At 63.3% G+C, this 57365-nt stretch carries 52 protein-coding genes and 1 tRNA gene (2 of these 53 cut by a window edge); 30 read left to right on the forward strand and 23 right to left on the reverse strand.

The genetic code is table 11. The features are described from left to right. Both IEX16_RS12355 and IEX16_RS12360 read right to left on the reverse strand, forming a co-directional pair. A protein-coding gene (locus IEX16_RS12355) for a xanthine dehydrogenase family protein molybdopterin-binding subunit (protein WP_188708791.1) crosses the window boundary here: on the reverse strand, positions 1-1307 show its 5' portion. The gene continues 955 nt to the left of window position 1, outside the view; 1307 of the gene's 2262 nt are visible here — the first part of the coding sequence; the start codon lies at positions 1305-1307; its stop codon lies off the left edge, out of view. Continuing rightward, positions 1304-1780: a (2Fe-2S)-binding protein gene (locus tag IEX16_RS12360; protein WP_188708848.1), complete on the reverse strand. Its 477-nt coding sequence runs from the start codon at positions 1778-1780 to the stop codon at positions 1304-1306. The genes IEX16_RS12355 and IEX16_RS12360 overlap by 4 nt, the downstream gene beginning before the upstream one ends. A gap of 137 nt (positions 1781-1917) precedes the next feature. Here IEX16_RS12360 and IEX16_RS12365 point away from each other — a divergent pair, with 137 nt between their 5' ends. The 5 genes from IEX16_RS12365 to IEX16_RS12385 all read left to right on the forward strand — a co-directional run bounded on the left by IEX16_RS12365 (position 1918) and on the right by IEX16_RS12385 (position 8932). Beyond that, a complete protein-coding gene (locus tag IEX16_RS12365; protein WP_188708792.1) occupies positions 1918-3846 on the forward strand; it encodes an ATP-binding cassette domain-containing protein in 1929 nt (642 codons plus the stop codon). A 118-nt stretch (positions 3847-3964) separates the two neighbouring features. Then, positions 3965-5656: a phospholipase D family protein gene (locus IEX16_RS12370; RefSeq protein ID WP_188708793.1), complete on the forward strand. Its 1692-nt coding sequence runs from the start codon at positions 3965-3967 to the stop codon at positions 5654-5656. A 202-nt stretch (positions 5657-5858) separates the two neighbouring features. After that, positions 5859-6473 (forward strand): hypothetical protein, encoded by a 615-nt coding sequence (locus tag IEX16_RS12375; protein ID WP_188708794.1) that lies wholly within the window; start codon positions 5859-5861, stop codon positions 6471-6473. Positions 6474-6646: 173 nt separating this feature from the next. Then, on the forward strand, positions 6647-7459 hold the full coding sequence (locus IEX16_RS12380) for a creatininase family protein (RefSeq protein WP_188708795.1): 813 nt from the start codon (positions 6647-6649) through the stop codon (positions 7457-7459). A gap of 129 nt (positions 7460-7588) precedes the next feature. Beyond that, positions 7589-8932, forward strand: a complete 1344-nt coding sequence (locus IEX16_RS12385; protein ID WP_188708796.1) for a PQQ-dependent sugar dehydrogenase — start codon at positions 7589-7591, stop codon at positions 8930-8932. A gap of 98 nt (positions 8933-9030) precedes the next feature. On the opposite strand, the gene IEX16_RS12390 is transcribed toward IEX16_RS12385, so the two are convergent. After that, complete coding sequence (locus tag IEX16_RS12390; protein ID WP_229676319.1) at positions 9031-9867, reverse strand: c-type cytochrome; 837 nt, start codon at positions 9865-9867, stop codon at positions 9031-9033. Between the two features lie 90 nt (positions 9868-9957). Here IEX16_RS12390 and IEX16_RS12395 point away from each other — a divergent pair, with 90 nt between their 5' ends. From IEX16_RS12395 to IEX16_RS12405, 3 genes are read left to right on the forward strand one after another with little or no spacing between them, the layout of a single operon-like run. Then, positions 9958-10347, forward strand: coding sequence for a c-type cytochrome (locus IEX16_RS12395; protein ID WP_229676320.1), 390 nt, complete (start codon positions 9958-9960; stop codon positions 10345-10347). Continuing rightward, positions 10344-11291, forward strand: coding sequence for a cytochrome c oxidase subunit II (gene coxB, locus IEX16_RS12400; RefSeq protein ID WP_188708797.1), 948 nt, complete (start codon positions 10344-10346; stop codon positions 11289-11291). The genes IEX16_RS12395 and coxB overlap by 4 nt, the downstream gene beginning before the upstream one ends. Beyond that, positions 11288-13804, forward strand: coding sequence for a cbb3-type cytochrome c oxidase subunit I (locus tag IEX16_RS12405; RefSeq protein WP_188708798.1), 2517 nt, complete (start codon positions 11288-11290; stop codon positions 13802-13804). The genes coxB and IEX16_RS12405 overlap by 4 nt, the downstream gene beginning before the upstream one ends. Positions 13805-13883: 79 nt before the next feature. Here the strand turns inward: IEX16_RS12405 and IEX16_RS12410 are convergent, their stop codons facing one another. Genes IEX16_RS12410 through IEX16_RS12455 form a run of 10 tightly spaced genes read right to left on the reverse strand, consistent with a single transcriptional unit; the run spans position 13884 to position 21838 of the window. Continuing rightward, the gene (locus IEX16_RS12410) at positions 13884-14552 is read right to left on the reverse strand and encodes a histidine phosphatase family protein (RefSeq protein ID WP_188708799.1); all 669 of its coding nucleotides are present in this window, start codon (positions 14550-14552) and stop codon (positions 13884-13886) included. 36 nt (positions 14553-14588) lie between these two features. Next, positions 14589-15728, reverse strand: a complete 1140-nt coding sequence (locus tag IEX16_RS12415; protein WP_188708800.1) for a threonine dehydratase — start codon at positions 15726-15728, stop codon at positions 14589-14591. Further along, positions 15725-16411, reverse strand: a complete 687-nt coding sequence (locus IEX16_RS12420; protein ID WP_188708801.1) for a LysE family translocator — start codon at positions 16409-16411, stop codon at positions 15725-15727. The genes IEX16_RS12415 and IEX16_RS12420 overlap by 4 nt, the downstream gene beginning before the upstream one ends. After that, the gene (locus IEX16_RS12425) at positions 16412-17122 is read right to left on the reverse strand and encodes a VOC family protein (RefSeq protein WP_188708851.1); all 711 of its coding nucleotides are present in this window, start codon (positions 17120-17122) and stop codon (positions 16412-16414) included. Beyond that, on the reverse strand, positions 17122-18096 hold the full coding sequence (locus IEX16_RS12430) for a PhzF family phenazine biosynthesis protein (protein WP_188708802.1): 975 nt from the start codon (positions 18094-18096) through the stop codon (positions 17122-17124). The genes IEX16_RS12425 and IEX16_RS12430 overlap by 1 nt, the downstream gene beginning before the upstream one ends. A gap of 23 nt (positions 18097-18119) precedes the next feature. Next, positions 18120-18740, reverse strand: coding sequence for a glutathione S-transferase family protein (locus IEX16_RS12435; protein ID WP_188708803.1), 621 nt, complete (start codon positions 18738-18740; stop codon positions 18120-18122). After that, positions 18741-19970 (reverse strand): aminotransferase-like domain-containing protein, encoded by a 1230-nt coding sequence (locus IEX16_RS12440; RefSeq protein ID WP_229676321.1) that lies wholly within the window; start codon positions 19968-19970, stop codon positions 18741-18743. Between the two features lie 22 nt (positions 19971-19992). Continuing rightward, positions 19993-20322 carry a DHCW motif cupin fold protein gene (locus tag IEX16_RS12445; RefSeq protein ID WP_188708804.1) on the reverse strand — a complete coding sequence of 110 codons (330 nt, stop codon included), beginning with the start codon at positions 20320-20322 and terminating at the stop codon, positions 19993-19995. Continuing rightward, entirely contained in the window at positions 20319-21230 is a 912-nt protein-coding gene (locus IEX16_RS12450) for a DMT family transporter (RefSeq protein ID WP_188708805.1), read from the reverse strand. The genes IEX16_RS12445 and IEX16_RS12450 overlap by 4 nt, the downstream gene beginning before the upstream one ends. After that, positions 21227-21838 carry a LysE family translocator gene (locus tag IEX16_RS12455; RefSeq protein ID WP_188708806.1) on the reverse strand — a complete coding sequence of 204 codons (612 nt, stop codon included), beginning with the start codon at positions 21836-21838 and terminating at the stop codon, positions 21227-21229. The genes IEX16_RS12450 and IEX16_RS12455 overlap by 4 nt, the downstream gene beginning before the upstream one ends. A gap of 110 nt (positions 21839-21948) precedes the next feature. Here IEX16_RS12455 and IEX16_RS12460 point away from each other — a divergent pair, with 110 nt between their 5' ends. The 4 genes from IEX16_RS12460 (at position 21949) to gudD (ending at position 27039) form a co-directional block, all read left to right on the forward strand. Next, entirely contained in the window at positions 21949-23424 is a 1476-nt protein-coding gene (locus tag IEX16_RS12460; protein WP_188708807.1) for an aminotransferase-like domain-containing protein, read from the forward strand. 121 nt (positions 23425-23545) lie between these two features. Next, complete coding sequence (locus tag IEX16_RS12465) at positions 23546-24577, forward strand: LacI family DNA-binding transcriptional regulator (protein WP_188708808.1); 1032 nt, start codon at positions 23546-23548, stop codon at positions 24575-24577. Between the two features lie 154 nt (positions 24578-24731). Beyond that, on the forward strand, positions 24732-25694 hold the full coding sequence (locus IEX16_RS12470; protein ID WP_188708809.1) for a Bug family tripartite tricarboxylate transporter substrate binding protein: 963 nt from the start codon (positions 24732-24734) through the stop codon (positions 25692-25694). Between the two features lie 10 nt (positions 25695-25704). After that, positions 25705-27039 carry a glucarate dehydratase gene (gene gudD, locus IEX16_RS12475; RefSeq protein WP_188708810.1) on the forward strand — a complete coding sequence of 445 codons (1335 nt, stop codon included), beginning with the start codon at positions 25705-25707 and terminating at the stop codon, positions 27037-27039. Positions 27040-27072: 33 nt separating this feature from the next. On the opposite strand, the gene IEX16_RS12480 is transcribed toward gudD, so the two are convergent. Further along, positions 27073-28686, reverse strand: a complete 1614-nt coding sequence (locus tag IEX16_RS12480) for a B12-binding domain-containing radical SAM protein (protein ID WP_188708811.1) — start codon at positions 28684-28686, stop codon at positions 27073-27075. Positions 28687-28703: 17 nt separating this feature from the next. Here IEX16_RS12480 and IEX16_RS12485 point away from each other — a divergent pair, with 17 nt between their 5' ends. The 7 genes from IEX16_RS12485 to priA all read left to right on the forward strand — a co-directional run bounded on the left by IEX16_RS12485 (position 28704) and on the right by priA (position 37583). After that, positions 28704-29477 (forward strand): alanyl-tRNA editing protein, encoded by a 774-nt coding sequence (locus tag IEX16_RS12485; protein WP_188708812.1) that lies wholly within the window; start codon positions 28704-28706, stop codon positions 29475-29477. Positions 29478-29565: 88 nt separating this feature from the next. Continuing rightward, entirely contained in the window at positions 29566-31719 is a 2154-nt protein-coding gene (locus tag IEX16_RS12490) for a protein-disulfide reductase DsbD family protein (RefSeq protein ID WP_188708813.1), read from the forward strand. Between the two features lie 24 nt (positions 31720-31743). Further along, positions 31744-32388, forward strand: coding sequence for a thioredoxin family protein (locus IEX16_RS12495; protein ID WP_188708814.1), 645 nt, complete (start codon positions 31744-31746; stop codon positions 32386-32388). 68 nt (positions 32389-32456) lie between these two features. Then, positions 32457-33203: a hypothetical protein gene (locus IEX16_RS12500; protein WP_188708815.1), complete on the forward strand. Its 747-nt coding sequence runs from the start codon at positions 32457-32459 to the stop codon at positions 33201-33203. Between the two features lie 192 nt (positions 33204-33395). Further along, on the forward strand, positions 33396-33836 hold the full coding sequence (locus IEX16_RS12505) for a DsrE family protein (RefSeq protein ID WP_188708816.1): 441 nt from the start codon (positions 33396-33398) through the stop codon (positions 33834-33836). 56 nt (positions 33837-33892) lie between these two features. Beyond that, on the forward strand, positions 33893-34993 hold the full coding sequence (gene hemE, locus IEX16_RS12510) for a uroporphyrinogen decarboxylase (RefSeq protein ID WP_188708817.1): 1101 nt from the start codon (positions 33893-33895) through the stop codon (positions 34991-34993). A 355-nt stretch (positions 34994-35348) separates the two neighbouring features. Further along, positions 35349-37583, forward strand: coding sequence for a replication restart helicase PriA (gene priA / locus IEX16_RS12515; RefSeq protein ID WP_188708818.1), 2235 nt, complete (start codon positions 35349-35351; stop codon positions 37581-37583). A 121-nt stretch (positions 37584-37704) separates the two neighbouring features. Here priA and IEX16_RS12520 read toward each other — a convergent pair whose 3' ends face one another. Next, a complete protein-coding gene (locus IEX16_RS12520; protein WP_188708819.1) occupies positions 37705-38658 on the reverse strand; it encodes an AEC family transporter in 954 nt (317 codons plus the stop codon). Positions 38659-38785: 127 nt separating this feature from the next. Here IEX16_RS12520 and IEX16_RS12525 point away from each other — a divergent pair, with 127 nt between their 5' ends. From IEX16_RS12525 to IEX16_RS20025, 3 genes are all read left to right on the forward strand, one after another. Then, positions 38786-40921, forward strand: a complete 2136-nt coding sequence (locus IEX16_RS12525; protein WP_188708820.1) for an ATP-dependent helicase — start codon at positions 38786-38788, stop codon at positions 40919-40921. A gap of 13 nt (positions 40922-40934) precedes the next feature. Then, positions 40935-41453 (forward strand): hypothetical protein, encoded by a 519-nt coding sequence (locus tag IEX16_RS12530; protein ID WP_188708821.1) that lies wholly within the window; start codon positions 40935-40937, stop codon positions 41451-41453. Between the two features lie 422 nt (positions 41454-41875). After that, entirely contained in the window at positions 41876-42418 is a 543-nt protein-coding gene (locus tag IEX16_RS20025; RefSeq protein ID WP_229676326.1) for a phospholipase A, read from the forward strand. 27 nt (positions 42419-42445) lie between these two features. Here the strand turns inward: IEX16_RS20025 and cuyB are convergent, their stop codons facing one another. The 4 genes from cuyB to IEX16_RS12555 form a co-directional block, all read right to left on the reverse strand. Continuing rightward, entirely contained in the window at positions 42446-43162 is a 717-nt protein-coding gene (gene cuyB / locus IEX16_RS12540) for a cysteate racemase (protein ID WP_188708822.1), read from the reverse strand. A gap of 9 nt (positions 43163-43171) precedes the next feature. Next, complete coding sequence (locus IEX16_RS12545; RefSeq protein ID WP_373288334.1) at positions 43172-44449, reverse strand: dicarboxylate/amino acid:cation symporter; 1278 nt, start codon at positions 44447-44449, stop codon at positions 43172-43174. A gap of 21 nt (positions 44450-44470) precedes the next feature. Then, positions 44471-45793: an ABC transporter substrate-binding protein gene (locus IEX16_RS12550; protein WP_229676322.1), complete on the reverse strand. Its 1323-nt coding sequence runs from the start codon at positions 45791-45793 to the stop codon at positions 44471-44473. 1234 nt (positions 45794-47027) lie between these two features. After that, the gene (locus IEX16_RS12555; RefSeq protein WP_188708823.1) at positions 47028-48071 is read right to left on the reverse strand and encodes a LacI family DNA-binding transcriptional regulator; all 1044 of its coding nucleotides are present in this window, start codon (positions 48069-48071) and stop codon (positions 47028-47030) included. A 127-nt stretch (positions 48072-48198) separates the two neighbouring features. Between IEX16_RS12555 and IEX16_RS12560 the strand changes: the two genes are divergently transcribed. The 8 genes from IEX16_RS12560 to IEX16_RS12595 all read left to right on the forward strand — a co-directional run bounded on the left by IEX16_RS12560 (position 48199) and on the right by IEX16_RS12595 (position 55436). Next, complete coding sequence (locus tag IEX16_RS12560) at positions 48199-48882, forward strand: amino acid ABC transporter permease (RefSeq protein WP_188708824.1); 684 nt, start codon at positions 48199-48201, stop codon at positions 48880-48882. Continuing rightward, positions 48879-49562 (forward strand): amino acid ABC transporter permease, encoded by a 684-nt coding sequence (locus tag IEX16_RS12565; protein ID WP_188708825.1) that lies wholly within the window; start codon positions 48879-48881, stop codon positions 49560-49562. Before IEX16_RS12560 ends, IEX16_RS12565 begins: the two co-directional genes overlap by 4 nt. Beyond that, positions 49559-50281: an amino acid ABC transporter ATP-binding protein gene (locus tag IEX16_RS12570; RefSeq protein WP_188708826.1), complete on the forward strand. Its 723-nt coding sequence runs from the start codon at positions 49559-49561 to the stop codon at positions 50279-50281. Before IEX16_RS12565 ends, IEX16_RS12570 begins: the two co-directional genes overlap by 4 nt. Before the next feature lie 26 nt (positions 50282-50307). After that, positions 50308-51102: a transporter substrate-binding domain-containing protein gene (locus IEX16_RS12575; RefSeq protein ID WP_188708827.1), complete on the forward strand. Its 795-nt coding sequence runs from the start codon at positions 50308-50310 to the stop codon at positions 51100-51102. 16 nt (positions 51103-51118) lie between these two features. Next, positions 51119-51661: a VOC family protein gene (locus IEX16_RS12580; protein ID WP_188708828.1), complete on the forward strand. Its 543-nt coding sequence runs from the start codon at positions 51119-51121 to the stop codon at positions 51659-51661. After that, positions 51661-52926: a ribulose-bisphosphate carboxylase large subunit family protein gene (locus IEX16_RS12585; protein ID WP_188708829.1), complete on the forward strand. Its 1266-nt coding sequence runs from the start codon at positions 51661-51663 to the stop codon at positions 52924-52926. Before IEX16_RS12580 ends, IEX16_RS12585 begins: the two co-directional genes overlap by 1 nt. After that, positions 52923-54227, forward strand: coding sequence for a four-carbon acid sugar kinase family protein (locus IEX16_RS12590; RefSeq protein ID WP_188708830.1), 1305 nt, complete (start codon positions 52923-52925; stop codon positions 54225-54227). The genes IEX16_RS12585 and IEX16_RS12590 overlap by 4 nt, the downstream gene beginning before the upstream one ends. A 336-nt stretch (positions 54228-54563) precedes the next feature. Next, the gene (locus IEX16_RS12595) at positions 54564-55436 is read left to right on the forward strand and encodes a tyrosine-type recombinase/integrase (protein WP_229676323.1); all 873 of its coding nucleotides are present in this window, start codon (positions 54564-54566) and stop codon (positions 55434-55436) included. On the opposite strand, the gene IEX16_RS12600 is transcribed toward IEX16_RS12595, so the two are convergent. The 4 genes from IEX16_RS12600 to IEX16_RS12615 form a co-directional block, all read right to left on the reverse strand. Beyond that, positions 55429-56358: a hypothetical protein gene (locus tag IEX16_RS12600; RefSeq protein WP_188708831.1), complete on the reverse strand. Its 930-nt coding sequence runs from the start codon at positions 56356-56358 to the stop codon at positions 55429-55431. The two genes, IEX16_RS12595 and IEX16_RS12600, sit on opposite strands and share 8 nt — an antisense overlap. A 79-nt stretch (positions 56359-56437) precedes the next feature. Next, positions 56438-56513: transfer RNA gene (locus IEX16_RS12605), tRNA-Phe, on the reverse strand. Positions 56514-56531: 18 nt separating this feature from the next. Further along, positions 56532-57209, reverse strand: a complete 678-nt coding sequence (locus IEX16_RS12610; protein WP_188708832.1) for a response regulator — start codon at positions 57207-57209, stop codon at positions 56532-56534. Positions 57210-57281: 72 nt separating this feature from the next. Beyond that, a protein-coding gene (locus IEX16_RS12615) for a sensor histidine kinase (RefSeq protein ID WP_188708856.1) crosses the window boundary here: on the reverse strand, positions 57282-57365 show its final stretch. It continues 2157 nt past the right edge of the window; 84 of the gene's 2241 nt are visible here — the last part of the coding sequence; the start codon falls outside the window, past its right edge; the stop codon is at positions 57282-57284.

Below are 57365 nucleotides of genomic sequence, written 5' to 3' on the forward strand. Positions count from 1 at the left end.
TCCAGGCGGCGGCCAAAACCGCCGCCCAACAGAGTGACAGTCACACTCACATCCTCCACCGCCACCCCGGCCACCCGTGCCGCGATGGCGGCGCCCATCTGCGGCACCTGGGTCGGCACCCACAAAAACACCTTGCCCTCCCTGACTTGGGCGGTGCAGTTCATGGGCTCAAGGGTGGCATGTGCCAGATAAGGGGCGCGATACACGGCTTCGATACGTCGGGCAGCAACTGCTTCGGCCTTTTCGGTGTCACCTTGCTCATGAAAAACAAAACCCGCATCTGTCTGGAGCGCCGCCTCCAGCTCGACTTCGATCTGGCGCGAGTCCAGCGCCCCGGCCGGCCGTTGCTGCCAGTCAACAGCCACGGACTGCGCCGCCTGCTGCGCCTGCCACCAGCTTTTGCCGACCACGGCAAAGCCGGCGGTGGAGCCGGCATAAGCCGGCAAACGCACGAAACGCTCAACACCCGGCTTGGCCAGCGCGGCGGAAATATCCATTGCGCCCGGCGCGCCGCCCAGCATCGGACACAGACGAATGGCGGCATACAGCATGCCGGGCAAACGTACATCCAGCCCGAACCTGGCTGTTCCGTCGACTTTGGCCGGTATATCCCGGCGCGGCGCGCTTTGGCCGATGAGCTTCCAGTCCTTGCGCTCCTTGAGCCTGACCGTGCCCGGCGGCGTGGCGGCGGCGAATTTGGCCAACTCGCCGTAATGGGCGGATTTTCCCGAGGGATGCGAAATCACGCCGTCCGTGACCGTGAACTCAGCCACAGGCAAGCGCCACTGCAGGGAGGCCGCACCTAGCAGGGACGCGCGTGCCGTAGCTGCGGCTGTGCGCACCACCGTCCAGGCGTCCGCCACGCTGCTGGAGCCGCCGGTCGCATTGATGCCCAATTCGCGCGCCAACTTTCCCACCACCCATTCGCCGGCCTCGACTTTGAACGGCCGCTGCTCGGCCTCCAGCGGATGGAAAGGCAGGCTGGCTACCAGCATCGCGACGTTGCCATAAATCGTGTCGGAGCCGGCTTGCTCCAGCCGTATACGCGCCAGCGGCAGGTCCAGTTCCTCGGCCGCCAACATCGGCAGCGCCGTGTGGACGCCCTGTCCCATCTCGCTGCGCGGCATGGCCAGCACCACCGAACCATCGGGCAGCACCTTGATCCAGCCATTGAGCGCGATCTCGCCTTCTGTCGGCGGCCAGAGACGGCCTGACCCAGTGCGCGAGCGCGGCGGCAGAAGGCCCCAGCCGACGATCAGCGCGCCAGTCGCTCCCGCCGCACTGAACAGCCAGGTGCGACGTTTCATACCCGCTTCTTCACTGCACCACCGGCCGGGATGCCGGCCGCACGTTTGATCGCCACACGAATCCGCTGGTAGGTACCGCAGCGGCAAATGTTGGTCATGGCCGCATCAATGTCGGCGTCGGACGGTTTGGGCGTCTTTTCGAGCAGCGCCGCCGCCGCCATCAACATGCCGGACTGGCAGTAGCCGCACTGCGGCACCTGTTCGGCGATCCAGGCCTGCTGCAGGGCATGAGGTTTGTCCGGCGTGCCCAGCGCTTCAATGGTCTGGATGCGCTTGCCGGCCAAGGTAGACGCTGGCGTGACACAGGCGCGGACCGCCCGCCCGTCCACCCGCACTGTGCAGGCGCCGCAGGCCGCGACTCCGCAGCCAAACTTGGTCCCCGTCATATTGAGCAGGTCGCGCAACACCCACAACAAAGGCATGGCGGGGTCGGCCTCAACCTGAACGACTCTTCCGTTGATCTGTAATTCCATGAACCAGGCTTCCGGGTTGGTCAGCAGGTCGGGGAAGGTGCGCCGCTGATTCCGGTCCAACTATAGCGACGACGCCGGGCAGGCAATAGCCTGAAAACCAGCATGCGAAACGGCGCACCCGGATAATCCCTGACAACATGGCACTAATTACACTTCTTGACGCTCAACTTGCTTTTGGGCACGTCGCCCTGCTGGACCACGCAGATTTCTCCCTCGAAACCAACCAGCGCATTGGCCTGATTGGCCGCAACGGCACCGGCAAGTCCTCGCTGCTCAAAATCCTGGCGGGACTGGAAAAACCCGACGACGGCACCTTGCAGTTGCAGCAAAACCTGCGCATCGCCTACGTGCCGCAGGAGCCGAGTCTGGACCCGCATGCTACTGTTTTCATAGCTGCCAGCGCAGGCCTGGCAAGGGTCAGACATATTGTTGAGCAGTATCTGGCGGCCGACGAACACACCGATCTGGACGCCCTGCAGTCGGAAATCGAGGCGCTGGACGGCTGGAACTGGGAGCAGCGGGTCGAGGAAACCCTGCACCGCCTGCACCTGGACAAGGACGCCATCGTTGGCTCGCTCTCGGGGGGCACCAAAAAACGCGTGGCGCTGGCCCAGGCGCTGGTCGCCAAGCCCGATGTGCTGCTGCTGGACGAGCCGACCAACCACCTGGACCTGGACTCGATTGCCTGGCTGGAGGAATTGCTGGTCAATTTCAACGGCAGCATCATTACCATCACCCACGACCGGGCCTTTCTCGACCAGGTGGCCACGGCCATCGTCGAGCTAGACCGCGGCAAGCTGCTGACCTACCCCGGCAACTTTGCGCAATACCTGATTCAGAAAGAGGAACAGATGGCGCAGGAAGCCGTCATCAACGCCAAGGCCGACAAGCTGCTGGCACAGGAAGAGGTGTGGATCCGCAAAGGCGTGGAAGCCCGCCGTACCCGGAGCGTGGCGCGAATTGGACGGCTGGAGGTACTGCGTGACAGCCGGGCATCGCGGCGCGATGCGGTGGGGCGGGTCAACCTCGACGTCTCCAGCGGTGACAAGAGCGGCAAGATCGTCGCCGAGCTCACCGAAGTTTCCAAAAGTTTCGGCCACCCGGGCGCCGAAAAACTCATCGTCAACAAATTCAGTGCCACCTTGCTGCGCGGCGACAAGATCGGCCTGCTGGGCCCGAATGGCGCGGGTAAAAGCACGCTGCTCAAGCTGATCCTGGGCGAACTCCAGCCCGACGTGACGACGCCACCCGGCAAGATCCGCCATGGCGCGAACCTGCAGGTGGCCTACTTCGACCAGATGCGCGATGCCCTGGACCTGGACGCCACGCTGGAGGATTTCATCAGCCCGGGCAGCGAATGGGTCGAGATCAACGGCCAGAAAAAACATGTCAAGAGTTACCTGACCGACTTCCTGTTCAGTCCTGAGCGCGCCCGCTCCCCTGTCCGCAGCTTGAGCGGCGGCGAGCGCAACCGGCTGCTGCTGGCACGCCTGTTCGCGCGGCCGGCCAATGTGCTTGTGCTGGACGAACCGACCAACGACCTGGACATCGACACGCTGGAACTGCTGGAAGACTTGCTGCAGAACTATGAAGGAACCGTCTTCCTGGTCAGCCACGACCGGCGCTTCCTTGACAACGTGGTCACCAGCACCATTGCGTATGAAGGCACGCCTGGTAATCCGGGCTTCTGGCGCGAGTATGAAGGCGGCGTGACAGACTGGCTGACGCAGTCCAAACGCGCGGCGCAACTGGCCGTCGGCGGAAAAACCCACGCCAGCGCGGGCTCGCCCAAAACCGCAAGCAAAAATTCCGTACAGCCCATGAAGGACGGGCGTGAGGTGCTATCAAAAAAGAAACTGAGCTACAAGGAACAGCGGGAACTCGACGGCCTGCCGGCGTTGATCCAGCAATTGGAATCGCAGCAAAAAGCCATCACGCAGGAATTGTTCGACGGCACGCTGTACACCAGCAATGCCAGACGCGCGGCCGAACTCAATGCCCGCAACAGCAAGATCGAGGAAGAATTGATGGTCGCGCTGCAACGCTGGGAAACGCTGTCGGGCTAGGCGGACGGACGGGCGGGGTCGCGGCAGGCGCCTACAAGATCTTGCGCACCTTTCGGGCCGAAAGGCGGCTGCTGAAACAGCTGCTTACGCTAAAGTGGCGGCAACTCCAAAGCCCTTCATGAACCTCCGTGCGCCGCAAGCTGCCTGTCCGACTTTCACCGCCTGGCGCTGGCTCGCCCTGCTGACGCTGGGGGCGTGGCTCACCGGCTGCGCATCGCTGCCCAGCGAGGTGGACCGCCCGGTCTCCACGGCGTTGGCGAACCCCGAACAAACCCGCATCGGCAATGCTGTGCAGCAGCGTGCGGCCAGGGCCGGCACCCGTAACGACTCGGGTTTTGCGCTGGTCAACAGCGCCGAGCTGGCATTTACCAGCCGCATGGCGCTGATCAACGCCGCGCAGAAAACCCTGGATATCCAGTACTACGCAATCCATGCCGACGAAACCACCGAGCGCATGTTCGACGCCCTGCGCGCGGCCGCTGCGCGTGGCGTGCGCATCCGCATCCTGCTCGATGACTTCAACACCGCCGGCAAAAACGCTCAGGTGCTCAAGATCGCCTTCGAGCCCAACATTGAGCTGCGCCTGTTCAACCCGCTGCCGGGCAACCGCCGTTCGCTGTTCTTCCGCATCCTGGGATCGCTCAAAGATGTGGACCGCATCCAGCGGCGCATGCACAACAAGATTTTTGTCGCCGACAACGCGGTGGCCATCACCGGCGGCCGCAATCTGGGCGAGACCTATTTCGGCCAGGGCGAAGGCACCAACTTCGTCGACGCCGACGTGCTGGCTGCCGGCCGCATTGCACGCGAACTGTCACACAGCTTCGACCAGTACTGGAACAACCCGTTGGCCTACCCGGTCCAGTCGCTGATGACACGGGACGAAATCGAGAAGATCAAACCCCCGTCCAGGGCGGCAGCAGCCGCCGCCCCGCCAGTAGCCGCCGCCCAGGCACCCGATGGCCCGTCCGTGCAGCCCACGCCTGCGAGCCCAGCCGCCACGCAAGGCATGCGCACCACCACCGCCCCCGACGGTACGGTGAGCGTGATCGAGCCCCTGCCCGACAGTACCAACCTCGCGCTGCTGGACTGGACCTGGGCACCGGCGGTGCTGCTGGTCGACAAGCCCTCCAAAATTGCCGCTGATGCCGATGACGTGCAACAGGCGCAGGACACGACGGTCGACGGTCTGCTGCAACTGATGTCGCAGGCCAGCGGCGACCTGCTGATCGTGTCGCCCTACTTCGTGCCTGGCCAACGGATGATGGACCAGTTCGCGGCCATCCGGCAAAAAGGCGTGCGCATCCGCGTGCTGACCAACTCGCTCGCCTCCAATGACGCACCTGCCGCCCACATAGGCTATGCCCGTTACCGCAAGGAACTGCTGGCCCTGGGCATCGAAATTTACGAAATGCGCGCCGAGCAGAAAGGCTCGCTGACCAGCTTCGGCTCCACCGGCAGTTCCGGCTCGGCCGGCGGCTCGCGGGCGAGCCTGCACTCCAAAATCGTGGTGCTGGACCAGCGCCTGCTGGTGATCGGCTCGATGAACCTGGACCTGCGCTCGCAATTGCAGAACACCGAGGTCGCACTGGCGATCCGCAGCTCCAAACTCGCGGGCGAAACCATTGCATTGATCGAGCCGGCGATGGCGCGTGGCGCGTACAAGGTCGAGCTGTTGGACGGCCAACTGATGTGGCGCGCACCGCAAGACTCCAAACTCGCGGACACCCGCAGTGAGCCCGATGCCAGCACCGGGCTGAAGCTGATGCTCAAGCTGCTCGGCCCTTTTGCGCCGGAAGAAATGCTTTAAAAAAGCTGGCTCCGCGTACAGACGCGCGAATCCTTTCAACTTACGCTGGCCTGGGGCAAACCTCGCGCCTGTCCCACCCTGACAGGCTCCTGGCGAGAAACACCTTGTTGGCTGGCCTGGCTTGCCCAACAATGAGGGCTCACCACTCCCCTGCAGTGTTGCCCTCGTCCGCCTGTGCGCCGGGGTCGACATTAATCACGTCATGCCTCTGAGTACCTCCCTGAAAAAAGCCGCGCCGACCCTGTTGCTGGCCGGTTTGCTGCTGGCGCTTTACGCCTGGCAATTCGGACTGCAGTCGCCTTACCGCTTTGAGCTCGAATGGGATGAGGAAGTGCAGTTGCATGACAAGCGCATCATCAACATACACATCAAACGCAGTTATGAACGCCACTCCCTGCTGTCAGGATGGGAAGGCATCCACCGCGCGACCGAAGTCAGTTTTGACGCTGGCCCGCTTTTCGGCCCCTTCAGCGCCCGCTTCGCGCCTGACGACCTGGCATTGATCGACCAGGACCAACAGGTCTGGTATTTCGCGACGGTCCGTTCCGCAGGCACTGGCTTGAATCGGTCAGGCAACAGATTGCCACCGTTTTTCACGCTCAAGCCAGGCACCGGGCTGGTAGAGGCGGGACGCGGGGAGAAACTTCCGGAAGTATTCACCCGGTGGAATGTGATGTCAGCCACGCCTGATGCTACGGGACTGGTGAAGTTTCACAACACCCGAGTCGGGCTGGCCGAAAAAATGCGCCATTGGGCAGCCCATCCGCGCTCCGACAACGACGAGGTCCGGCTCGGGCCAAAAGTCCAGGTCAGATGAAGCGATATTTATTTCATGCACTTGCACTGTTGGAAGAAAGGCTCGGACCAAAATGATCAAAACTTGGAACGCAATCAATCCGGTCGACGCCTTCCGTCGGGTTCTTGCTCGCAAGGGGGACAGACGCGCAGACCACCTGGCAGCTTTCCCCAGAATAGCCCCAAAATACGCCTATGAACCCAGCGCCCACCCCGTTTGCCCTTCCTCACTTCTGGGCCGACCTGAAAAGCCCCGACTTTGCCCGCATCGACGCGGCCGCAACGATTGCCGTGTTGCCGGTGGCCGCGATTGAGCAGCATGGGCCGCATTTGCCGCTGAGTGTGGACACCGACCTGGTCAACGGCGTGATCGCGCACTGCCTGCCGCACCTGAACAATGTGCCGGTGCTGTTTCTGCCGACGCAAAGCATTGGCCGCAGCATCGAACACATCGCCTTTCCCGGCACCTTGACGCTGGGCGCGGCGACGCTGATCCAGAGCTGGGTGGACCTTGGCGAGTGTGTGGCGCGCACCGGTATCAAAAAACTGGTGCTGCTCAATGCGCACGGCGGCAATGTCTCGACGCTGGACATCGTGGGCCGCGAGTTGCGGGCGCGGTTTGGCCTGACAGTGTTGATGGTCAACACCTTCAGCCTGCCCCTGCCGGCTGAGGTCAAGCAACTGTTCGGCCCAGACGAGGAGCGTTTTGGCGTGCACGGCGGCGATGTCGAGACCTCAATGATGCTGGCGCTGCACCCGCACAAGGTGGACATGGGGCTGGCGCAAAACTTTCACTCCAGCAGCCAGGACCGCGCGCAGAGCTACGCCATCCTCGGCAACGGCAGCAGCGCCAAACTGGCCTGGGCCGCGCAGGACCTGCATGCGGCTGGGGCGGCCGGCAATGCGGCGGCGGCCACCGCAGAAAAAGGCCTGGCCGTGTTGCAGGCCAGCGGGCAGGCGCTGGCGCGGCTGCTGCACGAAGTCCAGCAGCTCGCAGCGCTGGGCTGATGCAGAACCGGCAGCCCTGACAAATACTGGAGACATCGGCTGACACACTGCAGATGCCTGGGCGATGAACAATGATTGAGATTAGCGTAACTGCGCCTCCGCGACTGCGCCCCTGAACAAGGATCCACCATGCGAGCCCTCGCCCTTTGCTTACCCACATCCCGCTTTGCCCTGTTACCGCTGTGCACCGCGCTGACCATGGGTCTGGCCGCCTGTGGCGACACCTCCAAACTGCCATCTGGCGCCGATATGGGCGCCACGCCCACCCTGCCCGAACCCGTCAAGTCGCTGATTCCCACTGTGAACATCGCGCCGGCCCAGGGCTGGCCCGAGGGCGTGATGCCGCAGCCCATGGCCGGCATGACCGTCACCGCGCTGGCAACCGGCCTGGACCACCCACGCTGGGTTTACACCCTGCCCAACGGCGACGTGCTGGTGGCCGAGAGCAACAAGCCGCCCCAGCCTGATGCCGGTTTCAGCATCAAGGGCTGGATCATGGGTGTGGTCATGAAACGTGCAGGTGCCGGCGTGCCAAGTGCCAATCGCATCACGCTGCTGCGCGACGTCGATGGCGACGGCAAGGCGGAAACCCGCACGGTGTTTATGCAGGGCCTGATGTCGCCGTTTGGCATGGCACTGGTCGGCAAGGAACTGTTCATTGCCAATGCCGATGCACTGGTCAAAGTGCCCTATGAAGAAGGCCAGACCGCCATCACTGCCACGCCAGTCAAGGTGGTGGAGCTGCCAGCGGGCATCAACCACCACTGGACCAAAAACGTCATCGCCAGCCGCGATGGCAGCAAGCTTTACGTCACGGTGGGCTCGAACAGCAACATCGGCGAAAACGGCATGGACATCGAGGTCGATCGCGCGGCAATTCTTGAAGTCGATCCCAAAACCAACACCCGCCGCCTGTTTGCCTCTGGTCTGCGCAACCCCAACGGCATGGGCTGGGCGGCCGACGGCACGCTCTGGACCGTGGTCAATGAGCGCGACGAGATCGGCAGCGACCTGGTGCCCGACTACCTGACCTCGGTGAAAGACGGCGCCTTTTATGGTTGGCCCTACAGCTACTACGGCCAGAACGTCGATGTGCGCGTGACGCCGCCCCGGCCCGATCTGGTGGCCAAGGCACTGTCGCCCGACTACGCACTGGGCGCCCACGTCGCGCCGCTGGGCATGGCGTTTGCTGAAGGCAACAGCTTGTCGGCGTCGCTGGCCAGCGGTGTGTTTGTCGGCGAACACGGCTCCTGGAACCGCAAGCCGCTGAGCGGCTACAAGGTGGTATTTGTGCCCTTCACCGGCAGCAAGCCCTCGGGCAAACCGGTGGATGTATTGACGGGTTTTGTCAGCCCCGGCGGCAGGGCCTACGGCCGGCCTGTCGGTGTAGCAATGGACAAACGCGGCGCGCTGCTGGTGGCCGACGACGTGGGCAATGTGATCTGGCGCGTGGCCGGCACGCCGGTGCGCTAGTTGTTGCTGCTCAGGTCATTTTCTGCATAAAATTAGCCTCTAGCCCATGTTGGACGGTCACCATCAGCTATTTATTTGATAGCAATTTTCAGCAAAAACTATCTCAGGGTTGCCAGATACGCGGCCATGTCGCGCGCATCGCCTTCGCTGACGCCCATGCCGGGCATGGCCGTCAGCGGCTTGACGGCCTTCGGGTCGCGCACCCACAGCACCAGGTTGTCCGGCGTGTTGAGCAGCTTGCCAGCGATCAGGCTGCGGCTTGCCAGGCCCTCCAGAGGCGGTCCGACATTTGGCAGTGAACTGGTGATGCCCGGAATCGTGTGGCAGGCTTGGCAGGCGTACTGGCCCAGCGCCAGCTTGCCGCGCTCCACATTGCCGGCGCGCAGGGGAGCGGCGGCATCCGCACGCTGCGGCGCGGCACCGGCGTCCCGCGTCGCCTGCGCGTAGGCCTGCGGGCTGAGGGTCGGCAGGGCGTTCACAAACGCGACCACATCCCACACCGCGTTGTCGTCGAGCCGGAACTGCCAGGCCGGCATGCCGCTCATCTTGATGCCATGGCGTGTGATCCAGTAAATCTCGCGCGGACGCCAGCGCTGCAGCGCGTCCACCAGCGGCCCCGGCACGGGCTGCATGCTTTTGCCGATGTCAGCCTGCGCCACACCTGGCGCGCCATGGCACTGCACGCAGTGGTCACGAAACAGCGCGGCGCCGCGCAGCAGCCGCGGCGCGTCGTCGAGTGGCGGCGTTGCGATGTTGCGGGCGCGCCAGCGCACCGAGTTGCGCATCGTGGTTTCCAGCAGCGAATGCACCGGCTGCAAATGCTGCGAGGTCGCGGCCACGTTGTAGACGCCGCTGTAAACCACGACGGCCGCGCCGGCCAGCGCAACACCCAGCAAGGCGGCGACCGTGGTGAGCACCAGCGTGGCTTTTTTCATCGCAACCATTGTGCGGCGCGAGCCTGCGTTTAAAGACAAGTGTCGGCGCTGTCCTGCATGGATTTGCGCACGCCTGGACAAGAATCGGGCATGCCTTTTCCTGTCCTGCTGTGCCGAGCCGTCTGGTCGGTTGCCTTGCTGCTGGCCGCCTGCGGCGGAGATGCTGCCGACCCGACCCGAGCGACGGCGGTGTCGGCGCGCGGTGACGCCGCGCTGGGCCTGCGCCTGCTCACGCAATACCAGTGCGGTAGTTGCCACGTCATTCCCGGTGTGTCGGCGGCGCGGGGTGTGAACGGGCCGTCGCTGCAGGCCTTTGGCAAACGCAGCTACATCGCCGGCCGGGTTCCGAATTTTCCCGACGCGCTGGCGCAGTGGCTGGTCGCGCCGGCCTCGCTGGTGCCAGGCACCGCGATGCCCAGCATGGGCGTGTCGCCTGAGGAAGCGCAGCACATGGCGACTTACTTGGGGCAACTTGAATGAGTTCGGTCTTGCCGCCACACATCCAGTCGGTGCTGGCGCCGGCCGGCGAGGCCGCCGCCCGCATCACCAGCCTGAGCTGGCTGCTGATCATCGGTGCCACGCTGATTTTTGTATTCGTGATGACGCTGCTGGTGGTTGCCCTGCGAGGTCGCGAGCGCGCCCGACCGGTGTCCAGCCGGCTGTGGATCATCGGTGGTGGCGTGGTGTTTCCGCTGGCGGTGCTGAGCGCGCTGCTGACCTGGACCCTGGCGCGCACCCCCGGCTGGCTGGAGCGTCCGCCGCCCGGCGCGCTGGTCGTCGGCATCACGGCCCACATGTGGTGGTGGGAGGTGCGTTACCGCGATCCGGCCAGCGGCCAGGAAGTAACGCTGGCCAACGAGCTGCACCTGCCCTCGGGCCGACCCGTCTGGCTGGGACTGAGCAGCCCTGACGTGATCCACAGCTTCTGGGTGCCGGCACTGGGCGGCAAGATGGACATGGTGCCGGGGCGGGTAAACCACCTGATGGTGCAGGTGGACCAGGCCGGCAAATGGCGCGGCCAGTGCGCTGAATACTGCGGTGAGCAACATGCACGCATGGCCATCCATGTGGTGGCGCATGCGCCCGCCGACTTCGACGCCTGGCTGGCAGCGCAGGCGCTGCCAGCGGCCGTGCCCATCGGCGCATTGGTCGAACGCGGCCGCGCGGTCTTTCTGGCGCAGCGCTGCAACGCCTGCCACACGGTGCGCGGCGTGGCCGAAGAGGGCAAGCTCGGACCCGACCTCACCCATGTCGGCAGCCGGCTTTATCTGGGCGCCGGCACCTTGCTGAACCAGTCCGGTGCAATGGCGCACTGGGTGGCGCACACGCAGGAGCTCAAGCCCGGTGCGCGCATGCCCTCGTCGGCCGATATGGATACCGGCACCCTTCAGGCGCTGGCGGCTTATCTGGAGCACTTGAAATGAAATTCAACACACCTGATGGCCTGCCTTCAAGCCTGCCGCGTCCACCGGGCGAACTCGAGCGACTGGAGCGAGCCTGGGAAACGCCCAAGGGCTGGCGCCTGCTGTCCGCCGTCAACAACAGCCAGATCGGCGTGTTCTACATCGCCACCGCGTTGCTGTTTTTTGTGCTGGCCGGCGTGCTGGGGCTGATGATGCGGGCGCAGCTCGCGCTGCCCGATAACACCCTGCTCAGCGCGCAGACCTACAACCAGGTCTTCACCATGCATGGTACGGTGATGATGTTTCTGTTTGCTGTGCCGGTGGTCGAAGCGATTGCCGTCTACCTGCTGCCCGGCATGCTGGGCGCGCGCGACCTGCCGTTTCCACGTCTGAGCGCCTATGCCTTCTGGGCCTATGCAATAGGAGGCATCGCGTTTTTTTGCACAATTTTTTTCGGCGTGTCGCCCGACGGCGGCTGGTTCATGTACCCGCCACTGACCGGCAAAGAGCATTCGCCGGGCCTGGGTGCCGACTTCTGGCTGCTGGGCATAGGTTTCATCGAGATTTCGGCAATTGCCGGCGCGATTGAACTGATCATCGGCATCCTGTTCACCCGCGCACCGGGCATGACATTGGGCAAGATGCCGGTGTATGCCTGGGCCATGCTGGTCACCGCGTTCATGATCGTATTTGCCTTTCCGGCCATCATTGCCGGCACCTTGCTGCTCGAGCTGGAACGCGCCTTCGACTGGCCGTTTTTCATCGCCGCGCGTGGCGGCGATCCGGTGCTCTGGCAGCACCTGTTTTGGTTCTTCGGCCACCCCGAGGTCTACATCATCTTCCTGCCGGCCGCCGGCATGGTCTCCATGATGGTGCCGGCCATGGCGCGCACGCCGCTGGTCGGCCACCGCGCCATCGTGATCGCACTGGTGGCGGTCGGCTTCATCAGTTTTGCGCTGTGGGCGCACCACATGTTTACCGCCGGGTTGAGCCGGCACGCGATGCTGTTTGTTTCGGCCGCGAGTTTTGCAGTCGCCATCCCGAGTGCGGTACAGGTGTTTTCCTGGATCGCAACTTTCTGGAAAGGCCGTGTGCAGATGACGGCGCCCACACTGTTCCTGCTGGGCTTTCATTTCATCTTTGTGCTGGGCGGGCTGACCGGCATCATGGTGGCAGTGCTGCCCTTCGACTGGCAGGTGCACGACACCTACTTCATCGTGGCTCACCTGCATTACGTGCTGATAGGCGGCATGGTGTTCCCGGTGTTTGCGGGCCTCTATTACTGGACGCCGGTGTTCAACGGGCACCGCCTGTCCGAGCGCTGCGCGCGGTGGGTGTTTGGTCTGATGTTCGGTGGTTTCAATCTGGCATTTTTCCCCATGCACATCAGCGGCCTGCTCGGCATGCCGCGGCGTGTCTACACCTATGCGGGCGATCTCGGCTGGAACTTGCTGAACCTGCTGTCGAGCGTCGGCTCCCTCATCCTGGCGCTCGGCGTGTTGCTGTTTTTCATCGACGCTGCGCGTGTGGTGTTCAAGAAAAAGGTCGAACATGGCGACCTGTGGAACGCGCCGACGCTGGAGTGGCTGCCGCAAGAGGACTACGGCATGCGCAGCATTCCGCAGGTCGAGTCGCGCGAACCGCTGTGGGACAGTCCCAAACTGGCCGCCGAGGTGGTGGCCGGCCGGCACTGGCTGCCCGGCACCCATTCGGGCGGGCGGGAAACCCTGGTCACGAGCTGGCGCGACGCGGTGCCGCAGCACCTGCTGGTCCTGCCGGGCGATAGCTGGTGGCCTTTCATCGCGGCAGCCGGTACGGCGGGATTCTTTTTGCTGCTGACGGTATCGCAGGTGGTGGTGGCATTTGCCTGCGGCATCACGGCCATCGTCGCCATCGTGGTCTGGCTGTGGCAGACCGATACGCCGCCGCACGCCCTCACCGCCGAAGTGGCCGACGGTGTCTTCCTGCCAGTGGGCGCGCGCGGCACCGCCTCGCATTCCTGGTGGGCCATGATCATCCTGCTGTGTGTTGATGCCACGGTGTTTGCCTCGCTGGTGTTTGCGCATGTGCATGTGTCCATGGCTGCCGATGTCTGTCCGCCTCCTGGCGCCAGCCTGCCGGACGTGTTCTGGCCGCTGGCATCGAGCGGCTTGCTGCTGGCCGGGTCGGCGGCGATGATCAGCGCGCAGGCGCTGCTGGCACGCGGCCGCTGCACGCCGGTCTGGCTGCTGGTGTTGCTGGCGGTGGTGTGTCTGCTGACGGCTTTCGGCCTGGACGGTTGGGGTCAGCAACTGGCTGGCCTGAGCCCGACCGCCCATGCCTGGAGTGCGACAGTGGCGGCGATGAGCGCCTGGCAGGGGTTTCATGTGGCGGTACTGCTGATCATGGGCCTCTACGTCTGCGCCCGCGTCTGGACCGGCAAGCTGCGCAGCGACGCGCGCGCCTCGCTGGACAACACCGCGCTGCTCTGGCACTACGTCACCGTGCAGGGTCTGGCCGGCATGGGCATCATCTATCTGATGCCGCTGCTTTAAGACTATTTTTGCCTCTAGCCCATGTCTGGTGGGCGCCAGCAGCTATTGAATCAATAGCATATCCGGGGTCGAAGCGGGGTCAGGAATAGGTGATCCAGCTAGTGTGTTCGGGCGCGTCCAGGTGCGGCAGCGTGTTGTAGGTCACCAGCATGTGTCGCTTGGGCGTGAATGCGAACTCGGTCAGTGAGCAGTTGCGTATGCGCAGGTTCAGCTCAATGGTGGTTTCCGGCGCGGTGCCCAGCACATGGCCGACGGCGGTGGAGATCGGCCCGCCGCTGGAGACCAGCAGTACGTTGCCGCTGTGATTGGCGCGGATGTGGTCCAGCAGGGCGGTGATGCCCGCCACAAAGTCGGTGTAGCTGGGCATGCCTTTGGGGCTGACGACACCGCCCATCCATTGCGCCAAGCCGTCTTTCAGCAGGCGGAAGTGGCTGCGGTACATCTCGGGTGAAGTCGGCTTTTCCAGCTTGTGCGGGTGGATCGCGCCGATCACGGCTTCGCTGTCGTATTCATTCAGACCCACCCAGGCCGCTGCCTCCATGAGCGTTTCCATGCCCTCGCAGATGCCCGCGAAGGTTTTCAACTGACGCTGCAAAGTGCCGGTGAATGCGGCCTCGAAGCTGATGCCCTTGTACTTGAAGTATTCGCCGAGGCGCAGGCTTTGCCGGTAGCCCATCTCGCTGAGCACGTCGTAATCGTCGGCACCAAACGAGGCCTGGCCGTGGCGCACGAGGTAAAGGGTTCCCATGGCTCAAATTGTGGCGTGCCCCTTCACTGCATTTAGTCACGCGCGGGACTGGGTGCGCCACCTCAGGACGCCAGAGCGACAAGGACCGGGATTTTTCAAGCAGGGGCCGCGGAACTGGCTTTGCCAGTCCGCAGGCGCAGCGCCCCATGGGGGGCAGCGCACTACGCGAAGCGAGAAACGTGGGGGGCTGGCAGCTAGCACCTTGGCAACAGTGGCACTGTCCACATTGCCGCCGCACAGCGTGGTGCCGACGGTCTGGCCGCTGAGTTGCGTGCGCTCCTGCATGGCGGCGGCAAAACTGGCCGCGCCCGCGCCTTCAGCCACGTTGTGGGTGTCGGCGTACAGATCGCGCATGGCCTGGGCCACTTCGTCGTCGGTCACTTTCACGATGTGGTGGATGTGTGGCGCCATGATGTTCAGCGCCGACGCGTCGGCGATGCGGCAGGCCATGCCGTCGGCCAGGTGTGTGCTCACCGGCGCCTCGACCACGCGGCCAGCAGCCAACGAGTCGGCATAGGTGGTGGCGTGGGCGCTGACCACGCCAACGATGCGCAGGCTGCGGCCCAGCGCGAGTTTTGCGGCGATCGCCGAGCAGGCGCCCGAGCCCTGGCCGATGGGCACATAAACCACATCAAGTTGCGGCACGGCCCGCATGAACTCCCACCAGTAGGTGCTGACGCCGCTGAGCAGGTCGGCATGGAAACTCGGCACCATGTGGGCGCCGCGTTCAGCCGCCAGCGCAATCGCGAACTCGCGGCTTTCCTGGAAGTCCTCGCCGTGTTCGATCAATGTCACGCCGAGCGCGCGCATGGCGGCGTTTTTTTCCAGCGAGTTGCCGCGCGGGACCACGATGGTGCAGGCCACGCCACGCGCGCGGGCCGCCCATCCCATGCTTTGCCCATGGTTGCCGCGGGTGGCGCTGACCACTTCTGTCGGCAGCGCGCCGCGCTGTTTGAGCGCATCGAAATAAGTCAGGCCGCCGCGGATCTTGAAGGCGCCGACGGGCGTGTGGTTCTCGTGCTTGATCCAGCAGTCCGTGCCCAGGCGCTGACTGGACAAACCCCAGCGGTATTGCGGCGTGGCCTGGAATTCGCGGTAGACCACGCGTGACGCGGCTTCGATCTCAGCCAACGAGGGCAAGGCGCCTTGGTGTATTTCTTTCAGCACGGCGTTCATGCGGTTCTCTTTTCAGTCAGCAAACGCAGCGCCAGCAGGCCCAGCACCGTACCCATTACATAACGCTGCACGCGCATCCAGGTGATGTTGCGGTTCAGGAACACGGCCAGGCCGGCGGCGAAAAAGATGATCACGGTGTTGATGGCCAGGCTGACAGTGATCTGCACCGCGCCCAGGCTCAGGCTTTGCAGCAACACCTGACCGCGCTCGGGGTGCAAAAACTGCGGGAAGAAGGACAGGTAAAACATCGCAACCTTGGGGTTCAGTAAATTTGTCATGAAACCCATGAGGAAAAGCTTGCGCGGCGGGTCATGCGGCAGGGCGCGGGTTTCGAAGGGCATCGCGACGCCAGGCAGCGCCGCGGCCCTGGCCGCAAGCGTGGGGGCGAAAATATTGCCGCCGGGTTTGACGGCCTGCCACGCCAGCCACAGCAAATAAAGCGCACCGGCGAGCTTGAGCGCGCTAAACGCCAACGGTGCCGCCAGCAGCAAGGCGCTCAGGCCGAATGAGGCGCCCAGCAAATGCACCACAAAACCGAGGGCCACACCACCCAGCGAGACCATGCCGGCGGCGCGGCCCTGGCACAGGGTGCGCGAGATGCAGTAAATCATGTTGGGACCGGGTGTCAGCACCAGCGCCAGCGCGACCAAGGCAAACCAGATCAGCTCCTGAGCAGTCAGCATCTAGACGCCTTTCGATTCGAGTGTGACGAGCCCACGCGGTGTGTTCAGCGTGGCGACGAGGTTGGGCGTGCCGCGGCTCACGCCCACGCCTGTCAGACCGATGGCTGCATGCGCGGCCTGCAGTGATTCGGGCCGCGGATGGCGGACCTGCAGCGCTTCCAGCGTCACGCCCGAGTCAGGCATCGCATCCAGCGGATGGGTTGCACGCGCTGGGTCCTCGCCGGCCTCGCCCCACTGGATCAGCGTCGGCAGCGTGCCATAGAACAGGCGCTGGCCGTCGTCGCGCACGGTGATGCGCCAGCTCAGCAGGCCACCTGCGGTCTGGCGCGACGCGGGCACCACGGCGCCGCGGTCCAGGCCCTGGTTGGCCAGGACCTTGACGGCCGAGACCACGCCGGGCACGCTGGCGACAAAGTGAATCAATTGCGGCCCTTCCTTGGACACGCGCGATTGCAGCAGCGGGTCGTCCATGTCGAACCAGCGGTGTTTGCCGGGCGGACGCGCGGGGGTGACTCCAGGCTGGATCGCGATGATCTCGAAATAGGCGCGCGGAAAGGCCGTACTCGCCACGCTGAACAGCCGGTTGTGGGTGCCCATCAGCGGGTGCTCGCCGCCGGGGCCGGGCGTGATACCCAGGGTGGCTTCGCACCAGTGAATACCCTGATCCAGACTGGCGGCCACCACGATCAGGTGATCGACCTGCGCCGTGATCACAGCGTCACCGATCCATCAATACAGGTGACCGATTCGCCACCGACCCAGACCTGTCCTGAGCCTGTCGAAGCGGCCTGCGCTATGCCGGCCGCGTTTTCACGGCTCAGCTGGACCCGGCCGGCGCGACCCAGGCAAGTGCCTTGCGCGACGGTGTAGTTGTCCGGCGCATGGCCTTCGGCCATCAGCCACTGCGCCAGGCTGGCATTCAGGCTGCCGGTGACCGGGTCTTCGTTGATGCCCATGGGCGCGGCGAAGGCGCGCACTTCGAAATCGGCGGTTTCGGCCGGTACGCCGTGCTCACTGGGGGAGAAAGCTCTGGCTTCGCGGTTTGCACGCGCTATCAATTGAGGAGCTGCTTGCGCAAAGTGGGCGCCGGCTACACCCACTTTTAATCCATATTTCTTGAGCGCCAGGTGGTCCGGCTCCAGTTGCAGCACGGTGTCGGCGCTGTCCAGCAGCAGGCCCAGCCACACCGGGCCATTGTCGAGAACCTGGGCCGCAATGATGTGTTTCGCTTTCAGGCCCAGCGCAGCCGCCACCTGGGCCAGTACGACCGGGCTGGGCGCGGAACGCTTGAGCGCCGGTGCGGCAAAAGCCAACTGCCCGCCGGCCTGCCCTGAGCCTGCCGAAGGGTCGCGACGGATGTTGACCAAGCCGACCTGGCACTGCTGCACGATGACATCCTGACGTTTTGGCACGCCGCCGGCTTCCAGCCAGGCGTGGCAGGTGCCCAGCGTCGGGTGGCCGGCAAAAGGCAGCTCGCCGCCCGGCGTGAAGATGCGCACGTGATAGTCGGCCGAAGGCTCAGAGGGCGGCAGCACAAAGGTGGTTTCGGACAGGTTGGTCCACTGCGCAAAACGCTGCATGGCCGCATCGTCCAGGCCGCTGCCGTCCAGCACCACGGCAAGCGGGTTGCCAAAATAGGGCTGGTCGGTGAAGACGTCGACTTGTTTGAAAGGTCTGATTTTCATGGCGGCGTTTGAAAGGTGAAAGCTCAGCTCAGTTGCAGGTCCAGCACACCCTTGCTGGCCTGACGCGCACGTATGCTGTCGTACCAGCGCTCGATGTGCGGCCGGCTCTGGCGCTGCTGCGGCAGACCGAACCAGCGGTGGATTTCGCAGGCGATGGGAATGTCGGCCACGGTGAAACGCTCGCCAACCATGAAACTGCGCTGCGCGAGGTGGGCGTCCAGCACGGCCATCAGCGCCTCGACGACTGCATTCGACTCGGCAATCGCGCGCTCATCGCGCTGCTCGGGCGGCGTGCGCACCAGTTGCCAGAAGCCGGGCCGGCTGGCCGGGTTCAGCGTGGTCTGCTGCCAGTCCATCCAGCGCTCAGCATCAAAACGCTCGCGCAGGTCGGTCGGGTACATCTGCCCTGATGAATGTTTGGCCGCGAGGTAACGCACGATGACATTCGACTCCCACAGCACGTAGTCCTCGTCCTCGATCACCGGCACCAGCGAATTGGGGTTCAGCGCCATGTACTCGGGCGTCTTCACCACGCCGAACAGGCCGCCGGCTTCCGTGCGCTGGATATCCAGCGCCAGCTCCTGTGCCGTCCACACCACTTTCTTGACGTTGATGGAGCTCATGCGCCCCCAGATTTTCAGCATCTATTTGGCCTCAACACTGTTGGCCCCCACGCTTGTCGTTGCGCGAGCCTGCGTTGGCTGGCTCTCGCGGATGGCCGCCGCCAGAGCCGCCACACCGGTGTTGATCTGGTCCACGCTGGCCGTCACAAAAGACAGGCGCAAGGTGCGCGCATCGGCGTTGTCGGCGTAAAAGGCCGAGCCCGGCACAAAAGCCACGTTTTTTTCGACGGCTTTGGGCAGCAGCTCGACCGCGCTCATGCCGGCCGGCAGGCGGGCCCACAAAAACATGCCGCCATCGGGGGTGTTCCAGCTGACGCCTTCGGGCATTTCACGCTTGAGTGCGGCCAGCATGGCGTCGCGCTGCGACTTGTAGAGCGCGCGAATCGTCGGCACATGCCGATCCAGAAAGCCGTCCTTCATGACCTCGGCAATCATGCGCTGATTGAAGCCCGGGCTGTGCAGGTCGGCCGCCTGTTTGGCCTGCAGCAGTTTGGGATACAGCGCTTTCGGCGCCACCAGGAAACCCAGGCGCAGGCCAGGTGCCAGCACCTTGGAGAACGATCCCAGGTAGAGACAACCGTCAGGGTTGCGCGCCGACAGCGGCAGCGGCGGCGGTGCGTCGAACCACAAATCGCCATAGGGGTTGTCCTCAATGATGGGCAGGCCCAGTTCGGCCGCTTTGGCCGACAACGCGGCGCGGCGCGCCTCGCTCATGGTGCGGCCGGTCGGGTTCTGGAAATTGGGCAGCACATACAGAAAGCGCCCGCCTCTGGCTTTCATCGCCAGGTCATTGACATCGATGCCGTCGTCGTCGCTGGCGACGCTGATCACCTGCGGCTCCATCGGCGTGAAAGCCTGCAGCGCGCCCAGGTAGGTCGGCGTCTCCACCAGGATGGGGCTGCCCTTGTCAATCAGGATCTTGGCCAGCAAATCCAGACCCTGCTGCGAGCCGGTGGTGATCAGTACCTGGGCCGGATCCACCTGCCAGGGCAGGCTGGCCGCCACCATCTCGCGCAGCGGAGCGTAACCCTCGCTGGCGGCGTATTGCAGCGCGGCCTGGCCGTCTTCACGCAGCACTTTGGCGCAGGCGTCGGCGAAGTCGCTGATCGGAAAGGTTTTGGGCGACGGCAGGCCGCCTGCAAAACTGATGATGCCGGGCTTTTCGGTGACCTTGAGGATCTCGCGGATCACCGAAGGGTTCATTTTTTCGGCGCGTGCGGCCAGGGTCCATTGCATGTTGTTGGTGTCCATGGTTGTTCTCTCTTTTCCTGTGTCAATCCACGATAAACAGTGTCGCACCTTTGGGCGCGCTGGAGCGGTGCGCTTCGGCGCCGTCGGCCACCTGGTAACTCATGCCGGGCCGCAGCACATGCTGGCTGCCGTTGTCGAGTTCGGTGTGCAACTCGCCCGCCAGACACAGCAGGACATGGCCCTTGCTGCACCAGTGGTCCGACACATAACCCGGCGTGTATTCGACCATGCGCACGCGAATGTCGCCGAACTGCTGCGTGCGCCAGAAGGCCTGACCGGCCTGGGCCGAGTGCTCGGATTGCGCAATGGCCGACCAGTCGGTGGTGCCAAAAGGAATATGGCTGATGTTCATGCGGGCTCCAGGCGGGGGGTGTGCACCGGCATTTGTTTGCCGATAAACACGGTGGCGATCACGGCCAGGCCGAAGCCGACCGTCACCGCGTCCAGCGATTCGCCGAGCAGCGGCACGGCAAACAGCATGGACAAAAAGGGCTGGACCAGTTGCACCTGGCTGACGCGCACCGTGCCGCCCAGGGCCAGGCCGCGGTACCAGGCAAAAAAGCCCAGCCACATCGAGAACACGCCGAGGTAGGCAAAGCCGGCCCAGGCGCTGGCCCGGACAGTTGTTTGCGGCCAGCTCAGCAGCGCCAGCGGCAGCGTCAGCGGCAGCGAGATCAACAGCGCCCAACAGATCACGTGTTCGGCCTGCATGTGTTGCGACAGCCGCGCACCGTAGCCGTAACCGATGGCCGCACACAGCATGGCCGCCAGTAGCAGCACGTCTGCAAAATGGATAGCCAGCCCGGCAGCGCCGGACCGCAGCACGGCAAACAGCACCACCAGCGCGCTGCCCAGGGCCGCGCACAGCCAGAAGCCGGCTGACGGCCGCTGGCGGTGCAGCAGCGCACCGACGGCGGCCGTGGCCAGCGGCAACACGCCGACGATCACGCTGGCATGCATGGCTTCAACGTAACGCATCGCGATCGAAGTGAAAAGCGGGAAGCCGAAGACCACACCGCCAGCGGTGATGGCCAGCGGCACCCAGTCGCGCCGCTGCGGCAGCGGTGCGCGAGTGGCCAGCAGGAACAGCGCCGACAGTGCAGCGGCCACCACGGCCCGGCCCAGCGCGATGAAAACACCCGACATCTGCGGCGCCTCGGGTGTGCCGACCGCCAGCCGCGTCATCGGCAGGGTCACTGCAAAGATGACGATGCCCAGCAGGCCCAGCCACAGGCCTTTGGTGATCTGTTGTTGTGTCATAAGAACAGCATCCAGATGGCCGTGGCCACCAGCACCGCCGCCATGGCGCGGTTGAACCCCACCAGGCGCCGGCCGGTCCCGGCCGGCCCGCTGAGCCACTCGCGCAGCAGCGAGCCGGCCAGCGCATAAGTCAAGTTGCTGGCGAAGGCATAGGCCAGCATCACCGGCAGCACCACGGCAAAACGCAGGGCGGGGTCGCTGCGACCGGCGATCCAACCGCTGACAATTGCCAGCGCCAGCATCCACGCCTTGATGTTGACAAACTGCAGCGCCGCGCCCTGCCAGAAACCGACGTTCATGCGGTCGGCATCGGTTTCGCTGAGTTGGCGCGAACGCGCGATCTTCGAGGCCAGCCAGAACAGGTAGAACACGCCGGCGAGCTTGATCGCCAGACCCAGCAGCGGTATCGCCAGCAGCAGCGCGCCCAGGCCCAGCGCGCACAGGCTCAGCAACACGCCCCAGCCAACCGGCACCGCGCAGACAAAAGGCATGGCGCGGCGCAGCCCGTGGTTGGCCGCGAGTGCGGTCGACAGTGTGGTGTTGGGCCCAGGCGAAAAGCTCATGGCCGTCGCCAGCACCAGCAAAGCGGTAAATTCTTGCCAATTCATGAGCCAGACTTTATAGTTCAACCCAACACACCATCAGTACAGTTTGGGGTACAAATTCCTAAACTGTATTGCCCTGTTTGTCAGCACACCCCGCGCAAAGGCCCTTGTCCATGCTGATGAAAACCGGTTCGCAATCACTGACGGAGCAGCTCAGTGCCCGTTTTGCAGAGCGCATCCGCAGCCGCCTGCTGGCGCCTGGCGCGCGCTTGCCCTCGGTGCGGCAATGCGCGCAGCAGCAAGGCGTCAGTGTCTCCACCGTGGTCGCGGCTTATGACCAGTTGCTGGCCCAGGGGCTGGTGGTGGCGCACAAGAACCGTGGCTTCTTCGTCCGCGATGCATCATTCAATGCGGCTTCGGCCCCGGCGCCACAAGCGCCAGCGGCTATCAAAGGAGTAGCAGATTCGGCGAATCCGGACGCGCCCTCCGCATGGAGCACGGCCACCTGGATGGCCGCCCGGCAGGCGCCGGTCGACGCCACCGCCCTGATACGCGGCATGTTCCACAAGGTCAGCAACAAGCCACAGCCGGGCATGGGCGTGTTTCCGCCGGAATGGCTGGACACCAGCTTCATGCCGGCCGCCGTGCGCAAGGTCACCAGCGGCAGCGCGCTGCGCGATTTTTCGCTCAGTTACGGCGAACCCATGGGCGACAGCGGCCTGCGCCGCGCGTTGTCGCAAAAACTCAGCGTGCTCAATGTGCATGCGGGGCCCGAACAAATCATCACCAGCGTGGGCGCGACCCATGCGCTGGACATCGTGAGCCGCACCCTGCTGCGCGCCGGCGACTGCGTGATGGTCGAGGAGCCCGGCTGGGCGGTCGAGTTTGCGCGGCTCGATGCGCTGGGCATGCGCATCCTGCCGGTGCCACGGCGCGCCGATGGCCCGGACCTGGAAGTCATGGCGCGGTATTGCGAGGCGCATGCGCCCAAGCTGTTTGTCAGCGTCAGCGTGTTCCACAACCCGACCGGTTACTGCCTGAGCCCGGGCAGCGCACACCGCGTGCTGCAGCTCGCCAACCAGCACAACTTCCACATCGTCGAGGACGACACCTACAGCCACCTGGCGCCGGACCACGCGACGCGGCTCAGCGCGCTCGACGGCCTCCAGCGCACCATTTATGTCAGCGGTTTCGCCAAGATCCTGGCGCCGGGCTGGCGCGTCGGCTTTATGGCAGCGCCGCCTGACCTGGTGCAGCGCCTGCTCGACACCAAGCTGCTGGGCACGCTGACCACGCCGGCCCTGCTCGAAAAAGCGCTGGCCTGGTGCATCGACCAGGGCCAGTTGCGCCGCCATGCCGAGCGCATACGCACGCGGCTCGATGCGGCGCGCGCGCGCAGCGTCAAGCTGGCGCTGGCGCACGGCTGCAGCTTTGCGGCCGAACCGGCGGGCCTGTTCGGCTGGGTCGACACCGGCGTGGACACCGATGCGCTGGCCCAGCGCATGCTCGACGAGGGTTACCTGATCGCGCCGGGCGCGTTGTTCCACGCGGTGCGCACGCCGACCACGCTGATGCGCATCAACTTTGCAACGACGCAGGAAGCGGCTTTCTGGAAGGTGTTCGCGCGTTTGCGCGACGCGATGTTGTGATGGACCTGGATTTCAAATCTTTTTGGCCTCCAGCCCATGACTGGCGTGCGCAATCAGCTATTGAATTAATAGCGCACAGAATGCCGACCCTTGTGCGACAGCTACCAGCGGAGAGCGTGTCATGAACAGCGACCTTCCGCCCCCACGACGGACCCGACGCGGCAGCGGCGCCGTCACGCTGCACGATGTGGCGCGTCTGGCCGGCGTGGCGCCCATCACGGCCTCGCGCGCGCTGAACACGCCCGGCCAGGTGTCGGCCGAGCTGGTGCGGCGCGTCACTGAAGCGGTGGCTAGCACCGGTTATGTGCCGAATCGGGTCGCCGGCGGCCTCGCTTCTGCGCGCAGCCGGCTGGTGGCGGCGCTGGTGCCGACGATTTCGGGGCCGGTGTTTCTCGGCACCGTCCGGGCGCTCAACGAGGCGCTGGTGGCTCAGGGTTACCAATTGATGCTGGGCCAGAGCGGTTATGTCGATTCGCGCGAGGACGCTTTGCTGGACGCGCTGATCAGCCGGCGGCCCGACGGCATTGTGCTGACCGGCATCATGCATTCGCCGCTGGGGCGCCAGCGCCTTCTGGCCTCCGGCATTCCGGTGGTGGAAACCTGGGACCTCACGCCCACGCCGATTGACATGCTGGTCGGTTTTTCGCATGTTGACGTGGGCCGCGCGGTGGTCGATTTCCTCTACGCCAAGCGCCGACGCCGGCTCGCCATGATCGCCGGCGACGACGAGCGCTCGAAGCGGCGCCAGCAGGCTTTTCATGCCGCGGCGCAGGCAGCGGGCCTGCCACCGGTGCCGGTGATCACCGTGCCAGCGCCGACCACGCTCAAGAGCGGGCGGGCCGCGCTGGCGGAGTTGCTACAAACTTCGCCAGACATTGACGCGGTGTTTTGCAGCTCCGACCTGCTGGCCCTGGGCGTGATGACCGAGGCCCAGGTGCGCGGCGTTTCAGTGCCCGGCCAATTGGCGGTGGTCGGCTTTGGTGACCTCGAATTTGCCGCCGACATACATCCGGCGCTGACCACAGTGCGCATCGACGGCATGGCGATAGGCCGCCAGGCCGCGCAGTTCATCGTGGACCGGGCCGAGGGCCGTGAGGTCACGACTCGCGTGGTGGACGTCGGTTTTTCCATCGTGGACCGCGACAGCGCCTGACGCGGGGAAGGGCACCTGGCCCATCCCCAAGCGCTGAATTGTTGACTTGACAAGATTTTGGGTAGCGCTACCATACTCACTTGGTAGCGCTACCTTTGGTGCTCTTGCCTGTCATTAATCACCCGGCGCGCGCGCGCCATTCAGGAGACATCTCGTGAAAAAACTAGTCATCACCCTGGCCGTGGGCCTGCTGGCCAGCGCCGGCGTTCTTGCCCAGGCCTGGCCGTCCAAAACCACCAGCATGGTTGTGCCTTTCCCGCCCGGCGGTTCCACCGACACCGTGGCCCGCGCCATCGCCACCCAGCTCAGCAGCAAGCTGGGCCAGCCTTTTGTGGTCGAAAACAAGGCCGGCGCCACCGGCACGATTGGCGCGACCCAGGTCAAACGCGCTGCACCCGACGGCCACACCTTTCTGGTCACCTCCCTGGGCCCGCTGGTGATTGCGCCGCACCTGATCCGCGGCGTGCAATACGACGCGCTGAAAGATTTCGACACCATCACGGTGGCGGTGCAAGCGCCCAATGTGTTGGTGGTGCCGGCCGCCTCGCCCTACAAGACACTGGGCGCCATCGTTGCTTACCAGAAGATCAACCCCGGCAAAATGAGTTTTGCCTCCTCGGGCAACGGCTCCAGCGACCATCTGACGGCAGAACTGTTCTGGCAGCAGACCGGCACCAGTGGCACCCATGTGCCTTACAAGGGCGGCGCGCCGGCCATCACTGATTTGCTGGGCGGCCAGGTCGATGCTTCCTTCCAGAACATCAACGCGGTGATCCAGCACATCAAGTCTGGCAAGCTGCGGGCGCTGGCCATCACCTCGGAAAAACGCTCGACCTTGCTGCCGGAGGTGCCGACCCTGAGTGAGTCGGGCATGAAAGGTCTGGTGGTGTATTCCTGGCAAGCGGTGGTTGCGCCCAAAGGCCTGCCGGCCGACGTGCGGAGCAAGGCGCATGCTGCCATCGTCGCCGCACTCAACGATCCGCAGCTCAGGCAGCAGTTCGTCTCGGTCGGTTTTGAAATTGTGGCCAACACACCGGCACAATTTGCCAGCTTCCAGCAGCAGGAATTTGCGCGCTGGAAAAAAGTGATTGAGACCGGAAAAATAACCATAGATTGACCTGAATCCCATGCCCCAGCCCTCTACCCCCCGCATCACCGATCTGCGTGTGATCCCCGTCGCCGGACGCGACGGCATGCTGCTGAACCTCAGCGGTGCGCACGGCCCGTTTTTCACGCGCAACATTCTGATCCTGACGGACAACGCCGGCCGCACCGGCGTCGGCGAAGTGCCGGGCGGCGAAAAAATCCGCCAGACCCTGGAAGATGCGCGTGCGCTGGTGGTCGGCCAGGCCATTGGCGCGCACCAGCAGGTGCTGCAAAGTGTGCAGCGCCAGTTTACCGACCGCGATGCCGGCGGACGCGGCCTGCAGACCTTTGACCTGCGCACCACCATCCATGCGGTGACGGCGATCGAATCGGCCTTGCTCGACTTGCTGGGCCAGCACCTGGAGGTGCCGGTGGCGGCGCTGCTCGGCGAAGGCCAGCAGCGCGAGACGGTCGAGATGCTGGGCTACCTGTTTTTTGTCGGCGACAAGTCGAAGACAAACCTGCCTTACGCCAGCGAGCCCGACGCGCCCGATGCCTGGTCGCGTGTGCGCCATGAAGAAGCCGTGACGCCCGAGACCATCGTGCGCCAGGCCGAGGCCGCGCATGAACGTTACGGCTTCAACGACTTCAAGCTCAAGGGCGGCGTGTTGCGCGGCGAGGAAGAAATTGAGGCCATGCGCGCATTGCACGAGCGCTTTCCGAAAGCACGTGTCACGCTGGACCCGAACGGTGGCTGGCTGCTGAAAGACGCGATCCGCCTGATGCGCGACATGCGCGGCGTGGTGGCTTATGCCGAAGACCCCTGCGGCGCGGAAGAAGGATTTTCGGGCCGCGAAGTCATGGCCGAATTCCGCCGTGCCACCGGGCTGCCGACCGCCACCAACATGGTGGCCACCGACTGGCGGCAACTGAGCCACGCGCTGTCGCTGCAGTCGGTGGACATCCCGCTGGCCGACCCGCACTTCTGGACCATGGCCGGCTCGGTGCGCGTCGCGCAAACATGCCGCGACTGGGGCCTGACCTGGGGCTCACATTCGAACAACCATTTCGATGTGTCACTGGCGATGTTCACCCAGGTCGGTGCCGCCGCACCGGGCCGCGTCACCGCCATCGACACCCACTGGATCTGGCAGGACGGCCAGCGCCTGACAAAAGAGCCCTTGAAAATTGAAGGCGGGCTAGTCCAGGTACCGAAAAAGCCGGGCCTGGGTGTCGAGCTCGACATGGTGGAGGTCGAGAAGGCGCACCAGCTCTACAAACAGCACGGTCTGGGCTCACGCGATGATGCGATGGCGATGCAGAGCCTGATACCGGGCTGGAAGTTCGACCCCAAACGGCCAGCCATGGACCGTTGAGCCGGTTGGCCTCGCTCACCTGCTGAACAGGTTTCAAGCGGCGGCCGCAGCCTTCTGAATCTCCACCCGCAGCGCCTGCTGCCCCAGGTGGCGTCCCTGTCGCTGGGCGCCGTGTTGCCCGGCCACGGCCAGTGCTGATTTTTGCGCGTGGCCCAGCAAGGCCGCCAGGCTTTGCGGGCGCCCGCGTGCGCCGCTGGCCTGGTAGTCGGCCAGCAGCGCGGCAGCCACGTCGGCCGCATTCAGGCCACGCACTTGCGTCAGGTGGGCGAACATCAGGTCCACCAGCTTTTCCAGGGCGAACTCATGGGTCTTGCTGGTGGTTTGCCAGAGCCAGTCGCTGAAAGCCAGGAAATTCTGAAAGGCGGAGCCTGGCGCCAGCAGCAGGTCCAGGCCGCGGGAAAAACGCCCGGAGTTGGCCACCATTTCCCAATAACGCGCAAACCGCTTGATGCGCTGCATGGTGGCAAAGTCGACGGTAGAGTTCTGCAAGATCGTGTACGGCGTCTGCGGGTCATAAACCATGGCGAAGCCGGCCGTGTGCCGCGTGATCGGCGTGCCACGCAGGCGCTTGAGCACACCGAACTGGATCTCGTGCGGGCCCAGGCCAAACAGGCGATCAAAGCCTTCGGCAAAACTTTCCAGCGTCTCGCCGGGCAGGCCGAAGATCAGGTCGGCATGCACATGGGCGCGGCTCTTTTTGACCAGCCAGCGCAGGTTGTCGGCGGTTTTGCTGTTGTCCTGTTTGCGCGAGATGCGCTGCTGCACCTCGGGGTTGAAGCTCTGGATGCCGACCTCGAACTGCAGCGCACCGTCGGGGAACTGCGCAATCAATTCCTTGAGGCGATCCGGCAGGCTGTCAGGCACGACTTCGAAATGCACAAACACGTCGGGCGCCTCGGCAATGCGGTCCAGGAAAAACTGCAGAATGCGCACCGAGTTGTCGATCTTCAGGTTGAAGGTGCGGTCCACAAACTTGAAATTGCGCGCGCCGCGCCGGTACAGCGCATCCATCTCCGCCATGAAGCCGTCGAGCTCGAAAGCCCAGGCGGTTTTGTCGAGTGAACTCAGGCAGAACTCGCACTTGAAAGGGCAGCCGCGCGAGGCTTCGACATACAGCAAGCGCTGCGCCAGGTCCTCGGCCGTGTATTCGTTGTAGGGCAGCACCAACTCATCAAGCGGTGGCTGGTCGCCGGCAATCACCTTCATCAGGGGTTGCGGCCCGTCGAGGAGCGCGCGGCAAAGTTTCGGAAAACTCACATCGCCCCAGCCCGTCACCACATGGTCGGCCAGACGGCAAATTTCCTGTTGCTCAACCTCATGGCTGACCTCGGGGCCGCCGAGCACGATGGTGATGTCCGGCCGCAAGGTTTTGAGCAGGCGAACGAGCTGCGTGGTTTCAACCACATTCCAGATGTACACGCCGAGGCCGATCACCTGGGGCTGCAGGGCCAGCAACTCTTCCACCATGCGCGTGGCCGGCTGGCCAATGACAAATTCGCACAGCCGCGTCTGCGCCCGCAACCCGGCGCCGCCGTGTGTGTCCATGTTGGCCAGCAGGCAGCGCAAGCCCAGCGAGGCATGGATGTATTTGGCGTTGAGTGTGGCCAGCACAATGGCGGCGGTCTCGGCGGCGGGCGTGGCAAGCATGCCGGTATTATCAAACCATGACGCAAACCCTGTTCAGAGACGATGCTTACCTCGGCGAATGCATCGCCAGGGTCACGGCCATCAGTGAACAAGGCCTGGTGCTGGACCGCACGGTGTTTTACCCGCTGGGTGGCGGCCAGGCCGGAGATGCCGGGGTGCTGGTGCTGGCCGACGGACGTGAGATTGCGATTGCCGATACCCGCAAGGGCAAGGATGAGCTGGGGCAGTTCACCCACGCAATCTGCCACCTGTCGGTGCTGCCAGACCCGGCCGCTTCGGCGCTTTTGCAGTGGCAACAAGCCGGTGTGCAGGTCGGCGACCAGGTCATCGCCCGCATAAACTGGGCGCGCCGGCACCGGCTCATGCGTTTTCACACCACCACCCACCTGCTGTGCCACCTGGTGCCGCAGCTCGTCAACGGTTGCTCGATCACGCCCGACTATGCGCGACTGGACTTCAACATGACCGATCCGCTGGACAAAGAGATCCTGACGGCCGGCATCGCGCGTCTGGTAGCGGCGGCCCATCCGCTGCGGGTCGGCAGCATCACTGACGCGGAACTCGACGCCAATCCGGCGCTGGTCAAAAGCATGAGTGTGCAGCCGCCGCGCGGCAGTGGCCAGGTGCGCACGATTCGCATAGGCGCGCCGGGGGCTGACCAGATGATCGATCTACAGCCCTGCGGTGGCACCCATGTGGCCAACACGGCCGAAATTGGCGCGGTCATCGTCACCAAAATTGAAAAGAAAAGTGCCACAACCCGGCGCGTGGTGCTGGGTTTTGCCGACTGAACCCCAGCGAGCGACCACGAAGCGCCAGCAGCGACGTGGCGCAGAACCGGCAGGAACTAATGGCGCAAGCGCCGCTCCCACAATGACCATGAACTTTCGCCGTTTTTCATCTGCTCTGCTTTTGATAGCTGTCAGCGCCCTGTTCACAGGGGCTAGTGCCCAAATAAGCTTCACAAACAAGGCCTCCGTTGGCGCCGTGGTCAGCACCGATCAGGTGCGCGCCGAGTTGCTGGCCTGGGCACCTGACGGGGTCGAGTCGGGCAAACCGGTCTGGGTCGGTCTGCAACTGGCGCACATTCCCGAATGGCACACCTACTGGAAAAACTCGGGTGACTCTGGCCTGCCAACCGTGCTTGAGTGGACACTGCCCAAGGGTGTCACGGCCGGCGAGATCGCCTGGCCGACACCGAAAAAAATATCGATAGGCACCCTGGCCAACTACGGTTACGAAAACACCGTGTTGTTGCCGGTGCCGCTGACGGTGGCGCCGGCTTTTGAAGCCAGCCAGCTGAACATCAAACTCAAGGCCGCCTGGCTGGTCTGCAAAAAAGAATGTATTCCGCAGGAAGGCGAGTTTACGTTGCAGATTCCGGTGCGCAGCTCCACCGGTTCAAGCAGCGGTATTTTTGCAGCGGCTTTTGCCGCCAGCCCGCAGCCGCTTGCAGGCACCGGCAGCCAGGTAGAAGCTGGTGCCCAGGTGATCAAACTGTCCCTCAGCGGCTTGCCCGCCTCCTTGCAGGGCAAGACCCTGGAGCTGTTTCCTGAAAGCGCCAACGTGATCGAACCTGCCGGTGCCTGGCAGCAAGCCTGGAAGGGCAATGTCTGGACCGCGCAACTGCCGCTGTCGACGCAGCGCACCGACAGCCCGCGACTGATGCCCCTGGTCGTTGCTTTCGACAAACAGGCTTTTCGCATTGAGGCGCCGGTCCAGGGCGAATGGCCCGCTGTTGCCGCCGCTGCGGTCGTGCCGCCGGCGCTCGAAGCCGCGCTCAAGGCCAATGCTGCGCTGGGCGCCCCACCGGTGGGCGGCAGCTCCCCGCCTTTTGGCCTGCTTGCCGCGCTGCTCGGCGCCTTGCTGGGTGGGCTGATCCTGAATCTGATGCCTTGCGTGTTCCCGGTGCTGGCCATCAAGGTGGTGAGTTTCACGCAGGAAAAAAACCAGGCAGCACGGCTGGCCGGTGGCTTGGCCTACACCGCCGGCGTGCTGCTGTCCTTCATCGCGCTGGGCGCCGTACTGCTTGGGCTGCGCGCTGCCGGCGAACAACTCGGCTGGGGCTTTCAGTTGCAAAGCCCGGCGGTGGTGGCGGCGCTGGCCGCGCTTTTCACGCTGATCGGCCTCAATCTGGCGGGCTTGTTTGAATTTGGCAGCTTTCTGCCCAGCCACGTGGCCAGCCTGCAGGCCAAAAATCCCACCGTCAATTCCTTTTTGACCGGCGTGCTGGCGACGGCGATTGCCTCGCCCTGCACCGCGCCTTTTATGGGCGCCTCGCTGGGTTTTGCGCTGGGCTTGCCGGCCTGGCAGGCGCTGTCGATATTTGCCGCTATCGGCTTGGGCATGGCCCTGCCCTACCTGGTGGCCAGCGCCGTACCCGCCGTGGCGCGCGCGTTGCCGCGCCCCGGCCCCTGGATGGACACCTTCCGCCGGCTGATGGCCTTCCCGATGTTTGCCACCGTCGCCTGGCTGGTCTGGGTGCTGGGTCAGCAAAGCGGCATTGACGGTGCCGGCGCCCTGCTGGCGCTGCTGGTGCTGATGGCGCTGGTGCTGTGGTCGCTGACGTTGCGGGGCCAGGCGCGGGTCGCACTTGCTACGTTTTCGATAGCGCTTGCCGCAACCGGGGTATGGGCTATGGGCCAAAATGTCATCAAACCCCTGCAGGCCTCCGGGCTTGCCGCTGCGCCCTCGGAACGCTGGCAAACCTGGGAGCCGGGCCGGGTCGAGCAACTCACGGCACAGGGACAAAACGTGTTTGTCGACTTCACTGCCGCCTGGTGCGTGAGCTGCCAGTACAACAAAAAGACCACGCTGGCCAACAGTGCGGTGCTGGCCGACATGGATGCGAAAAAAGTCGTTTTGCTGCGCGCCGACTGGACGCGCCGTGATCCAGCGGTGACCGCTGCGCTGTCCCAACTGGGCCGCAGCGGCGTGCCGGTGTATGTAATTTACAAGCCCGGCCGCGCGCCCGTGGTGCTGTCGGAAATTTTGTCTGTCGATGATGTCCGGGCCGAACTGGCCAAACTGTAATTTTTTTCTTCAGGGGTTCATGCCATGTCGAACCAAGCTCATGACCGCACGCTGAACCGCCGTGTATTTTCGGCCTCCTTGCTCGCCGCCCCCTGGGCGCTTTCGCTCGCCAGCCCGGCGTTTGCAGCCGCCACCGTCGGCCAGGCCGCGCCGGATTTTTCTGCCCCCGACACCACGGGCAAAACCCGCAAGCTCAGCGACTACAAGGGCAAACTGGTGGTGCTGGAGTGGACCAACCCGGGTTGCCCTTTTGTGCAAAAGCACTACAACGGCAACATGCAAGGCCTGCAAAAAGAGTTTGCCGCCAGGGGCGTGGTCTGGCTCGCCATCAACTCGACCGAGGCCAGCCACGGCGACTACCTGGCCCCCGCCAAATTCACTGGCTGGCTGGGCGAAAAGCAGGCTGCGCCAACAACCGCCCTGATGGACGAGTCGGGCAAGATCGGCCAGCTTTACGGGGCCAAGACCACGCCGCACATGTACATCGTGAGTCCTCAGGGCCGGCTGATCTACGCCGGCGGCATCGACAGCATCGCCTCGGCGCGCGAGGATGACATCAAGACCGCTACCAATTATGTTCGTCAGGGACTCAGTGAAGCGCTGGGCGGCAAAACACTCAGCGTGGCCTCCAGCCGGGCCTACGGTTGCTCGATCAAATACAAGACTTGAGGAAGCGTTGAACCCGTCCCGGTGGCTGAATCGCTTGCGCCCGCAAGCGGCTTCGGGATAATTGCCGCATGCCCTTTTTGAGCCGGTCTTTGCTGCCCTACCCTGTCTGTGCGCTGGCTTTGTTGCTGGTGGGGTGTTCGACGCAGGGGCCAGCGCCGGTCCTCCGCGGCGCGACGCAGGTGGCGCCGCTAACCTCCAGCGAGCTCGCGCAATCTGACCTGAACCGCATGGCCACGCTGGGCATGCGTGACAACCTGGACAGCCTGTATCGGCTGCTCGACAAGTTGTACCGGCGCAACCCGTCCGAGTGGCGTAAAACCGGCAGCGCCAGCCGCGAAGCGGCGGTGCAGCGGGTGCGCAACGCCATTGAAAACCGCACGCCCTGGCCCGAGCTCCAGGGCCAACGCGATATTGCGGCCTTGTCGCTGGCGCTCAGCCCCGAATTCCGCGGTGACCGCGTCGCCGCGTTTGTCTATGCCAGCGCCGACATGCTGATCACCGCCCACGACGGCAAAACGACGTTCTACCTGGTCGATGGCCTGGACGCGCAGCACATCTACAACGCCGCACGCAATATCGAGTCGGCGGTCTGGCTGCTGGCGACCCGGCGCAGCGCGGCAGGCCAGCCCTTGCTGCTGGCCGACGAGATGTCAGAGCGCGAGCGCAACCTCAGCTTCGAGCGCGAGTTTGGCAAGATTGTCGGCCGGCTGGATTTGCTGTCCGGGGTGCTGACCGAGAAGTACCGGCGCGCCGTGATCACCTATGTGCAGAATCTGGCCGGTGCGTCGTTTCTGCAGTTCTTGCCCGTCAGGTAGCCCCCTACAGTAAGCGGCCCCCACGGTCGCTCACTGCGGGTGGGTCCTGCACCTTGTAGACCGCCCACCGATACGGCTAGTGGAAATCACCATGATCGAAACAGTAGAAAATCCATATATTAGCTTTGGGTTATATAAGGGTGCGTACTTCGGCCCGTATGGCCTTTCACTCGCATTTGAAAGGTATCCCCCATGAAAAACTCTCTTCATCGCAGCTGTGCCAGTCTGGTTCTGTTCGTGACCCTGGCCGCCTCGGGCGCGGCTGTGCAGGCCCAGGACAAGGTCGTCTACCACATCGACAACGCCGAAATGCAGGCGACCAAGGGCCTGCGCAACATACGCAACCACCTGGACGTGGCCCCCGACACCAAAATCACCGTGGTCACCCACGCCGACGGCGTGGACTTCCTGATGGAAGGAGCCAAGGACAAGAAAAACCCGAACGTGGACTACTCCAGTCTGGTCAGCGCCCTCAAGGCCCGCGGCGTGCGTTTTGAAGTCTGTGAGATCACGCTCAAAAACCGCAGCCTGAAAAAAGAGCTGTTCACGCTGGACGCAGAGTTCACACCCTCGGGCGTCGTGCGCATTGGTCAGCTCCAGGTGCGTGAGGCGCACGGCTACATCAAACCCTGAACACGCGCTGCGGGCAGCACGAAGCCAGGGTGTCCGACACCTGAGACAATCGGAGTATGTTTGCACCCCTCCAAAACGACAATTTCCTGCGCGCCTGCCTGCGCCAGGCTACCGACTACACCCCCGTCTGGCTGATGCGCCAAGCCGGGCGTTACTTGCCCGAGTACCGCGCCAGCCGCGCCAAGGCCGGCAGCTTCATGGGCCTGGCGACCTCGCCCGACTACGCCACCGAAGTCACGCTGCAGCCGCTGGAGCGTTACCCGCTGGATGCCGCCATCCTGTTTTCCGACATCCTGACCGTGCCCGACGCGATGGGCCTGGGACTGTCGTTCGCGCTCGGCGAAGGTCCGCGTTTTGCCACGCCGGTGCGTGATGAGGCAGCGGTGGCCCAACTCGAAGTACCGGACATGGAGAAACTGCGTTATGTCTTCGACGCCGTCACCTCCATCCGCAAGGCACTGAACGGCCGGGTGCCGCTGATCGGCTTTTCCGGCAGTCCCTGGACCCTGGCCTGTTACATGGTCGAGGGCGCAGGATCAAGCGACTACCGCCTGGTCAAGACCATGCTGTACCAGCGCCCGGATTTGATGCACAAGATGCTGGCGATCAACGCCGATGCCGTCGCCGCCTACCTGAACGCCCAGATCGAGGCTGGCGCCCAGGCGGTGATGATTTTCGACAGCTGGGGCGGCGTGCTGGCTGACGCGGCCTTCCAGACCTTCAGCCTGGCCTACACCCAGCGCGTGCTCAACCAGCTCAAACGCACACATGACGGCGTCACGATCCCGCGCCTGGTCTTCACCAAGGGCGGTGGCCTGTGGCTGGAGCAGATGGCCCAGCTCGACTGTGAGGTGCTGGGCCTGGACTGGACGGTGAACCTGGGCCAGGCGCGTGCACGGGTCGGTGCCCGCATGGCGCTGCAGGGCAACCTGGACCCCAATGTGCTGTTTGCCCAGCCGGCGCAGATCGAGAAGGAAGTGGCGGCCGTGCTGGACAGCTTCGGTCAGCCACATGCCGACCTGTACAGCAGCGGCCCCACACACATCTTCAACCTCGGCCACGGCATCAGCCAGCACACCCCGCCAGAAAGCGTCGAAGTGCTGGTGCGCGCCGTACACGCGCACTCCCGCAGGATGCGCACCGGTACGCCGCATTAGGCGGTTTTTGCATCATCGGTAACACAAAATCAGGCCACGGAGGTCGGACTTATTCACAAAATTTGTGCTGCGGTGCCGCATGAATCCCACTTCCGGGGTGGTTGCGCTATCAAACCCATAGCGCCGCTAAGTACTTGATTTATATGACTTCTTTAAATTGCTTTTTTTTCGGGCAATTTAAGAAAAGCCTTGATTTACAAGGCCTGGGCAGGGGCCGTGCCAATCTATCAACAAAGTTATCCACAGAAACACTGGATCACCTTCAAAGTAGTTTGAAATCAAGCACTTACGGCGTCTTCCGAACATGTATCTCAGCACTTACGAATTTTTACGTCGGTATTAAGTTTCATCGCCCATGACCTATTGGCTCAGCATTGTGGTTGCGACGCCGGCCCACAGCAGTGTGGCCGGGGCACTGACCTATGCGAGCGAGTGGCCGCTCGCACCGGGCACGCTGGTGCGTGTGCCTTTGGGTAGACGCGAGGTGCTGGGCGTGGTCTGGGAGGTCTTGCCGGACAGCGGGGACCTGCTGCCAGCGCAAGCCCGCGCGGTGTTGGGCGCGCTGGACGGACTGGCGCCGCTGTCGGCCACCTGGCGCCGGCTGGTGGCATTTACCGCCAGTTATTACCAGCGCTCGATTGGGGAGGTCGCACTGGCCGCGCTGCCACCGCAGTTGCGCGCCTTGAGTACTGTACAGCTCGCGCGCCGGCTCAAACGCCCGGTGGCAGCCGCACCGGACACCCCGGACACTACTGATTTGATAGCACTGAGCCCAGAACAGGAAAGGGCTATAGCCGAATTTGATGCCGATACCCGGCCGGCCCTGCTGTTCGGCGCGACCGGCAGCGGGAAAACCGAGGTCTACCTGCGCGCCGCCGCCAGCGTGCTTGCGCAGGACGCCAGCGCCCAGGTGCTGGTGATGGTGCCGGAGATCAACTTGACGCCGCAACTGCAGGCGCGGTTCGAGGAGCGTTTTGCCCACCTCGGCAAGGCGCAGGTGGTGGCCCTGCACAGCGGCCTCACGCCGGCGCAGCGCCTCAAAAGCTGGCTGGCCGCCCACGCCGGCCAGGCCCGGCTGGTGCTGGGCACCCGCATGGCAATTTTTGCGTCCTTGCCGAACCTCCGCCTGATCGTTGTTGATGAGGAACACGACCCGAGCTACAAGCAGCAGGAGGGCGCGCGGTACTCGGCGCGCGACCTGGCGGTTTATCGCGCCATGCTGGAGAGCTCGACCAACAGCAGTAGCAGTATCGCGGCGCCCTCTTTTTCAGCCGGGGCCGCGGAACCGGCTCCGCCGGGCCGCAGGCGCAGCGCCCCCCCGGGGGGCAGCGAACCACACGAAGTGGGGAGCGTGGGGGCTATGTCCTGCCGTGTCCTGCTGGGCTCGGCCACACCTTCGCTCGAAAGCTGGCAGGCCACGGTGGCGGGACGCTACCAGCGCCTGACCATGAGCGAGCGTATTGGCGCAGCCGACCTGCACGGCAGCTTGCCCACGGTGCGGCTGGTCGACATGAACCATCAGCCAAAACACTGCACGATTGCGCCGCCACTGCTGGACGCCATCGCCCAGCGCATCGCGCGTGGCGAGCAGTCGCTGATCTTTCTGAACCGGCGTGGTTATGCGCCGGTGCTGGCCTGCCACGATTGCGGCTGGAAAAGCGAGTGTCCTCATTGCAGCGCCTTCCGCGTTTTCCACAAAATGGACCGCACCCTGCGCTGCCACCATTGCGGCTTCACCGAACGGGTGCCGCGCGCCTGCCCGGGCTGCGGCAACATCGACATCGCGCCGCTGGGCAAGGGCACGGAACGGCTGGAGGAACACATCGCCGAATTGCTGGTCGGGGTCACCCGGCCGGACGGCAGCCCGCTGCATAACTCGGTGAGAATTGCGCGCATCGACGCCGACACCACCCGGCTCAAGGGCGCACTCGAGTCACAGCTGGCCAGCGTACATGCCCGCGAGGTCGATGTTCTCGTCGGCACGCAGATGATTGCCAAGGGCCATGACTTTCGCCACATCACGCTGGTCGCCGCGATCAACCCGGACGGCGCGCTGTTTTCCAGCGACTTCCGCGCGCCCGAGCGGCTGTTCGGCCTCTTGATGCAGGCCGCAGGCCGCGCCGGGCGCGACGCCGAACGCGGCGAAGCCAGCGAGATGTGGGTGCAGACTTTCCACCCGCAACACCCGCTGTTTGGTGCTTTGAAAAAGCACGACTACCCGGCCTTTGCAGCCCAGGAACTCAAGGAGCGTGAAGCCGCCGGCATGTCGCCCTTCGGCTTTTCAGCACTGGTTCGGGCAGAAGCCAGGGAGCAGGCGGTGGCCCAGGGCTTCCTCAATGCCGCCGCCGAGACGGCGCAGGCGCAGCAACTGCCGGGCGCCGAAGCGGTCACGCCCTACCCGGCGGTGCCTATGACGATACAGCGCGTGGCCAACATCGAACGCGCGCAGATGCTGGTTGAAAGCTCGTCACGGGCGGCCCTGCAGCGTTTCCTCGCGGCCTGGCAGCCGCTGCTGCACCAGACCAGGCAAGAGGGCGACTTCAAGGGCCTGATCCGCTGGGCAATTGACGTGGATCCGCTGGCCATATGACCCCCACGGTCGCTCACGGCGTGTAGCTCCCTGCCCCCAGAGGGGGCCGCTGCGCCTGCGGACTGGCAGAGCCAGATCCGCGGCCCCTGCTTGAATTGAAGAGTTCTCTACCTGCCTGCTTTCATGTCAGAAGAGCCACCGCAGCTGAAAAACTGAAAAACGCCAGCACCGTGGACAGCAAAATAATGCGCGCTATCCGCCCGTTGTCCGCGCCAAATTTTTCGGCCAGTACCGACACATTGCTGGCACTCGGCAGTGCCGCCACCAGCACGATCACCGTCAGCGCAAAGGGCTCCAGCGACAGGCCGGCGTAGATCGCCAGCAGGCCGACCCCGCCCACCAACAGCGGGTGCAGCAACAACTTGATCAGCGCGACCGGCACATAGTCCTTCAGCGCAATGGTTTCCACGCTGTTCATCTGCGAGCGCGCCAGCACCGCACCGATGGTAAACAGCGCCACCGGAGACGCGGCATCGGCGAGCAGGGCGACGGTCTGCATCACGGGCGCTGGCAGGGCAAGCTGCAGGCCCGAGGAGACGGCGCCCAGCACGATGGCCCACGGCATGGGATTGAGCGCCACGCCCCTGAGTGCATTTTTGGCCGCCACTTCGGCGCCGTGGGCATCGGCCGAATCCAGCCGTGACAGCGCAATACACAGCGAACTGGTCACCAGCAGATCCACCACGATGGTCACAATCGCCGGACCGGCCGCCTGCGAACCCAGCAAGGCCACCAGCAGTGGCACACCCATGAATCCGGTGTTCGGGAAGGCCGCGACCAGCGCGCCGAAGGAGGCGTCGTTCCAGCCGATGCGTTTGTTGCGCGTCACGGCAATCGTGAGCGCCACCATGATCAGCGCGCACAGCAGGTAGACGGCGACCACGCCGCCGTCGAGCAACTGCGCCAGCGGCGTGTTGGCGCCAAAGCGGTACAACATGCAGGGCAGTGCGAAATACAGCACAAAGGTGTTGAGCCCCGGGATCGCCGCCTGCGGCAACAGGCCACGGCGTGCCGCCAGGTAGCCGCACAGGACCAGCGCGAAGAAAGGGAAGGTGATGAGAAGAATGCCTAGCACAAGGCCCTATTGTCGCCGGCAAAGTTGGCAGGCGGCCGACTGGCTATGATGCCCGCTGCCCGACTGTTTTCCTTCAGCGTCACCCCGCGCTGCCGCTCCGGGCTCACGTTTCCTCGTTTTCGCCTGCATGTCCTCACCTTCTCCCGAATCAGCCGCCGCCGGACTCAACCTCGCCCAGCAGGAAGCCGTCAACTACATGCACGGCCCCTGCCTGGTTCTGGCCGGCGCCGGCTCCGGCAAAACGCGGGTGATCACGCACAAGATAGGCCGGCTGATCAAGGCCGGACTGCCTGCGACGGAAATTGCCGCCATCACCTTCACCAACAAGGCCGCTGCCGAGATGCGCGAGCGGGCCAAAAAACTGATCGGCTCGCCCGCCCGGGGCGTGGTGATTTGCACATTTCACGCGCTGGGCGTGCGCATGTTGCGCCAGGACGGCGAGGCCCTGGGGCTGAAAAAGCAGTTCTCCATCCTGGACAGCGACGATGTGACCAGCATCCTCAAAGACGCCGGGGGCACCACCGATGCAGCCACAGCGCGCCAGTGGCAGTGGACCATCAGCGCCTGGAAGAACAGCGGGCTCAACGCGGCCCAGGCCGAAGTGCAGGCCAGTGGTGATGAAGATCGGCTGATCGCCCGCATCATGGCGCGGTATGAAGAGCGCCTGACGGCCTACCAGAGCGTGGACTTTGACGACCTGATTAGCCTGCCGCTCAAGCTGCTGCAGGAGCACGATGCGGTGCGGGACAAATGGCAGAAGGCCCTAGGCCATGTGCTGGTTGATGAATACCAGGACACCAACGCCACCCAGTACGAGGTGCTTAAGCTGCTGGTCGGCGCGCGCGGGCGCTTCACCGCCGTGGGCGACGATGATCAGTCCATCTATGGCTGGCGCGGCGCAACCCTGGACAACCTGAAAAGGCTGCCAGAGGATTACCCCACCCTGCGCGTCATCAAACTGGAGCAGAACTACCGCTCCACCAGCGCCATCCTGCGTGCAGCCAACAACGTGATTGCGCCGAATCCCAAACTGTTTCCGAAAACCCTGTTCAGCGAACTCGGCGAGGGCGAGCCGGTGCGCGTGGTGGACTGCGACAGCGAGGAGCACGAGGCCGAACGCGTGGTGGCGCGCATTCAGAGCCTGCGTGCCGGCGCCGAGCTCCAGGCGGCGGGCGAGCAGCACAAGGAGTGGAAAGACTTCTGCGTGCTGTACCGCGCCAACCATATGGCCAAACCGTTCGAGAAGGCGTTTCGCAAGGCGCAAATTCCGTACAAGGTTTCGGGCGGTCAGAGCTTTTTTGACCGCGCTGAAATCAAGGACCTGTGCTGCTGGCTGCGGCTGCTGGTCAACAACAATGACGACCCGGCCTTCATGCGCTCGGTCACCACGCCCAAACGCGGCATCGGCCACACCACGCTGGGGGCGCTGGGGGTGTTCGCGAGCAAGTACAAATTGAGTCTGTTTGAGTCGCTGTTCAGCAATTCGCTGGGTTCGGCCCTGCCGGCCAAGGCGGTGGCTTCGCTGCATGAGTTCGGCCGTTATGTGAACGAGCTGGAATACCGCGCCAGGCACACGGTCGGCGCCGAGGCTGCCCGCATCTTTTTGACCGACTGGCTCAAGGACATCGCTTACGAAAAACACCTGCACGACAGCGAAGAGAGCGAAAAACTCGCCGCAGCGCGCTGGACCAATGTGATGGATTTCTGTGACTGGATGGCGCAGCGTTGCGGCGGGCAGATCGACGACACCAGCGGCGCCGTCATCGCAGCGGAAACCAAAACCATGCTCGAAGTGGTGCAGACGATTGCGCTGCTGTCGACCATCAGTGAACGCGAGGGCGAGCAGAACGTGGTGACGCTGTCCACGCTGCATGCGGCCAAGGGCCTCGAGTGGCCGCATGTGGTGCTGGCCGGCTGCTGCGAAGGGCTGCTGCCTTTCAAGCTCGACGACGACGATGGCAGCGATGTGGCCAAGACCGAAAACATCGCACTGCGGCTTCAGGAAGAGCGCCGCCTGATGTATGTGGGCATCACGCGGGCGCAACGCACGCTGGCGGTGAACTGGCTGCGCCGGCGCAAGAAAGGCCGCGACACCGTGGCCGGCGTGCCCAGCCGCTTCATTGCCGAGATGGGCCTGGACCAAACCACGGTGAAGGAGGACCCACGCGAAAAAATCAAGGCGCTGCGGGCCGAATTCGCCAAACGCGCAGCCGACAGCGCCGAAGCCAACAACCTGGCCGAGGCCGCAAGAAGCGCCGGCTGACCCTGGAATCCCCATGAAACTTCACAACAGCCTCCGACTCGCTCTTTTTTTGATAGCTGTGAGCGCTTTCTGCATAAGGGTCGAAGCTCAGAATAATACGAAAAAGGCAGGCGCTGCGCGTGCATCTGGCACTTGTCTGACGGCAACACAGCTGTCCGCCCTACATATTTACGGCGAATGGCGTGTTCGCTTTAACCCGGCGCCCGCGGGCTTGCCTGCAACGGCCATCATGCGGCTGGAAAAACACGCGGAGTTCAGCGAGAGTGTGGCAGGCTCCGTCACTCGGGAACTGGGTGCTGCGAGAGTCGAGGGACATGCTCCCCGCGCGCAACTGGCGGGCGATCTGGAAAACGGGTTTCTCACCCTCGACGAATCTTCAAACGGCATCAGCATCACCGGCACCTGGAACGGTGAAATGGTTAAAGAATCATGCGGGAAAAAATTCATGGGCACATGGAAAGACACCAGCGACAACGCGCCGCCGGATACGCCGGACGTTCCCTTCACACTGGAAAAACTGCCGGGCTGGTAGCCGCAGCATGGGGCCTGCTCGGCGGGCTGATGTGGGCAGGCGGCGCTTCCCGGCATGGCGCCGTAGGCGCCGGACGGCAAACGCATCGGTTGCCGGGACAGCAAGTATTCCAAACTGTCGCGCTTCTGGGAGCTTCAGCGCGGCACCGACTGCGACACCTTCGGCATCCGGGGCTACCGCCCCATCAGTGTGGCGGGTGTGGTTTCAGACAGCATCAATAACAACCCGTCCTCACCCCGCGGCCGGCCACAACGTGACCACGCCCTTCACCTACGAGCGCTCGGAGGTCCGCCCGCAGTTGTCGGTACGTACCAAGGGTCGCCAAGGGCCTGCTGACGTCTGCCTCAGGCGACGATGCCGGCAGCGATTCGGTATGGGTCGGTTACACGCAGCAAAGCTACTGGCAGTTTTTCAACGACAGCATCTCGCGCCCGTTCCGGACCACCGATCATGAGCCCGAGGTGGTCTACATTTACCCGCACATGATCGACCTGCCGGGCGGCTGGAAATACCGCTTGGGCGGCCTGGGCCCGACCCACCAGTCGAATGGCCAGAGCCTGCCGCTGTCGCGCAGCTGGAACCGGGTCTACCTGGTGGGTGTGACCGAAAAAAATCTGGGCGACGATGCCAGCCTGACGCTGCAGGGGCGCATCTGGCAACGCCTGCGCGAGTCTTCCGGCAGTGACGACAATCCGGGCATTTCCGACTTCATTGGCCGGGCCGAGGTCACCCGGTTTCTGACAGATCAACAAGGTCCACGGCCTCGGCATGCGGTGCGCCATTCACTCAAGTCCGACGCACGCGGCTCGGTCAAGCTGGAATGGATGAAAGCCTCCACCGCCATCGCCGACAGCGCGGCCCTGCGCTACCACGTGCAGTTGTTCAGCGGCTACGGCGACAGCCTGGTCGACTACAACCGGCGCCGCAACGTGCTGAGCGTGGGCCCTAGCCTGGTGGACTGGTAGAGCGCCAGCGGCGAGGGGTAAAACGCATCAGGAATCCCATCCAGTCCTGTTCCACCCTCGGGCCATGGCAAAAGCCACGCTGGCTCGAGCCAGTTCAAGCGTGCTATCGATCAGCACCAGGCCGGATACGTCAGCGTATCGGCTGGCCATCGGAATCTCGGTGCATCCCATGATGAGCGTGGTGACACCGCACCGGACAAGATGCTGGCACGCCTGCGTGAGATGCTCCGCCCCGAGCTCTGTCCGCCCGGCCTTGACTTCACGAATACAGGCGTCCACCTGGATTTGCGCACCGTCGGACTCCGGGGTCATGAAGTCCATGCCACGCCCGACAAGTTCGCGCTGGTAAAAACCTGATGCCAGCGTGCCCCGCGTGGCGAAGATGGCCACGCGCGATCCAGCCGGCGAGGAAATCGCCGCAACGCACGACCTGGCGATGTGCAGTACAGGTGCCCTGCTGCTCCGGCTCATTTGATCAAACCAGTGGTGCGATGAGTTACAGGGAATGACGATGACGCCGACATCGGCGCGGTTGAGGGTGTCGATGCCCGCCAGCAACTGTGGCAGCGGGTCCCGGCCATGGCCGAGGATGGCACTGGACCGGTCGTGGACATGCGGCAGGCTGGCCACGATCACGGGCAAATGATCCTGATCGCGCGAAGCAGGCGTGAGTTTGACGAGCTTGTCCAGAAAGTCGACTGTCGCCAATGGACCCATTCCCCCAAATACACCGATGCGCGACATGGATGTCGCCTAGATTTTCAAGGGCCGAGGACAAATCAGCGACACCGCTGCGTTGTTGCCAATCACCAGAACAAGAGTTCGCAGCATGTCGCAGATCGGATCTACTGCGAGAAACAGAATGAATGCCGCTTCGAAGGGCAGTCCAAGGTAGCTGCAGGTCAGTCCCACCAGGGAAACTGTCAGCAACCCTGTCATGCCGGCAGAGGCAAAGCCGGCAAGTATGGACGCGGAAAGCACCACAGCCAGTTCGGTGATTCCCAGCGGCTTGCCGTAGAGTTGCGCCACAAACACGGTCGCGGCCACATAGTAGATGACAGGCCCGATACGCAGCAGGGAAACGCTCAATGGCACCATCAGTTCGACGCGCGAGCGTGCGAATCCGAGGCGATCGGCCAGGCTCTCAATCATGATCGGCATGCAGGTGGCGCTGCTTCGGGTGGCCAGCGCAAGGGCAAAAGGCCCGCGCAAAGCATCCAGCGTCTGGCCGAAGGTCGAGTTTGACCGCTTCCAGATGATGAGGGTGGCAATGACCAGCGCCAGCATCGACGCGACAAAAAATGCAAGAACGAACTGGGCCATGGCCTGGAGGGGGCCGAGGCCGGTCTTGGCCATCTGGGCCGCACTCATGCAGAAAAGAATGATGGGCAAGGGATAGTTCAGCCATCGCATCAGAGTTTGACACGAGTGGTAAATGGTTTCCAGCGACTGCGTCAGCCCGTCGGAAACGCGCGAGGGGACTTGTCCCACTGCAAACCCAAACAGCAGGGCAAAGACCAGCGCCTTCAAGGTATCGCCATTGGCCAGTGCCGCAAAAATATTGGAGGGAACCAAGCTGACCAGCACCTCTGTGAAATTGACGGATTTGACGGGTGCATCGACACCCTGCAGGCTCATGATCGTGTCACTGGAATTGAGATCGTTGCCGACAATCCTTCCGAAAGTCTGCATGGTTTCGGTCGACAGGTTTTCTCCCGGCTTCATCACCAGAAGGGTCAGCGCACCCAGCAATGCGACCACCACGGAAAACACGGCGAAAACGATGGCCACGCGCGCCATCAACCCACCGGCACCGCCTTCACGAAAAAGCCGCTGCAGGCTGAAGATCACTGCCGACACCATGAACGGCAAGGCAATCATCTTGAGCAGGTCCACATAGACGTCACCCACAAAACCGAGCCGGAGTCCCAAGGCCGGCATGTACATGCCAAGCAGGAAGCCCGCCGCCAAGCTGGCGATCACCACCCAGGGGTTGAGCGCAAACGCATAAAGTTTTTTCAGATTGATCATCACGGCACCTTGGTTGGTCGACTACTTGTCCAGCGCCTTCAGCACTTTGTCGATGGTCAATTTTTCCGAGCCCTCAGATAAAAACTGGTTGACGTAAGCCAGCAATGTCGGGTCCTGAATGCCAACGGCAATGCCCAGCGTATCTTCCAGATCCTTGAAGGTGACCGTTCGCAGCGTCAATGAGGCCGTGGGATCGCTCTTCAATATCCGCTTGATCTCGAATTCATCCCGATAGGCCGCCATGATCTGGCCCTTTTCAAGCGCCTTCAGTACGGCATCCCAGGTTGGAAATTCCCGGAGCTCGGACAGCGGAAAATTTTTGCTGGCATAGTCGGAAAAGGAGGACTTCGCGATCACGCCGATGGAACCCTTGAACTCACGCACGACGACGGGCAGGGGCCGGTCCCTGGCCAGTTCCGCGAACTTCACCCGGTTCAGGATGAAGGCATGATTAAGACGGATATACGGATCGGTGAAACTGATCATCTGCGCACGCGCCAGTGTCCGGGACAACTTGCTGATGCCCAGATCCGCCTCCTGCCTCGCCACGATATCGACCACCTCATTGAAGGTCCGCGCACTGCGGTCAAACCTCACCTTGACTTTGAGTTCCTTGGCAATTGCCTTGGCCAGGTCAACCTCCAGCCCAACCAGCTCCCCATTTTTCATGTAAAAGAAAGGGGGCGTATCCACGCCGAGCATGGCGACTACCAGCTCTCCCCGATTGACGATGCGGGCAATGCCGGGGGCCAAAAAGCGGCCGTCGGCGACCTTCACCAGCGTTGACGGCGGCACTGGCGCGTCTGTCGTTTTCGCTGCAACTGGCGCCGGTGGGCCAGCCGCCAGCGCCGGTACAAAGCACGCAGCCCAGACCAGCGCCAGGATAAAAATTTTCCACCCATTGCTCAAAGGGCGATGCAAATGCTGTTGCGCTTGCCTTTTGTACGACATCATCAAATCCTGATTCATGTTGCGGCGACACGTGCAGAAAGGGCATTTCCGAGGTGCAACCGGCATGCAGCAGTTGCAGCCAGAGGCATCGCACCAGGCGCAGGAGCCGGCACGACCCCAGGTTGGCAACAACACAACTCTCCTGCCGATTTCAGCACCGGGTAACAAAAGCATGCGGATCAGCAGAAGTCTCCGCAATCGACATGGGTCAGAACGACGGCAAAGTGTATTGTATTTGTTACTTTTCTGAAATTTCGGCACCGCGGCCAGCAGGAAAAGTACAAATCGGGGCCCGGCGCCGACATCCTGAGGCCACACAGTCAGCTTCAACAAGGTGGCACTCACCGACTGCGCATCGATGGCGGCGCTCTCGAGACTGTTTTTTGCCGTCACTTTTAGCGCGTCCGGCCAGGCGGCCTAGTTGCCCATCTTTTCGAGCCCAGTGAATTGGCGGCTCCGGTGCGCGCCGGGCACGTCGCCAAGCCTCCTTCGGAGACCAGCATGCGCCGGACGGCCTGCAGCCAGTCGATTTGACGTCGTCAGCCAGGAGCCCACCGTGTGATCCGCCAAGAAACGCAACCAGAACATGGGTGAATTCTGGCCGTGCTGGAGGGCGGTTTAACGGATTGACTATGCTCTGCTTTTGATAGCTGCAGAAGCCCATCAGACTCGGGCGGAAGTCCAATTTTATTTAAACTTCGTGGACGACCGCGAGAGACGGCCGGAAATTACAGCACAGCAAAAAGTACTCTCACCGACGGTATGAGGTCAACGAGCAAACCGTCGCCCCAATCAAAAAGCCCCTGAATCCGTTAAGAATCAAGGGCTTGGGCATCTGGTGGCCTGGGGCGGAATCGAAAAAACCGCCACAGACCAGATTAATCCTCAATCTCGCAACTGTCCATCTTCGCGAGGGTACACGCTGGGGTACACCAAACTGACTATCAGTTGGCGGGCAAACTTGGCTTCGAACCACCGACATACCCGACCAAGCTATCTGAATTAGGGCAGGTACCCGCGCAAGCCCCGAGGCAGCGACCGATTGTCTCTCCGATACAGAGGGCATTCGCATCATTCTCGCGTGCACCGGCCGGAACGCTTCGCCGAAAGACTTTTCCGCAGGAGATCTTCATCGCTGACGTGTAGCATGTGTACACCCCTTCGGCAAAGCGGATCGAATGCTCATGGATCTCATGGCCGCCCTCGACAGACTCGAACCATGCTTCGGCAGGCACGCACCGCTTCTCCCAGCACCCGGCGCCTTTGCAACCGCCACAGTCGCCCTCCCCGCATTCACACCCGAACGATTTCACATTGCGCAAAAATTAGGTCGGACTCGACCTTGATCCGCACCCGACGCGACGCATCGTTTTCGGCGAGCTGCCCAAGCGCTCTCTCCGCTTCAACGCTTAGATCAACCGTGTCCCAGTTCAGGCCGCTGCGTGATAGATGTGCCGGCGAAAGCAGGCCCGGGCACCAGTTGACGGAGCTGAAGGCCTTGATTGACTATGTCACACCTCATGCGCGAGCCTCAGCGCGTAGCGCATGCCGCTGCACGTCCAAGTGCTGCTTTCGGCAAAAGGAGCCATGACCCCTATCTCTTCACACTGCGGCTGCCTCGACCAAGTCAAGGTAGATTTTCTCGAAATATCACCTGGCTGCGCGTGCTCTCCACGCCGGCGAGTGGAGGTCGGCCTTCGCGTACGTTCACAAAAATGCGTACCGCACTGGCCAGTGCGGCCTGAGGGCTCTGTGTAATAACCGCGTCCATGCTGCCGTCGATGAGCAGCGCGCGCGTGTCAGGCGTGAGCCCGTGGCCGATCAGCACGACCTTCTGGTCGCGGCCCGCAGTCTTCAGCGCGCGCGCGACGCCATCAGAGGCACCTCCGATGTTGTAAATGCCAGCGAGGTTCGGGTGCTGCTTTAGCAAAGAGGCGGTCTGCGCGAAGTTCTGCTCAGAATCATCGTGCCCTTCGCGCAAGCCTACGACCTCGAGCTGGCCAAACAACTCGGCAAGCACGTGCAAGAAACCGGCTTCGCGCTCCTCGTGCGCGCGGTAACTTCGGCTGCCGGCAATCAGCGCGACCTTGGCTGTGCGCTGGCCAATGAAGCGTCCGATCAGGTAGCCAGCGGTGCGCCCTGCGGCGCGGTTATCAAGGCCGAGATAAGCAGTGCGCGGCGAGTTTGACAGGTCAGAGATCAGCGTGACCACTGGCACGCCAGCGGCCACGAGTTCTTGCACGGCCTCACGCACAGCGGGGTGCTCAAGCGCCATCAGCGCAATGCCGTCGGCACGCTTGCCGTGGCGACGCAATGCGGCAGCAAGCGCCTGCGGGTCGAAGCTGTCGATGAACTCGGTACGGCAGCGCACGTTGAATGGCGTCCAGTGCTCCTGTGAGTAACCAACCATGTCGCCCAGCATGCGGATAAAGCGGTTGTTGCCGGCTGGTAGCAGAAAGCTCAACTGCATGGGTCGCGGCACCACGGGAGCCGCCATCGCATGCAGAACCGGCAACTCTGCAAAGCCCAACTCCGCCGCCGCGCGCAGCACTCGCTGCTGCGTGCCGACGCGCACGCCGGCACGCTGATTCAGCACACGATCTACCGTGGCCGTGGATACACCGGCGAGCCGGGCAATGTCCGGGATACGGGGAGACTTGCCGGGTTCCATCAAATTACATCAAGTAATGAGGGTGGCAGCAGGAGATCATGGCGGATATTATCACTCGTGACTGGCGCCTCAAAGCATCAGATTCAATCAACAAATAGCCGCAACAAGCGGCAATACCGGAGACAAGGTGGGCTACGAGTTTGACTTCACTGCAGTGTTGCAGGCGTGGCCGCTTTTCCTGGCGGGCGCCTGGTTGACGGTGCAGCTCTCGTTTCCAGCCACGGTAGTCGGCTTCGGGCTCGGTACGCTGTTGGCCATGGGCCGGCGCAGCCCTGCGAATTGGCTGCGCAAGGCCTGCGGCGCCTATGTGGAGGTCATACGCAACACGCCGCTGCTGGTACAGGTGTTCCTGGTGTTCTTCGGTTTGGCCAGCCTGGGGTGGAAGGTGTCGGCCTTCGCCGCCGCGCTTGTGTCACTGATCATTAATGTGGCCGCCTATTCGTGCGAGATCATGCGGGCCGGGATGGACTCCATCCACAAAGGACAGATCGAGGCTGCTGAATGCCTAGGCCTCACGCGCCGGCAGGTGTACTGGCACGTCATCCTGCGGCCAGCAATGGAGAAAGTCTACCCAGCCCTGACCAGCCAGTTCGTGCTGCTGATGCTGGCCACGTCAATCACCTCTCAGATCTCGGTCGAAGAACTCACGGCCGCAGCTGCGCGCGTGCAGTCCGAAACGTTCCGACCGTTCGAGGCCTACATCCTGGTGGCAGGAGCCTATCTTCTTCTGTCGTTGCTGATGCGTATCGGGCTGTGGCTGTTCGGGCAAGTGGCCTTCACGCGCAGGCGTAAGCTGGGGGCGCCACGATGACCGGCGGTGGCCTGAGCTTCTTGCATGTGCAGTACCTGGCGATTGGCGCCCTGTGGACGGTTTGCCTTTCCCTGATCGCCTTCCTCGGCGGCGGTGTGGCTGGCGGCATCGTGGCACTTTGCCGCATCAGTCCAAACCCTCTGGTACGCTGGATCGCAATCGCCTGGATCCAGCTGATCCAGGGCACGCCCCTGCTGGTGGTGCTGTTCGTCTGCTACTTTGGCCTGTCGATCTTCGGGCTGGAACTACCGGCGCTGGTGGCCGCCGGCATCGCGATGGTGGTCTACGTCAGCGCATACCTGGGCGAGATCTGGCGCGGCTGCATTGAGGCCGTGCCGCGCACGCAGTGGGAGGCGGCCGAGTGCCTGGCCCTGTCGCGCGCCCAGCGCATGCGGCTGGTGATCCTGCCGCAGGCCGTGCGCATCGCAACACCGCCCACCGTCGGCTTCATGGTGCAAATCGTGAAGAACACGTCGCTGGCCTCCATTGTCGGCTTCGTGGAGCTGGTGCGCACAGGCCAAATGATCAATAACTCTATCTTCCTGCCGTTCCAGGTCTATCTGTTGATTGCGATCTTCTACTTTGCGCTGTGCTATCCGCTGTCGGTCTGGAGCCGCAGGCTGGAGCAACGGCTGCAATTCGACAACCGACCCTTTAGCGAAAGCCCAATTCTTCCATGAAACCTGTTGTCGAACTCAAGGACGTGCACAAGCGCTTCGGCAGCAACCAGGTGCTCAAGGGGGTGTCCTTTGCCATCCCCAAGGGTGAGGTGGTTGCGATCATCGGTAAAAGCGGCTCGGGCAAGAGCACGGCCTTGCGCTGCATTGATCGGCTGGAAATCATTGACAGCGGAACCATCCACGTTTGCGGCCATGCGGTGCACGACCCGGGCCTGGACATTCGCTCGCTGCGCAAGGATGTGGGCATCGTGTTCCAAAGCTATAACCTGTTCCCGCACCTGACGGTCGAGCAGAACGTGACGCTCGCGCTCAAGGCCGTGAAGGGCCAGCCCACAGGCCAGGCGCGCGTGATTGCCGAGCGCACGCTGCGCCAGGTGGGCCTGCTGGAAAAAGCCCAGGCTTACCCCGAACAACTCTCCGGCGGCCAGCAGCAGCGAGTGGCGATCGCTCGATCGTTGGCCATGGAGCCGCAGGTCATGCTGTTTGACGAGGTGACCTCGGCGCTTGACCCCCAGCTCACCGGCGAGGTGCTGCGCGTGATCGAGGCACTGGCTGAGGGCGGAATGACCATGGTGCTGGTCACGCACGAGATGGATTTTGCGGCGCGCCTGGCTGACACCGTGATCTACATGCATGAGGGCCGCGTCTGGGAGACCGGTCCCGGCAGCATGCTGCAGGCCCCACAAACGGCCGAGCTGCGCGAATTTTTGTCCCATTAACTTTGACCCACTAACCGGAGACCACCATGACCCTTCCTCGCATCCTTCGCCGCGGCTTGCTTGCGGCTGCAATTGGCACGCTGTGCCTGCCCGCCCTGGCCGACCTGGCCGAGATCAAATCGGCTGGAAAGCTGCGTGTAGGCATCGATTTCGGCGCGCCGTTCTACGGTTTCGTAGACGACAAAATGCAGCCGACGGGCTCGGACGTAGAGGCCGCACGGCTGATGGCGAAAGACTTGGGCATCCCGCTGGAGATTGTGAACACCACAAACTCGGCGCGCATTCCGAACCTGCTGTCGAACAAGGTCGACCTGATCATCTCGTCGCTGTCGATCACACCCGAGCGCCAAAAGGCGGTGGACTTCTCCATTCCTTATGGCGCCATCCAGGCGGCCGTTGGCGCTCCCAAGAGCCTGAAGATCGCCAGCATCGAAGATCTGGCAGGCAAGACCGTTGCGGTCACGCGAGGCGGGCCGCAGGACAAGCTGGTCAGCGAACGCGCGCCGCAGGCTAAGGTGGTGCGCTTCGACGACGAGGCTGCCTCCATCACGGCTGCAGCGACTGGACAGGCCGACATCGTTGCCATCACGCCGCCGATCATCTCGGCGATCGCCAAGCGCAACCCGGAGCGTCAATTCGAGGTGAAGTTCGTGCTGCAGTCCTACCAGCTGGGCGTGGCCATGCGCAAGAACCAGCCAGAACTTATGAACGCGGTGAACGGATGGATCAGGACCAACCTGGCCAACGGCAAGCTCAACGACATCCATGTGAAGTTTGCCGGCGTGCCGATCCCTGCAGAGATCGTCAACGGCGCCAAATAAGCACAAGGAAAAATTCATGAGCCGTCATTTCGGAGCCATCCGGCAGCTGGGCTACGTGGTCAACGACATTGAAGCCGCCATGGATTACTGGAGCCGCACGCTGGGCGTGGGGCCGTGGTTCTACAACCCGCGCGTTCCCATCGTCAACTACCAGTACCGCGGCGAGGCGCACCAGCCGCACAACTCGGTCGCGCTGGCTAACTCGGGCTACGTGCAGGTCGAGTTGATCCAGACGCGCAACGACGTACCGTCGATGTACCGCGATTTTCTGCAGGCTGGCCGCACGGGGCTGCAGCACGTGGCGTACTGGACCAGCGACTACGACGCCGACCTGGCAAGGCTCACAGCGGAGGGCTTCAAGTCCGTCATGAGCGGTGAGGTCGGCGAGCGCGGGCGCTTCGTGTACTTTGACACCGAGTTCCATCCAGGCACGGTGATCGAGTTGTCGGAGGTCGCGGGGCCGAAGGGCAAAATGTTCGACCTGATCCGTGAAGCCTCCGAGGGTTGGGACGGCATGACCGACCCTGTGCGACCGTTCCCGGACCTGGGCAAACTTTGATGAGCGACCGCATCCATGCGAGTTACCTGATCGAGACGCCGCTGGAGCCGGCCGCCGTGGCCGAGGTCATGGCCGGCGAGCAATCCTGCGGCACCTTCAAGCGCGTAGAAGGCGAGACTGACGCACTGCGCGCCCGCGCACGGGCAACGGTGGAGCGCATCGATGAACTGGAAAGCGCTGACGCACCCAGCCTGCCGAACGCGCTGCTGGAACGCCAACGCACGCTCGGTCCCTGGCGGCGGGCACGTGTACACCTGTCGTTCCCGGTTGCCAACATCGGTGCCAACCTGCCCACGCTGGCCGCGACCGTGGCCGGCAACCTGTACGACCTCGGCGAGAGCACCGGCATGCGGCTGGACACGATGTCCGTGCCGCTTGCCTATCGCCGCCGCTTCGAGCTGCCGCGCGTGGGCATCGCCGGCACGCGCGTGTCCACCGGCGTGGCGCACGGCGCCCTGGTCGGCACCATCATCAAACCCAACGTCGGTTTCTCCGCCGCGCAGACGGCTGAACTCGTGGCGCGCCTCTGCGCGGCCAGCGTCGACTTCATCAAGGACGACGAGGTCTGCGCCAACCCGGACCACGCACCACTGGCCGCGCGCGTGCCGGCCGTCATGGCCGTCGTGCGCGATCACCAGCAGCGCACCGGCAAACTGGTCATGGTGGCCTTCAACATCACCGACGAGGTGGACGCCATGCGGCGCCACGCCGATCTGGTGCAGCGCGAAGGCGGCAGTTGCGTCATGGCCAGCCTGAACTGGTGCGGCTTCTCTGCCATCCAGGCGCTGCGCAGGCACACGCCGCTGGCGCTGCACGGGCACCGCAACGGCTTTGGCGCACTGTCGCGCCATCCGCTGCTGGGTATCTCTTACCAGGCCTACCAGGTGATGTGGCGCCTGGCCGGCGTGGACCACATGCACGTGCACGGGCTCGCCGGCAAATTCGCCCAGGCAGACGCTGAAGTCATCAGCTCGGCGCACGACTGCTACGCGCCACTGGCTGAAGGGCTGGACGATGCAGTGATGCCCGCGTTTTCGTCAGGGCAATGGGCTGGCACCGTGGCACCGACCTGGGCCGCCGTAGGCCGCGACGACTTGCTGTTCATGTCGGGCGGAGGGATTCTGGCGCACCCAGGCGGTGCGGCTGCGGGCGTGGCCAGCATTCGGCAGGCCTGGGCCGCAGCACGGGACGGCGTGCCAGTGCATGAGGCTGCACGTCAGGCTCCCGAATTGGCTCAGGCCCTGGCATTCTTCGGCACGACGTGACAACTTCACCCGCCCTGCTCTGGTATGGCGACGACTTCACGGGCGCCACCGACACGCTGGGCACGGCCGCGCGCGCTGGCCTGCGCGCCCTGCTCTTCCTTCGGATGCCGACTGACGCCCAACTGATCGCGGCTGGCCCCCTGGACTGCGTGGGCCTGGCCGGCGCGGCTCGCTCAATGGGGCCTGACGCCATGCGCACCGAACTAGCACCCGTCGTGCCGCTGTTTCACAAACTTGGCGCCCGCGTGCTTCATTACAAGCTTTGCTCGACATTCGACAGCGCGCCGGACGTAGGCAGCGTCGGCCTGGCGCTGCAGATCCTCAGCGCAGCGCTTCCGGGTGCGCGCACCGCCATCGTCGGCGGACAGCCCGATCTTGGCCGTTACTGCGTGTTCGGAAACCTCTTCGCTCGCGCAGGAAGCGCCGGCGAAGTGCACCGCATCGACCGTCATCCCACTATGGCCCGCCACCCGGTTACGCCAATGGGCGAGGCCGACCTGCGCCGCCACTTGGCCCTGCAGGGGCTCGAGCGGCTTGCGCTGGTCCCCCTCACTACCCTGCGCGGCCCTCCCGAGGCGCTTCAGGCACGGTGGCAGGCGCTCGTCCAAACCGGACGAGACGCCGTATTGTTCGACGTGGCGGACAACACCGACCTCGAGCAAATCGGAGTGCTGCTTTGGCGTGAGGCTACCTGCGCGCCCCTCCTCGTAGCTGGCGCCAGTGGTGTGGTGCAGGCGCTGGCACCTTGCATCGCGCCCGCCCGGGTCGCCCGAACGTCAGCTCCTGTCATCCCGGCGTGCGGCCCCGTGTTGGTGCTGGCCGGCAGTCTATCGCCGGTCACTGCCGAGCAAGTGCGCAATGCGACTTCATTCGAAACCGTCTGGCTGAACCCAGAGGCGCTGATCACCACGCCTGACTACCTTGTTGACGGCGCCCAGCGCATTGCAGCGTTACTACGCGATGGCCGGCACGTGCTGGCTTGCACGGTTGCGCCGGGGCAGGTTGTGCAGCGATCAATCGATGCGCAGGCCCTGGCTCTGGCGGGAGGCGCCCTGCTGGCCCAGGTCTTGAACGCCGCGCCTCTGGCGCGCGTGGGCGTGGCCGGCGGAGACACCTCCAGCCATGCCGTCCAGGCGCTTGACGCCTGGGGGCTATCCTACCTGGAGGCGCTCGCGCCCGGTGTGTCGCTGTGCAGGTTGCACAGCGACAACCCGACACTGGACGGAACCGAAATTGCGCTGAAGGGCGGGCAGATGGGCACGCCCGATCTGTTTGAGCGACTGGTACACGGCACTGCCTGAATACACCGCATTATCTGCCGCCGCGCATTTTTTGGGCCTACCCGCAATAGTGGCTAGTTCCAATCTGTTGGTCAACCTGTCGCAGCGCCTAGCCGAGGCCATGGTGTATTCGCAAGCCGGTTTGCGCATTGCGCAACTCCCATTTTTTGTTGCACCATTCCCTATCCGTAAGCAATGGCATGAGCAGTACCATTCGCACGCAGGGCATCAATGGCTTAGGCGGCTTGTTTGTGACAATTTTAACGATCTCGCCTAATTTCAGGCACCACCATTGGTAGTTGCTCAGTACTTTGATAGTCGAGAGCATCCGCCTTGACGCCTCGGATATGGACGAAGTTGTCCAGCGACCGGGCCGAAGCGCTCCGGCTATGGGCACAGCGGGAATGCGTGCGCGAGGATGACTCCACCAAACTGTTTTCGGTTGTTGCCCGTCGCTACGTCCGGGAGATATTCCCCACTAAGAGCGTCCAGACCCGGAAAGACAACGACAAGGAGCTAGCCAATCTCCTCAAGCTCTTTACACAAATGCCCATTGACGCCATCGCACCCATGCACGTCCGCGAGTACATGGACATTCGCGGCCAAACCGCCAAGGTGCGCGCCAACCGCGAGAAGGCCCTGCTCTCGCACATCTTCAACAAAGCCCGCGAATGGGGCTATACAGCGCTCCAGAACCCTTGCCAGGGGGTTAAGGGCTTCAAGGAGACCGGGCGCTCCAGGTACATCACGGATGCGGAATTCGACCAGGTCAAGGCCCAAGCCCATTTCACGGTGATCGACGCGATGGATTTGGCGCTACTGACCGGGCAGCGACCCGCAGACGTGCTGAAACTCAAAAGGACAGATATCCGGGACGGGGCTCTCTGGATCGTCCAGAACAAAACGGGCCAGCGCCTGGGCGTCGAAATCACCGGCGAGCAGGCGGCCGTCATCGCCAGAATTAACGAGCGTCCACGTCAGGCGATCAGCGCATATCTGATCCAGGATGAAAACGGCCAGCCGCTGACGCAGTGCGCTTTGCGCTCACGCTTTGACAAAGCGCGCACGCTCGCGAAGGTGGATTTTCAGTTTCGGGATATTCGAGCGAAGGCAGCAACTGACACGGGGGATTTAGCACACTCGCAGATGCTGCTAGGGCATAAAAATTGTGAGATGACCGAGCACTACGTGAAAACTCGGACCGGCGCTCGCGTTAAACCGCTCAGATAGACCGTCGTGGCACCACAAACCGCTTTCGCACATGCCAAGGAAGGCCCTCACACAGCACGTTCCCCAGCGCGAATATGGCAACTACAAAGCCCATAACCGTGGAAACAAGAGAGTAGGCATCACCGCTGAGCATGTAGACACTTATCAAATAAAAGGCAACGGGCGGCCCGACAAATGCGGCCAGCAGGCCAATTCGAAGCAACGCATAAAGTGCAGGGAAGGCAAAAAACTCGAACACGTACTTCGTCCAGCTCTTCTTTCGAGGGGTATCCCACGCAGCGTCGCCTCGCAAAATTACTGGATAAACATTTATCAAGTGCGGATATAGGAAACTTACGTCCGTCATTCTTGCGATGTACAGCGTCTCTCTTTGTCGGGTGTTGTATAGGCTTCCAAGCCATAGAAGAAGCATTGGGCCAAGTGCCACCTGCATCACACGGACTAAGGTCAACAAGTCCATTTTTATGGGCGTACCAACTAGGCTAAGCGTAGCCTTTTCTGGAAGCTCCACGCCGTACAAAGTCAGAGGCCTCGCTTCTAATGCCGCCGCCTGTTTTTTAATACCCTCAAGCAAGGGTTGAGGAGCAGGGATTTTGTCATCAATGTCGTAGCGCCGAGGATGCTGCTCGCATTCCGGATTTTTAACTTCCCAAGGGATCATCGCAAAACGGGTCGCTGACCAGTAGCTGGCTGCAACGTTCCCATTTATGACGACACTTTTTCCTTGGCGCGCTTGCTCCAAACCGCTTAGATTTTGTGCAACCACTTCCGCACCGGAGCGTAGGCACCTTGCTTGGCGTCGTTCATCCTGTTTTTCGGATGCCAATGCTACGAACATCACCAGAACACTAATAAAGGCCAGGGGACCGGCCCAGAACAGCAGGCGTTCATATCGGCGCCCTATCGTAGTCGCTGACATCACGGCCTCACTTTTGTAGAAAGTGTTCCACGTTTGTAGAAACGCCCCAGAACCCGAAAAGGGCGCTGGGGCGCATGAATACTGGTGGCCTGGGGCGGAATCGAACCACCGACACAAGGATTTTCAATCCTCTGCTCTACCGACTGAGCTACCGGGCCTGAGCCTAAGATTATATATCAGGCTGCGCGCTTGCCCCGGGTCAGGTCCACGCCCAGTTGCTTGAGCTTGCGGTACAGGTGGGTGCGCTCCAGGCCGGTCTTTTCAGCCACGCGCGTCATGGAGCCACCTTCCTTGGCGAGGTGGAATTCAAAGTAGGCTTTTTCAAATTCATCACGTGCATCACGCAGCGGTTTTTCGAGCAGAAAGCTCTGCGTCGCCTGCGGGCCCAGTTCGACCACAGCGGCGGCGATACCGCCGGTCATGGCGACTTCTACGGTCAGGTCCGGCGCATGCAGCAGGGTGGTTGGCGGTGCCAGTGGTTTGCGTCCCGCTGATTTGACCAGTCCCTGCTCCACCGCCTTGAGCAGTTTTTGCAGGGTGATGGGTTTTTCGAGGAAGGCCATCGCGCCGATCTTGGTGGCTTCCACAGCTGTGTCAATGGTGGCGTGGCCGCTCATCATGATGACCGGCATCGTCAAGAGGCCGCTGGAGGACCACTCCTTGAGCAAGGTAACGCCGTCGGTATCAGGCATCCAGATGTCCAGCAGCACCAGATCGGGACGGGCGCGGTTGCGGGCAGCGCGGGCCTGGGCCGCATTTTCTGCAAGTTCGACCTGATGGCCTTCGTCGTTGAGAATTTCCGACAGCAGATCGCGTATGCCCAATTCGTCGTCAACCACCAGAATATTTGCCATGATGAATCGCTATCCCTAACCAGCAGTTATCGATCTTGCGGCAGCGCTTCCGCTCTGCGCCCGCAAGTGTTGTTAAGTCACAACCGCGAATGATAACGATACTTGGGCGCCCTGCACGACCTCATCGACCGTGCGATTTGAAATATCGATGCGGGC

Origin of the sequence: Polaromonas eurypsychrophila (genome assembly GCF_014641715.1) — a bacterium.
Classification (GTDB): domain Bacteria; phylum Pseudomonadota; class Gammaproteobacteria; order Burkholderiales; family Burkholderiaceae_C; genus Polaromonas; species Polaromonas eurypsychrophila.

Excerpts from the sequence above, each read along its gene's own strand:
- IEX16_RS12360 (WP_188708848.1), bottom strand. The coding sequence starts at position 1,780 with ATGGAATTACAGATCAACGGAAGAGTCGTTCAGGTTGAGGCCGACCCC.
- IEX16_RS12365 (WP_188708792.1), top strand. The coding sequence starts at position 1,918 with ATGGCACTAATTACACTTCTTGACGCTCAACTTGCTTTTGGGCACGTC.
- IEX16_RS12370 (WP_188708793.1), top strand. The coding sequence starts at position 3,965 with ATGAACCTCCGTGCGCCGCAAGCTGCCTGTCCGACTTTCACCGCCTGG.
- IEX16_RS12375 (WP_188708794.1), top strand. The coding sequence starts at position 5,859 with ATGCCTCTGAGTACCTCCCTGAAAAAAGCCGCGCCGACCCTGTTGCTG.
- IEX16_RS12380 (WP_188708795.1), top strand. The coding sequence starts at position 6,647 with ATGAACCCAGCGCCCACCCCGTTTGCCCTTCCTCACTTCTGGGCCGAC.
- IEX16_RS12385 (WP_188708796.1), top strand. The coding sequence starts at position 7,589 with ATGCGAGCCCTCGCCCTTTGCTTACCCACATCCCGCTTTGCCCTGTTA.
- IEX16_RS12390 (WP_229676319.1), bottom strand. The coding sequence starts at position 9,867 with ATGAAAAAAGCCACGCTGGTGCTCACCACGGTCGCCGCCTTGCTGGGT.
- IEX16_RS12395 (WP_229676320.1), top strand. The coding sequence starts at position 9,958 with ATGCCTTTTCCTGTCCTGCTGTGCCGAGCCGTCTGGTCGGTTGCCTTG.
- coxB (WP_188708797.1), top strand. The coding sequence starts at position 10,344 with ATGAGTTCGGTCTTGCCGCCACACATCCAGTCGGTGCTGGCGCCGGCC.
- IEX16_RS12405 (WP_188708798.1), top strand. The coding sequence starts at position 11,288 with ATGAAATTCAACACACCTGATGGCCTGCCTTCAAGCCTGCCGCGTCCA.
- IEX16_RS12410 (WP_188708799.1), bottom strand. The coding sequence starts at position 14,552 with ATGGGAACCCTTTACCTCGTGCGCCACGGCCAGGCCTCGTTTGGTGCC.
- IEX16_RS12415 (WP_188708800.1), bottom strand. The coding sequence starts at position 15,728 with ATGAACGCCGTGCTGAAAGAAATACACCAAGGCGCCTTGCCCTCGTTG.
- IEX16_RS12420 (WP_188708801.1), bottom strand. The coding sequence starts at position 16,411 with ATGCTGACTGCTCAGGAGCTGATCTGGTTTGCCTTGGTCGCGCTGGCG.
- IEX16_RS12430 (WP_188708802.1), bottom strand. The coding sequence starts at position 18,096 with ATGAAAATCAGACCTTTCAAACAAGTCGACGTCTTCACCGACCAGCCC.
- IEX16_RS12435 (WP_188708803.1), bottom strand. The coding sequence starts at position 18,740 with ATGCTGAAAATCTGGGGGCGCATGAGCTCCATCAACGTCAAGAAAGTG.
- IEX16_RS12440 (WP_229676321.1), bottom strand. The coding sequence starts at position 19,970 with ATGGACACCAACAACATGCAATGGACCCTGGCCGCACGCGCCGAAAAA.
- IEX16_RS12445 (WP_188708804.1), bottom strand. The coding sequence starts at position 20,322 with ATGAACATCAGCCATATTCCTTTTGGCACCACCGACTGGTCGGCCATT.
- IEX16_RS12450 (WP_188708805.1), bottom strand. The coding sequence starts at position 21,230 with ATGACACAACAACAGATCACCAAAGGCCTGTGGCTGGGCCTGCTGGGC.
- IEX16_RS12455 (WP_188708806.1), bottom strand. The coding sequence starts at position 21,838 with ATGAATTGGCAAGAATTTACCGCTTTGCTGGTGCTGGCGACGGCCATG.
- IEX16_RS12460 (WP_188708807.1), top strand. The coding sequence starts at position 21,949 with ATGCTGATGAAAACCGGTTCGCAATCACTGACGGAGCAGCTCAGTGCC.
- IEX16_RS12465 (WP_188708808.1), top strand. The coding sequence starts at position 23,546 with ATGAACAGCGACCTTCCGCCCCCACGACGGACCCGACGCGGCAGCGGC.
- gudD (WP_188708810.1), top strand. The coding sequence starts at position 25,705 with ATGCCCCAGCCCTCTACCCCCCGCATCACCGATCTGCGTGTGATCCCC.
- IEX16_RS12480 (WP_188708811.1), bottom strand. The coding sequence starts at position 28,686 with ATGCTTGCCACGCCCGCCGCCGAGACCGCCGCCATTGTGCTGGCCACA.
- IEX16_RS12485 (WP_188708812.1), top strand. The coding sequence starts at position 28,704 with ATGACGCAAACCCTGTTCAGAGACGATGCTTACCTCGGCGAATGCATC.
- IEX16_RS12490 (WP_188708813.1), top strand. The coding sequence starts at position 29,566 with ATGAACTTTCGCCGTTTTTCATCTGCTCTGCTTTTGATAGCTGTCAGC.
- IEX16_RS12495 (WP_188708814.1), top strand. The coding sequence starts at position 31,744 with ATGTCGAACCAAGCTCATGACCGCACGCTGAACCGCCGTGTATTTTCG.
- IEX16_RS12500 (WP_188708815.1), top strand. The coding sequence starts at position 32,457 with ATGCCCTTTTTGAGCCGGTCTTTGCTGCCCTACCCTGTCTGTGCGCTG.
- IEX16_RS12505 (WP_188708816.1), top strand. The coding sequence starts at position 33,396 with ATGAAAAACTCTCTTCATCGCAGCTGTGCCAGTCTGGTTCTGTTCGTG.
- hemE (WP_188708817.1), top strand. The coding sequence starts at position 33,893 with ATGTTTGCACCCCTCCAAAACGACAATTTCCTGCGCGCCTGCCTGCGC.
- priA (WP_188708818.1), top strand. The coding sequence starts at position 35,349 with ATGACCTATTGGCTCAGCATTGTGGTTGCGACGCCGGCCCACAGCAGT.
- IEX16_RS12525 (WP_188708820.1), top strand. The coding sequence starts at position 38,786 with ATGTCCTCACCTTCTCCCGAATCAGCCGCCGCCGGACTCAACCTCGCC.
- IEX16_RS12530 (WP_188708821.1), top strand. The coding sequence starts at position 40,935 with ATGAAACTTCACAACAGCCTCCGACTCGCTCTTTTTTTGATAGCTGTG.
- cuyB (WP_188708822.1), bottom strand. The coding sequence starts at position 43,162 with ATGTCGCGCATCGGTGTATTTGGGGGAATGGGTCCATTGGCGACAGTC.
- IEX16_RS12545 (WP_373288334.1), bottom strand. The coding sequence starts at position 44,449 with ATGATCAATCTGAAAAAACTTTATGCGTTTGCGCTCAACCCCTGGGTG.
- IEX16_RS12555 (WP_188708823.1), bottom strand. The coding sequence starts at position 48,071 with ATGGAACCCGGCAAGTCTCCCCGTATCCCGGACATTGCCCGGCTCGCC.
- IEX16_RS12565 (WP_188708825.1), top strand. The coding sequence starts at position 48,879 with ATGACCGGCGGTGGCCTGAGCTTCTTGCATGTGCAGTACCTGGCGATT.
- IEX16_RS12570 (WP_188708826.1), top strand. The coding sequence starts at position 49,559 with ATGAAACCTGTTGTCGAACTCAAGGACGTGCACAAGCGCTTCGGCAGC.
- IEX16_RS12575 (WP_188708827.1), top strand. The coding sequence starts at position 50,308 with ATGACCCTTCCTCGCATCCTTCGCCGCGGCTTGCTTGCGGCTGCAATT.
- IEX16_RS12580 (WP_188708828.1), top strand. The coding sequence starts at position 51,119 with ATGAGCCGTCATTTCGGAGCCATCCGGCAGCTGGGCTACGTGGTCAAC.
- IEX16_RS12585 (WP_188708829.1), top strand. The coding sequence starts at position 51,661 with ATGAGCGACCGCATCCATGCGAGTTACCTGATCGAGACGCCGCTGGAG.
- IEX16_RS12610 (WP_188708832.1), bottom strand. The coding sequence starts at position 57,209 with ATGGCAAATATTCTGGTGGTTGACGACGAATTGGGCATACGCGATCTG.